Here is a 55151-nt window from a genome sequence, read left to right as displayed (position 1 = left end):
GAGGAGGCTGCTGAGATCGTGGAGCAGTTCAAGTCCATCATCCGCGCCCAGGCCACCTATTATTTCACCGGCAGCTTCCCCGCTTCGCTTTGAAACGCCAAAACAACATTCGCTTGAGCGGTGTTAGGCGTTGAAACGCTCCGGCCGATAGGCGGAGATGTCGATCAGCGTCTTCTCGCCCGTGATGGCTTCGGCGATCACCCGGCCGGTCACCGGTCCGAGCGTCAGGCCGTGATGGGCATGGCCGAAGGCGAACCAGAGGCCCTCATGCCGCGGCGCCTTGCCGATCACCGGCATCATGTCCGGCGTGCAGGGCCGGGCCCCCATCCACGGTTCCTTGTCGAGCCTTTCGCCGAGCGGGAATATGGTGCGGGCGACCGCCTCGGCCCGTTCGACCTGAACCGGCGTCTTCGGCGCGTCGCGGCGGGCGAATTCCGCCCCGGTCGTCAGGCGGATGCCCTGGTTCATCGGCGCGAGGAAATAGCCCCGCTCCGCATCCATGGTCCAGCCGCTGAGCTTGGCATTGCCCTTCGATGAATAGTGCATGTGGTAGCCGCGCTTGACGCCGACCAGGAAATTGTAGCCGAGCGGCTTGGTGACCGTGTCCGACCAGGGGCCGAGCGCCACGACGGCGTCTTTGGCCTCCACCGTGCCGTCGCCGGCGACGATCCGCCACCCGGTCCTGGTTTGCGACAGGCTCTTCGCGTCACCCTTCAGAACGCGGCCGCCGAGCTTTTCGAAGAGCGCCACATAGGCGCGCGTCAGCGCCAGCGGGTCCTTGACCGACCAAGGATCTTCCCATTTCAGGCCGCCGACGAAATCGCTGGAAAGATTGGGCTCCTGTGCCGCAATGTCGGAGGGCGACAGTTCCTTGAAGGCGACGCCGTATTCCTTGTTCAGCCGCTCGGCTTCGCTGATCTCGCCATCGTGCTTGGCGCGGGTGCGGAAAACCTCCATCCAGCCGTTCTTGACGATCAGGTCCTGCGCGCCCGCTTCCTCGATCAGCTCGTTATGGGTGGAGATGGAATGCTCGATCAGCGGCGCATAGGCGCGCGCGATGAGCTGATGGCGGGTGAGGTTGGAATGCCACCAGTATTTCGCCAGGAAGGAAGTGACCGAGGGGATCGCCCGCCAGTGATAATGCGCGTCGATGCGGTTGTTCAGCGCATAGCGCAGGATCAGGCCGAACTGCTGCGGAAAACCGTAGGGAACGACGCCCTCGCGCTGGATGAGCCCGGCATTGCCGTAGGACGTCTCCATCCCCGGTTCCTTCCGGTCGACGAGGACCACCGATTTGCCGCGCCGCGCCAGTTGCAATGCCGTTGAAACGCCGATGATGCCGGCTCCCAGCACGATCGCATCCGCTGCCATGATCTGAATTCCACTCTCATTCTTTTATGGTTCGAGGATTTAAACCCTCATCCGACCATGCCGTTCCGGATGCTGCGGTGCAAATGAAAAATCGATAATGCCTATATGGATTCCCTATTTCTTCGGCGCCTCCGCCCAATCGAAAGCCTATGGGGCCGTCGCTACCTTTTTGACAGGCATCGGCTTCGGTGCCGGCCCCGCGACATCCCCGCCGCGCGGGCCAATTCCAAAAAGGAGTGACTTCAATGCTTGGCCGTTTGGGGAGTTTCTATCTGGCGCAGTACCTCGCGCAACATGAGGCGCGCCGCCGTGAAGAACCCGTATCCGACCGCAGCCCCGTCGATCAGAACCTCGGCATCTTCCTGAGGCTTCTCGGCGTGATGGGCATCGGCTTCTGCGCCGCCGGCGCGATTGCCATGATGGCGGCTTGAGGAGGGATGCGCCATGAATAGAGCGATGTTGAAAAGCGAACCTCCCACGCGCGGCGTGCGTTTCATGGTCGGCCGCGATGCCGGCGGACGCTGGATCGTCTCCGATCGCGAAGGCCGTGTCGGCGGGCTCTTCACCGACCGGGCTGCCGCGGTGCATTTCGCCATGTTCGAGAGCGACCACCTGCCGGGCGCAGTCTGCTGCGTTCCCGACCACGTGACGCTGAGCCTCGACTCCGCTTTCGAGAGCCGGATCGCGCGGCCGAGGCTGAAGGTCGCCGGGAGGGCGTGAGGAGATGCGCTATGTCTCGCATTTTCGATCACATGCGCGGACATGTCTATCCGCGCTCGCGCATCGCCGGCAGCTCTGAAAGCCTGCATGCCTCGAACGTCATTCTCGGGATGCTGAGCGTCATGCTGGCGGTACTCGCCGTTGCCCATGCCATAACGCTGGCATCGACGGCATTCTGAAACCGCGGTCGCCGGAAAGCCGAAATTCCTATAGGATTTTTATTTCTTTCCGCCGCGGCCGCTCTCGAACCTATATGCGCTCCCGCCGCATATTGATGCGCGAGATGCCGCAAAAGGCCGTCTCCAAAGCCAGAAAGCATGAAAGGTGCCGTCTCTCGGGATGGCGCCCTTTGTCTTGTCTCGCTCCATGAACAATCCAGGAGTCCGGATCGATGATGGATATCATTTTACTCGGCACGGCAGTCGTCTTCTTCGCCCTCTGCTTTGCCTATGCCCGAGCCTGCGACAGGCTTTGAAAGGAGAGCGCCCATGATCGTCGACTATGCCTTGAGCGGTGCCGTGACCGTTTTTCTCACCGTCTATCTTACCTACGCTCTCATCCGCCCCGAGCGCTTCTGAAGAGAAGCTGCCGGGTATTGAAAGTTTTCCCCCATGACCCTCAACGGATGGCTACAGATCCTCGTCTTCTGCGGGATCCTCATCGTGCTCGTCAAACCGCTCGGCGGTTACATGACGCGTGTCTTTTCGGGCGAGCGCACATTTCTGTCACCGGTCCTCGTTCCGATCGAGCGGGGGCTTTACACCGTTGCCGGCACCAGCGAGCGGGAGGAGCAGCATTGGACCTCCTATGCCTTCTCGCTCCTGATGTTCAACCTGCTCGGCGTCCTCGTGCTCTATGCGCTGATGCGCCTGCAGGGCATTCTGCCTTATAACCCGGCAGGCATGGGCGCAGTCCCTTCCGAGCTCGCCTTCAACACCGCCACCAGCTTCGTCACCAACACCAACTGGCAGAACTACGGCGGCGAAAGCACCATGTCGTATCTGACGCAGATGGCCGGTCTCACCGTGCAGAACTTCGTTTCTGCCGCGACCGGCATGTCGATTGCGGTTGCCCTGATCCGCGCCTTTTCGCGCGCCTCCGGCAAGGCGATAGGCAATTTCTGGATCGATATGATCCGCTCCACCCTCTATATCCTGCTGCCGATCTGCATCGTGCTGACGCTGGCCTACGTCTGGCTCGGCGTGCCGCAGACGCTGGGCCCCTATGTCAACGCCACGACGCTGGAGGGCGCGCAGCAGACGATCGCCGTCGGCCCGGCCGCCTCGCAGCTCGCCATCAAGATGCTCGGCACGAACGGCGGCGGTTTCTTCAACGCCAACTCCGCCCATCCCTTCGAAAACCCGGATGCCATCTCGAACATGATCCAGATGCTGTCGATCTTCGCGATCGGCGCCGCCTTCACCAACGTCTTCGGGCGCATGGTCGGCAACCAGCGCCAGGGCTGGGCGATCCTCGCCTCGATGGGCATCCTGTTCGTCGTCGGCGTCGCCGTCGTCTACTGGGCGGAAGCCGCCGGCAACCCGCTGATGCATCAGCTTGGTCTTTCAGGCGGCAACATGGAAGGCAAGGAAGTCCGCTTCGGCGTCGTCCTGTCATCGCTCTTCGCCGTGATCACCACGGCCGCCTCCTGCGGCGCGGTCAATGCCATGCACGGTTCCTTCACGGCGCTCGGCGGCCTGATCCCGCTCATCAACATGCAGCTCGGCGAAGTCATCGTCGGCGGCGTCGGCGCTGGTTTCTACGGCATCGTTCTCTTCATCATCGTCGCCGTCTTCGTGGCAGGCCTGATGGTCGGCCGCACGCCGGAATATCTCGGCAAGAAGATCGAGGCGAAGGAGATGAAGATGGCCGTTCTCGCGATCCTCTGCTTGCCGCTCGCCATGCTGGTCTTCACCGCCGTCGCGACGGTACTGCCTTCCGCCGTTGCCTCGATCGGCACGGGCGGTCCGCACGGCTTTTCCGAAATCCTTTATGCCTACACGTCGGCTGCGGCCAACAACGGCTCGGCTTTCGGCGGCCTCACCGGCAACACGCCCTGGTACAACATCACGCTTGGTCTCGGCATGCTGATGGGCCGTTTCCTGGTCATCATCCCGGCCCTTGCGATCGCAGGTTCGCTGGTGGCCAAGAAGACGGTTCCCGCTTCGGCAGGCACGTTCCCGACCGATGGCGGCCTCTTCGTGGGCCTCCTCGTCGGCACGATCCTGATCGTCGGCGGCCTCACCTTCTTCCCGGCGCTGGCCCTCGGTCCGGTCGTCGAGCACCTGGTGATGATCGCAGGCCAGACGTTCTGAGGAAGAGGAGCAATGCCATGAGCATTCGCCAAGCCCTCCGCAGACAATCCATCCTCGCCTCGAAGACTCGGGGCCAGGAGCTCCCACGGTGGTGGTGCGGGTCCAACGCAATTCTCGTGATGATGGCGGGTGTGCTCGCCATCGTCTTCGCAGCCAAAATCCTTTTAGGCTGACCGGGCGCTCCGGTCGCCTCTTTTCAACGCTGGAGTCTCTTATGAGCCAGTCAAAATCCGCGAGTATCATGGATAGTCGCATCCTTATTCCGGCCGTGGGCGCTGCTTTCACGAAGCTCAACCCGCGGACCCTTGCCCGCAACCCGGTCATGTTCGTCGTGGCCACGGTCTCGGTGCTGACCACCATCCTCTTCCTTCGCGACCTGGTGATGGGTGGCGGCGATCTCGGCTTCTCCTTCCAGATCAACCTCTGGCTCTGGTTCACGGTGCTCTTCGCCAACTTCGCCGAAGCGGTCGCCGAAGGCCGCGGCAAGGCGCAGGCGGACTCGCTGCGCAAGACGCGCACCGAAACCCAGGCCAAGCTGCTGACCGGCGCCGAACGCACCATGTACAAGATGGTGCCCGGCACGAGCCTCAAGGTGAACGACGTGGTCATCGTCGAGGCCGGCGACATCATCCCGTCGGACGGCGAGGTGATCGAGGGCGTGGCCTCCGTCAACGAAGCGGCGATCACCGGCGAAAGCGCTCCTGTCATCCGCGAATCCGGCGGCGACCGCTCGGCTGTGACAGGCGGCACGCAGGTTCTGTCCGACTGGATCCGCGTCCGCATTACGGCGGCCGCCGGCTCCACCTTCCTCGACCGGATGATCTCGCTTGTCGAAGGTGCGGAACGCCAGAAGACGCCGAACGAGATCGCACTCAACATCCTGCTTGCCGGCATGACGCTGATCTTCGTGCTCGCCACCGCGACGATCCCGAGCTTTGCGGCCTACGCCGGCGGCTCGATCCCGATCATCGTGCTTGTAGCGCTTTTCGTCACCCTGATCCCGACCACGATCGGCGCCCTGCTTTCGGCGATCGGCATCGCCGGCATGGACCGCCTGGTGCGCTTCAACGTGCTCGCCATGTCCGGCCGCGCCGTCGAGGCTGCCGGCGACGTCGATACGCTGCTGCTCGACAAGACCGGCACGATCACGCTCGGCAACCGCCAGGCAACGGCCTTCCGCCCGGTCCGCGGCGTCGGCGAACAGGATCTCGCCGATGCGGCCCAGCTCGCCTCGCTTGCCGACGAAACGCCGGAAGGCCGGTCGATCGTCGTTCTCGCCAAGGAGAAATATGCGATCCGCGCGCGCGACATGCAGAGCCTGCACGCGACCTTCGTGCCTTTCACGGCCCAGACCCGCATGAGCGGCGTCGATCTCGAGGGCTCGTCGATCCGCAAGGGCGCTGTCGATGCCGTGCTCGCCTATGCAGGCGCCGGGCCGGTTCCGGTCTCCGGCAGCGCCGCGATCGCTGTCCGCTCCGATTCCGAAACCGTGCGTGAGTTGCAGGCGATCGCTGAGGAAATCGCCAAGTCCGGCGGCACGCCGCTCGCCGTCGCCCGCGATGGCAAGCTGCTCGGGGTCATCCAGCTCAAGGATATCGTCAAGGGCGGCATCCGCGAGCGTTTCGCGGAGCTGCGCCGCATGGGCATCCGCACCGTCATGATCACCGGCGACAACCCGATGACAGCGGCTGCGATCGCCGCCGAAGCCGGCGTGGACGATTTCCTCGCCCAGGCGACGCCGGAAAACAAGCTTTCGCTCATCCGCGAGGAGCAGGCCAAGGGCAAGCTCGTCGCCATGTGCGGCGACGGCACCAACGATGCCCCGGCGCTTGCCCAGGCCGATGTCGGCGTCGCCATGAACACCGGCACGGTCGCCGCTCGCGAGGCCGGCAACATGGTCGACCTCGATTCGGACCCGACGAAGCTCATCGAGATCGTCGAGATCGGCAAGCAGCTCCTGATGACCCGCGGCGCGCTGACGACGTTTTCGATCGCCAACGACATCGCCAAGTATTTTGCCATCATCCCGGCGATGTTCCTGGCCTTCTATCCGCAGCTTGGCGTGCTGAACGTCATGGGCCTTGCGACCCCGCAGAGCGCCATCCTTTCGGCGATCATCTTCAACGCGCTGATCATCATCGCGCTGATCCCGCTGTCGCTGAAGGGCGTCAAATACCGGGCCATCGGTGCCGGCGCGCTGCTCTCGCGCAACCTCGTCATCTACGGTGTCGGCGGCATCATCGTTCCCTTCATCGGCATCAAGGCGATCGACATGGTCATCACGGCCATCGGTCTCGCCTAAGGAGTGTTCGAAATGTTGAAACAACTTCGTCCGGCAATCGTCATGATCGTTGCCACCACTGCCATTACCGGCCTTGCCTATCCGCTCGCCATGACCGGCATCGCCCAGGCCGTCTTTCCGGCCCAGGCGAATGGCAGCCTCGTGGAAAAGGACGGCCGGGTGATCGGCTCGACGCTGATCGGCCAGGCCTTCACCGGCGACCGGTATTTCCGCGGCCGTCCTTCGGCTGCGGGTGACGGTTACAACGCGGCTTCGTCCTCTGGTTCCAACCTGGGTCCTACCAGCCAGAAGCTGATCGACCGGGTGAAGGCCGATTACGAGGCCGCCAAGGCTGCCAATCCGAACGCCGAGGTTCCGATCGACCTCGTCACCGCCTCGGGCAGCGGCCTCGATCCGCATATCTCGCCGGAAGCGGCCTATTTCCAGGTGCCGCGCGTGGCCACGGCCAGACAGATGGACGAGGCTGCCGTCCGCGCACTGGTGGACAGGGCGGTCGAAGGCCGGGAATTGGGTTTCCTGGGCGAGCCGGTGGTCAATGTGCTGGCGTTGAACATGGCTCTGGATGCGCCTATGACACGGTAATGTTGCGGGTGCAGCCCCCTCATCCGCCCTTCGGGCACCTTCTCCCCGAGGGGAGAAGGGGAGTTGCCGCAGCGTCTCCGAGCCTCCTCTCCCCTCGGGGAGAGGGTGGCCGAGCGGAGCGGAGGCCGGGTGAGGGGGCGGCACCCGCCGTCAGGAAAGACAAGGCATGCCCGACGACAGTCGCGACACCGAGAACAGACCATCGCCGGACGCTCTTCTGGAGCATGCCGAACGTGAATCGCGTGGCCGGCTGAAGATCTTTCTCGGCGCCGCGCCCGGTGTCGGCAAGACCTACGAGATGCTGATGTCCGGCCGCGCCCGCAAGATCGACGGAGCGGATGTGGTGATCGGCGTCGTGGAAACCCACGGCCGCCGGGAGACCGAGGCTCTGGTCGAGGGTTTTGAGGTCATCCCTCGCAAGAAGATCGATTATCGCGGCCAACAGCTCGAGGAGATGGATCTCGATGCGATCCTGGCGCGGCGTCCGTCTCTGGTCCTGGTCGATGAGCTGGCCCATACCAATGCCGCCGGCAGCCGCCATCCCAAGCGCTACATGGACGTGCAGGAGATTCTCTCCCAGGGCATCGACGTCTATTCGACGCTCAATATCCAGCATGTCGAGAGCCTGAACGACGTCGTGGCGCAGATCACCCGCATCCGGGTGCGCGAGACGGTGCCGGACCTGATCATCGACCGCGCCGACGATGTGGAGATCATCGACATCACCCCGGACGACCTCATCAAGCGGCTGAAGGACGGCAAGGTCTATGTGCCGGCGACGGCCCGGCGGGCGATCGAGAACTATTTCTCCCCGGGCAACCTGACGGCCCTGCGGGAGCTGGCGCTTCGCCGCACCGCCCAAAGGGTGGACGAGCAGCTTCTGAACCACATGCAGGCGCATGCGATTTCCGGCCCGTGGGCGGCGGGCGATCGCGTGCTGGTCTGCCTCGACCATAGCCGCGGCGGCGCGGGTCTCGTCCGTTACGCCCGGCGGCAGGCGGACCGCCTGCGGGCCCCCTGGACCGCGCTGCATCTCGAAACGCCGCAATCGGCCGGCCTTTCCGACGAGGACAAGGACCGTCTGGCGACCAATATGCGGCTCGCCCAGCAGCTCGGGGCGGAGACCGTGACGCTGCCGGCGCTCCATCCCTCGCGCGAGATCATCGCCTATGCGAATGCCAACAACTTCACCCACATTGTCGTCGGCCGGCCGGCCAAATCGCGCTGGCGCCAGCTCTGGCAGGGTTCGGTCACCCACGATCTGATCCGTTATGCGGGCGATATCAGCGTGCATGTGGTCTCCGGCGATGCGAAGGAAAGCGAGCCGCAGCGCGGGGTGAAGGCAGCCCAGCCGCCGAAACCCTTCCGCATCAAGCCCTATATCAACAGCACCGCCTTCGTAGCCCTCGCCATCGCAGTCGGCGTTTTGCTGGACCAGACGCTCGACGTCCAGAACCTGGCGCTCGTCTTCCTCATGGCCGTGCTGGCCGCGGCCGTGCGCGGCGGGCTGGGACCTGGGCTCTTTGCCTCGCTGCTCGGCGCCCTGTCCTTCAACTTCTTCTTCCTGGAACCGCGCTACACTTTCACTGTCCGGGATCCGGAAAGCCTCGTCGCCCTCTTCTTCTATCTCGGCGTCGCCTTCGTCGCGTCCAATCTCACGGCCGCCGTGCAGAGGCAGGCGGCGGCCGCCCGCCAGAGGGCGCGCACGACGGAAGACCTCTATCTCTTCTCCAAGAAGCTTGCCGGCACCGGCACGCTGGACGACGTGCTCTGGGCGACCGCCTTCCAGATCGCCTCGATGCTGAAGGTACGGGTCGTCATCCTCCTGCCGGAGAATGGTTCGATCGCCGTGAAAGCCGGCTATCCGCCCGACGATACATTGGTCGATGCCGATATCGCCGCCGCCAAATGGGCCTGGGAGCACAACCGCCCCGCCGGCCGTGCCGCCGATACCCTGCCGGGCGCCAAACGCCTCTACCTGCCGATGCGCACCGGCCGCGAGGCGGTCGGCGTCATCGGCCTCGACAACGACAGGCAGGGACCGCTCCTGACCCCCGAGCAGCAGCGGCTTTTCGATGCGCTGGCGGATCAGGCCGCGCTGGCGATCGAACGCATCCAGCTCGTTTCGGATGTGGACAAGGCGAAGCTCGCGGCCGAGACCGACCGATTGCGCACCGCGCTCCTGACCTCCATCTCGCACGACCTCAAGACCCCGCTTGCAGCGATCATGGGCTCGGCCGGCACGCTGAAGGATTTCGGCGCCGATATTCCCGAGGAGGCGCGCGCCGAGCTTTTGACCAGCGTGGTCGATGAATCCGAGCGGCTGAACCGCTTCATCTCCAACCTGCTCGACATGACCCGCATCGGCTCGGGCGCCATGGAGCCGAACTACGCCTTCCATTTTGCAGGCGACATCGTCGGCACCGCCCTGAGCCGGGCTGCCAAGATCGCGGCAAGGCACAGGATCGAAGTCGGCATTCCCGAAGACCTGCCGATGCTGAAGGTCGACCCGGTCCTGTTCGAGCAGGTCCTCTTCAACCTCATCGACAATGCCGCCAAATATGCGCCGGACGGAACCGTCATCGATATCCGCGGCTGGCGGGACGGCGGCTCGATCCTCATCTCCGTCATGGACGAGGGACCGGGCATCCCGCCGGGCGACGTCGAACGCATCTTCGACAGCTTCTACCGCGTGCGCAAGGGCGACCACGTGCGGGCCGGCACCGGTCTCGGGCTTGCCATCTGCCGCGGCTTCATCGAGGCCATGGGCGGCACGATCCGCGCCGCCAACCGGTCGGACCACGCCGGCGCGATCTTCACGATCCGCATGCCGGTTCCGGCCGAAACGCCCATATTGGGAGAGCAAGAATGACGAATGCCGCCGTGCGCGTCCTGATCGTCGACGACGAGCCTCCGATCCGCAAGCTGCTCCGCGTCGGCTTGTCCACGCAGGATTACGCCGTCAGCGAGGCGATGAATGCCAAGGTCGCGATCGACCTCGTGAAAACCGACAAGCCGGATCTGATCGTTCTCGATCTCGGCCTGCCGGACATGCCAGGCCACGACCTGCTCGCCCGGTGGCGAGGCGAGGGGCTCGACCTTCCGATCGTCATCCTGTCGAGCCGCACCGACGAAGCCGGCATCGTCAAGGCGCTGGAACTCGGCGCCGACGATTACGTCACGAAGCCCTTCGGCATGAACGAGCTTGTCGCCCGCATCCGCGTCGCGCTCCGCCACCGCCTGCAGAGCCAGGGCGAGAAGCCCGTCTTCCAGACCGGTGATCTTTCCGTCGATCTCGTCAAGCGTATCGTGAAAGTCGCCGGCAAGGAGGTGAAGCTCTCGCCGAAGGAATACGACATCCTGCGCATCCTCGTGCAGCATGCCGGCAAGGTGCTTACCCACCGCTTCCTGCTGGAGCATGTCTGGGACGGGCTGACGGACGTGCAATACCTGCGCGTCTACGTGCGCCAGCTCCGCCAGAAGATCGAAAAGACCCCCGATCAGCCGCAATACATTCTGACCGAGACCGGCGTCGGCTACCGGCTCCAGGAAGGCCGATAGGCGCTTCGTTCTCAATCGATGGACATCTCCTCATGAACCTTCGTGATCATCTCCCGCCGGAGAATATCGTGCTCGACCTTGCACCGCCTTCGAAGGCGATCCTGATCAAGCAGCTTTCCGCTCTCGCGGCCGAAAGGCTGGCGCTCGACGCGGGCGGCATCGCCCGGGCGCTGATCAACCGGGAAAACCTGGGATCTACCGGCATCGGCGGCGGCATCGCCATCCCGCATGCGGGCGTGAAGGGTATCGACCGGCATTTCTGCCTGTTCGCCCGGCTGGTGAAGCTGGTCGATTTCGAAGCCGTGGACGAGCAGCCGGTCGATCTCGTCTTCCTGCTTCTCAATCCGGAAAGCCGCCGGGACCACCTGAACATCCTCTCCTGCATCGCGCGCCGCATGCGCGAGGAGGAGACGGCCGCCGCGATCCGGCGCGCGGCGAGCCCGCAGGATGTCCATTCGCGGCTTTGCCTTGCAGATGCATGATGGGCCATGAACATCAAGCGGACGATTGCCGGCCACGGCCTTTTCCCCTTGCGATTTATCGTCATGGCCTGAGGGAGGCCGGATTTCGCGCTTGACGCCGGCCCGCATGGGGGTACTAAGCATTGTCCCGCAGCGACGGCCGTTTGACCGCCGAACATCCATCCCTATCGTGTTCGCCTCGTGGCGTTCCCAGGTGAAAACCCATGACACATCCACGCTCCAACCGGGCGCTGGTCATCGCGGCCGTGATGGCAAGCATGGCGATGATCGCAATCGAGGCGACGATCGTTTCGACGGCCATGCCGCAGATCGCCGCCCAGCTCGGTCAGCTGAACCTCTATAGCTGGGTCTTCTCGTCCTTCTTGCTGGCCCAGACAGCAGTGACCGTGGTGTTCGGCAAGCTTTCCGACATCTATGGCCGCAAGCCGATCATCCTGTTCGGCATCGTGGTGTTCCTCGCGGCTTCCGTTCTCGCAGGGTTTGCCTGGTCCATGCCCTCGATGATCGCCTTCCGGCTCCTGCAGGGCATCGGCGCCGGAGCGATCCAGCCGGTCACCATGACGGTCGTGGGCGATCTTTTCCCGGGTGCGCAGCGCGGCAAGGTGCAGGGTTATCTTGCCAGCGTCTGGGCGCTTTCGGCAGTCGTCGGACCACTTCTCGGCAGCGTCATCGTCCATAATCTGCCCTGGGCCTGGGTCTTCTGGATCAACGTTCCGATCGGCCTTTTGGCGCTCGCCGGCTTTATCGTTTTCCTGCACGAGGAGAAGCAGTCCCGGACCACGCCGATCGATATCCTCGGCGCGGGTCTCTTTACGGTCGCCATTGCCTCGCTGATGGTCGCGCTGACGGAAGCGGAAGGCGCCGCAGGATATACCGTGGCCGCGATCGTGATCTTTGCCGTCAGTTTTGCTCTTTTCCTCCGGCAGGAGCGCCGGGCCGAAGCGCCCATGGTCTCGCTGGACCTCTGGCGACAACGGCCGATCGCCGCAGCCAATGGCGCGACCTTCCTCGCCAGTATGGCGATCATGGGGCTGACGACTTTCCTGCCCATGTATGTTCAGACCGTGCTGAACCGCTCGGCTGTCGTGGCGGGCTTCGCGCTCACCATGCTGCTCATCGGCTGGCCGCTCGCCGCGACGCTTGCCTCGCGCCTGTTTCCGCGCTTCGGCTTGCGGCGCATGATGATCTTCGGCAGCGCCTGCATTCCGGCGGGCGCCTTCCTCCTCGTGCTCCTGTCGCCGCAAAGCTCGCCCATTCAGGCGGGCGCCGGTTCGCTCGTCATGGGCTTCGGCATGGGGCTCATCAGCATCTGCTCGCTGGTCATCATCCAGGAAAGCGTCGGTTGGTCGGAGCGCGGCAGCGCCACGGCGTCCAACATCTTCGCCCGCAATCTCGGCAGCACGCTCGGCGCCGCGGTCCTCGGTGCGGTGCTGAGCTACGGTCTTGCCCATACCGCCGGCGCCGATCCGGTCACCTCGGATCAGTTGCGCAGCCTGCTGGAAGACACCGGTGCGGCGCTCGCGGCCGAATCGCCGATCCGGCTCGTTCTGCAGGATGCGCTCCACCTGACCTTCGTGGTCATGTTCCTCATCGCGGCCCTCATCGTCCTCGCCTGCCTCTACGTGCCGGGCGTGGTGCGGCATGCGGAGCCGGCGCGGGAAAGCTGAGCCTCCGGAGAGCGCTTCCTTACGCCCGGCGTATCTGGCCGAGAAGATCAAGATTCGTCGTGATGAGAATGGGAGGCCAGATGGTTCCCATTGGCCACCGTCAGCCTTGGTTCGCTGATCCGCATTCGCTCCATCGTGCCGCTGCAGAGCGTCGGCAGACCGTCCTGCACGCGGTAGCAATGGCCGTACACCGTTACCCGGAACGGCTCGGAATCATTGCCGCGCAGCAGCCGGTGGGATTCGCACCACGACGAAGCGCTGAGGATGGATTTGTGCACCTTTTCCGCCAGGTTCGCTCTGTCTTCGGGATGGACGAGATTGAGATATTCGAGGATCGAGATGCCCTCGTTCATGACTGCGGCGGGCAATTTCAGGATACGCGCAAGATTTGCATCCCCCCAAAGCCGATCGAGCACGATATCCCATGTGAACGATCCCGGCTCCGTTGCAGCATCGTTTCCATGCCGCTCCGGCACGGCATCGTTTCCACCCTTCAGGAACATATCCATCACCGATCCCCCGCACGATCCAGTTTGGAACATGAGGTTAGAACAACAAAGCACGGGATGCACGCCCTTTGGAACAAAAGGGTTCGTTCAATGGCATTTGTCCGGCCACTCTGCCGTTGTCATTGCCTGTCGGGCGAACGGGGAGTGCTCGAAATCGAAAGGAAACGGAAGGCCCGGTGCTACCGACGAAGCGGCAACGCCCGACTTTTATCCGACTGAGTCGTTTTAAAATATATGGCTGGGGAACCTGGATTCGAACCAAGATCGACGGAGTCAGAGTCCGCTGTTCTACCATTGAACTATTCCCCAGCAGGAGCTAGCCGCAAAGCGGCTCGGCTGGTGTGCGGCGCTTATAAACAAAAGCGGGCGGATTGCAAATACCGATTTCGAAAAAATTGAAGGCTTTCCTTGCCTTCGTCCTGTGACACCGCGCGCTTTAAAAAGCCGGGCAAAGCCGGCAGAGGAGGCTCCCCGCGAGGTAGCCGGCAAAAAGCCGTTGGCGAAAACGCACCGGGCTGTTATCTTCGCGCCAACGAAACAATCAGACGCCAGCGGCATGCCTTTCAAGGCCTTGCGCGGCGAGATGGAATAGACAGTGATGGACCCCGATAGCGGCGCAAAGCCGCCGGAAGGCGGGGCGTCGGCGGCACCGCGCGGAGAGGGGCGATCCTCCCGGCGCAGGAAGGCGAAGCGGAACGGCAAGCGTCGTGACGCGGCGCCTGCCACTCATTCGGGTTCGGCCGGTTCGGCCACCCCTGCCGGACGCCCTGATGCCCAGGAACCGACCCCGGTGGCGCGCAAGCGCAAGCGGCGGCGTGCCAAATCCGGCGACGCGGCCCGGCCGGCTGCTGGTCTGGCCGCATCTGCGCTGGCAGACCAGGTTCATGCTCGCCCCCAGGCCGAGCCCCAATCGCACCCCGGCAAATCCCGCAACCGGCGCAAGAAGAATCGCGGCGGCCGCGGCCTGCAGGGCCGGCCGCTGACGCCGGCCAAGGCGGCGCCGGGCGTCGCCAAGCTCCCGTCGCCGGCCGCTGCAAGGCCCGCATCGCCAAAGGACGCGAAGGGTAGCGGGGGCGAGATCTCCGCGCCGGATGCGCGGGTGGAAAAGACCGCCTATGTCAACGATCTCTATGCGGCGCTCGATCTCGGCACCAACAATTGCCGCCTTCTGATCGCCCAACCGACCAGGCCCGGCCAGTTCCGGGTCGTCGATGCGTTTTCGCGCATCGTCCGCCTGGGCGAGGGCCTCAGCGCCAGCCGCCGGCTCTCGCCGGAAGCCATGGATCGCGCCGTCGAGGCGCTGCGCATCTGCGCCGCCAAGCTTGCCAACAAGCCGGTTCGCCGCATGCGCCTGATCGCGACCGAGGCCTGCCGCTCCGCCGAAAACGGCGAGGCGTTTCTGGCGCGGGTGACGGCCGAGACGGGACTGAAACTGGAGATCATCGACCGGGAAACGGAGGCGCGGCTCGCCGTCTCCGGCTGCTCCTCGCTGGTCGGCCGCGAGGCGCGCTCCGTCGTGCTTTTCGATATCGGCGGCGGCTCGTCGGAAATCGCCGTCATCAGCATCGGCGACAACCGGTCGAGCCGGCTCGCCAACCACATCACGCATTGGACGTCGCTCCCCGTCGGCGTCGTCACGCTGTCGGAACGGCATGGCGGGCGCGACGTGACGCCGGACGTCTTTGCCGCCATGGTGGCGGAGGTCGAAGGCATGCTTGCCGGTTTCGACTGCCCGCCGCTCACGTTCTCCCGCCGGCAGGGCGCCGAGGATTTCCACCTGATCGGCACCTCGGGAACGGTGACGACGCTTGCCGGCGTGCATCTCGACCTGCCGCGCTATGACCGCCGCAAGGTGGATGGCCTGTGGCTCTCAGATGCGGAGGTGAGCGCCATGCAGGCGAAACTGCTCTCCTGGGATTTCGCCGGCCGCGCCGCCAACCCCTGCATCGGACCGGACCGGGCCGACCTGGTGCTGGCCGGTTGCGCCATCCTGGAGGCGATCCGGAGGCGCTGGCCGAGCCCGCGCATGCGGGTTGCCGACCGCGGGCTGCGCGAGGGGCTTTTGACCGACATGATGGCCGATGACGGCGTATGGCGACGCATGCGGCCGCGCCGCCCGGGATCCAGTCAGGGCGGGGCCAGTCAGGGTGCCGGCGGCCACGAGGAGGCGGGAGCAAGGCGATGACGAAACCCCCCGTTGCCGGAAATCGCACCGGCCGCAAGCTCGGCCAGAAGGTGAAGAAGGGCAAGCTCAAGGCCTCCTCCCGCCGCTGGATCGAGCGACATATCAACGATCCCTACGTGCAGCGCGCGAAGCTCGAAGGATATCGCGCCCGCGCCGCCTTCAAGCTCCTGGAGATCGACGAGAAGCATCACATCCTGAAAGGGGCCCGCCGGATCATCGACCTCGGCGCGGCACCCGGAAGCTGGTCGCAGATCGCCGCCAAGGTGACCGATTCGACGGATGAGGAAATCCGCGTCGCGGCGATCGATTTCCTGGAGATGGCGCCTCTGCCGGGCGTCAGGATCCTGCAGCTCGACTTCCTGGATCCCGAGGCGCCGCGCCTGCTCATGGAGGCGATCGGCGGCACGCCGGACCTCGTCCTCTCGGATATGGCGGCTCCCACGACCGGCCACCAGAAGACGGACCACCTGCGCACCATGCATCTTTGCGAGGTGGCGGCGCATTTTGCCGTCGAGGTTCTCGGCGAAGGCGGCCACTTCCTGGCCAAGACCTTCCAGGGCGGCACGGAACGCGAGCTGCTCAACATGCTGAAGCAGAATTTCAGGCAGGTCATCCATGTCAAACCCGGTGCGTCCCGCGCCGAGTCGGTCGAGATGTTCCTGCTCGCCAAGCATTTCAAGGGACGCAAGGCGGAGGACGCCGGAGCCGAGACCGGCGATCGGGCCTGATCTATTCGCCCGCCTCCGGCTGCATGCGCCGGGAGCGGTGGCCGGAAACGGCCGCACCCGTCGTCGGGTCGAGCCGCAGCAGCGGAATGACCGCGAAGAGCGACAGCGCCGCGACCAGGAAGAAGGCGAGGTGGAAATCGGCGAGCCGCAGATGCGTGCCGGTTATCGCCGCCGAGGCTTCGAGGATGAAGGCTGCGAAGGCGACGCCGAGCGCCATGCTGATCTGCTGCAGAACCGAGGCGATCGAGGTCGCCTGGCTCGCCTGCTCGTCGCTGATCTCCGAATAGCTGAGCGCGTTCGAGCCGGTGAAGAAGAAGGAGCGGCAGAAGCCCGACATCAGCAGGAAGGCGACGATGAGGGCATGCGATGTCTCGGGCGTGAAGAAGCCGTTGGCGGCCGTCGTCGCGGCGCCGAGCACGCCTGAGGCGATCAGCGTCACCTTGAAGCCGGTCATGGCGAAGACGCGGCGGGCGGCGAATTTCACCATCAGCGCCCCGAGCGCTCCGGCGAAGGTGATGAGGCCGGACTGGAAGGGGTTGAGGCCGAAGCCGAGCTGCAGCATCAGCGGCATCAGGAAGGGAATGGCGCCCGTCGAGATGCGGAAGAGCGTGCCGCTGGAGCTTGCCACCCGGAAGGCGTCGTCCTTGAAGAGCCTCAAGTTGAGGATCGGTGAGGGATGGTTCCGGGCATGGGCGACATAGGCGATGCCGGCGGCAAGCCCGATGGCCGTCGCGGTAACGCCGATGGCCGGCGGCAGGGCCGGCAGGCCGATGACCGAAAGTCCGAAAACCGTGCCGGCCGCCGTGATCGAGGTGAGCAGGAAGCCCCGCCAGTCGATCGACGGCGGGTTGGTCGCCTCGATTTCCGGAAGAAAGATCGTGGAAAGCCAGATGCCGAGAAGGCCGACCGGGACGTTGATCAGGAAGATCCAGTGCCAGGTGAAATAGGTGGTGATGAAACCGCCGATCGGCGGGCCGGTGAGCGGACCGACCAGCGCCGGGATGGTGAGCAGCGCCATGGCCGAAACGAGTTCGCTGCGCCGGGTGGTCCGCAGCAGCACGAGGCGCGCAACCGGCGTCATCATGGCGCCGCCCATGCCCTGCAGGAAGCGCGACAGGACGAATTGGATGAGGCCCGAGGAGAACGCGCAGCAGATCGAGCCGATGATGAAGACGAAGATCGCCAGCCGGAAGATCTTCTTGGCGCCGAAACGGTCGGCCATCCAGCCGCTGATCGGGATGAACATGGCAAGCGCGACCATGTAGGAGGTCAGCGCCAGCTTGAGCGTGATCGGTCCCACATTCAGGTCCGCCGCGATTGCCGGAAGCGCGGTGGCGATCACGGTCGAATCCATCTGTTCCATGAAAAGGGCAACGGCGAGAATGAGCGGGACGATGCGATTCATGAGGGGCCTGCGGAAGCGCGGAATGGCTTCCCTGTAAACCTCCCGGTCCCGTCTGCCAATTGCAGAATCTCACCTTTTTCCGTTTTGGGTCACGTCTGCGTGAGATCGGATTTTCCTGTGATACATGGCGGTTATGTTCCGACGGGCATCGGTTCGCCCGGGCGGCTTGGCGACAGCATAAAGAGGAGCTACATCATGACGTCTTTTGAAATAGGCAGGCGGACCCTGCTCGGCACGGCCGGCCTGGGCATCGTCGCAGCCCCTGCAATCATGAGTGGACAGGTCGTTGCGCAGCAGGACAATCAGTTGGAAATCAATCGCGTGACGCCGCCGGACATCCATAAATTCAAGGTCGGCGGCTTTCAGGTTCTGGTGGTAAAGGATGGCGCCCGTCCTTTCGGCGCCCCGGGAGAGATCTTCGGCACCAATCAGTCGGCGGAAACGGTCGGCACGCTGCTGACCGAGAACTTCCTGCCGCCCGACCAGTTCGTCAACAGTTTCTCGCCGACGCTGATCGATACCGGAAGCGATGTGATCCTCTTCGATACAGGTCTCGGCAAGGCGGCGCGCGCCCAGGGCGGCGGGCGCCTGGTCGAAGGTCTCGCGGCCGCCGGCTACATGCCGGAAGACATCTCGATCGTCGTCATCACCCATATGCATGGCGATCATATCGGAGGCATCATGGAAGACGGCAAACCGGCCTTTCCGAAGGCGCGGTATATCGCCGGTCAGGCGGAATACGATTTCTGGAGCGACACGGCCCGCGCCGGCACGCCCGCCGAAGGTAATCACAAGGCGGTGCTCGCCAATGTGAAGCCGCATGCGGACAAGATGACCTTCCTGCAGGATGGCGGCGACGTCGTCTCCGGCATCACGGCAATGCTGGCGCCGGGGCACACGCCGGGTCACCTGATCTTCAATATCGAGTCGGAAGGCAGGCGCCTGGTGCTGACCGCCGACACCGCCAATCATTACGTGCTCTCGCTGCAGCGTCCTGATTGGGAAGTGCGCTTCGACATGGACAAGGCTGAAGCCGCTGCGACCCGCAAACGCGTTTTCGACATGATCGCGACTGACAGGATTGCCTTCCTCGGCTATCACATGCCGTTCCCGGCGGTCGGCTTTGCCGAAAAGCAGGAGACGGGCTACCGTTTCGTGCCGAAGACCTATCAATTCGATATCTGATCGCCGCTTGAACGGCTATGCAAGCCCGGAAGGTCTCACTTCCGGGTTTTTGCTATTCCCTTCCTGTCATGAACGTGTTACCAGCCCTCGCCAACTTCCAAGCAACTCTTGCGGGATCGCTCGGGCGGACGATTCGTTCCGGAGCGTGATCTGCATTTTCCGACCGAAGGAAATTGGCCATGGCACGCATCATTGAAACGGCAACCGGCGCGGACGCGCTTACCTTTGACGACGTGCTGCTGCAGCCCGGCCATTCCGAGGTCATGCCGGGCCAGACCAACATCTCCACGACAATTGCCCAGGACATCGACCTCAACCTGCCGATCCTGTCGGCCGCCATGGACACGGTGACCGAAAGCCGGCTGGCGATCGCCATGGCGCAGGCGGGCGGCATCGGCGTCATCCACCGCAATCTCACGCCGGTGGCGCAGGCCGAGGAGGTCCGTCAGGTCAAGAAGTTCGAAAGCGGCATGGTCGTCAATCCGGTGACGATCGGCCCGGACGCGACGCTGGCCGAGGCGCTGGCGCTCATGAAGGCGCATGGCATTTCCGGCATCCCGGTCGTCGAGAACGGCGGTTCGGGCGGCCATACGGCGGGCCGCCTGGTCGGCATCCTGACCAACCGCGACGTCCGCTTCGCCTCAGATCCCACCCAGCGCATCTACGAGCTGATGACGCGCGAAAACCTGATCACGGTCAAGGAAAGCGTCGACCAGACGGAAGCCAAGCGGCTGCTCCACAAGCACCGTATCGAAAAGCTCCTGGTCGTCGACACCGACGGCCGCTGCGTCGGCCTCATCACCGTCAAGGATATCGAGAAGTCGCAGTTGAACCCGAATGCCTCGAAGGACGCGCAGGGGCGTCTTCGGGCGGCGGCGGCGATCAGCGTTGGCGACGACGGCTACGAGCGCGCCGAGCGACTGATCGAAGCGGGCGTCGACCTGCTGGTCGTCGATACGGCCCACGGCCATTCCCAGCGCGTGCTCGATGCCGTCACCCGTGTGAAGAAGCTTTCCAACTCGGTCCGCATCATGGCCGGCAATGTCGCGACCTCCGACGGCACCAAGGCCTTGATCGATGCAGGTGCGGATGCGGTGAAGGTCGGCATCGGCCCGGGCTCGATCTGCACGACCCGCATCGTCGCGGGCGTCGGCGTGCCGCAGCTTGCCGCCATCATGTCGGCCGTCGAGGCTGCGCGCGCCCAGAATATCCCGATCATCGCCGACGGCGGCATCAAATATTCCGGCGATATGGCGAAGGCGATCGCTGCGGGCGCATCGGCCGTCATGATCGGTTCGCTGCTTGCCGGCACCGACGAAAGCCCGGGCGAGGTCTATCTCTATCAGGGCCGTTCCTTCAAATCCTATCGCGGCATGGGCTCGGTGGGCGCCATGGCGCGCGGCTCGGCCGACCGTTATTTCCAGGCGGAAGTGCGCGACACGCTGAAGCTCGTGCCGGAAGGCATTGAGGGCCAGGTACCCTACAAGGGGCCGGTATCCGGCGTGCTGCATCAGCTCGGCGGCGGTTTGAAGGCGGCCATGGGTTATGTCGGCGGCGCCAGCATCAAGGAGTTCCAGGAACGCGCCACGTTCGTGCGCATTTCCGGAGCGGGCCTGCGCGAAAGCCACGCCCATGACGTGACGATCACCCGCGAGAGCCCGAACTACCCGGGCGCCGGCGCCTGATCGGCTGACAACCTTTTAAAGAACATGGGCGCCGGGTAACCGGCGCCGTTTCTTTTTGCAGGGCGCGTCGTTGTGTGTCCGTAAACTGCGCTCTATTGGTTCTCGCAAAGGATCAGGAGGACCGATGCTTTCCACCGACGCGACGCTCTGGCCGATGATCGCGCATGCCGCGCTCGTCTTCTTTCTCTATTGGCTGCTGTCGAAGAAGCGCGCCGAAGCGGTGAGAGCGGGCAGCGCCGAGGCGGCTCACTTCCGTGAAAGCCGGCAGGAGCCGCCCGAAAGCCTGTTGGTTCACAACAACCTCAAGAACCAGTTCGAGCTGCCGGTCCTGTTTTATGCCGGCAGTCTCGCCCTCTACGCGTCGACCGCCGACAATTGGGGGACGGTGGCGCTCGCCTGGATCTTCGTGCTCTCCCGCTATGCCCATTCCTATGTGCATCTCACCAGCAACCGGCTGCGCTATCGCCGCCCGATCTGGCTCGTCGGGTTCTTCTCGTTGATGGTGATGTGGATATGGCTGGCGGTGTGGCTTGCGCTGAATTAGACGGGGAAGTCGCCTCACGATCAAGTTTCTCTCACGAACAAGTGTAGCCTATCGCTTCCGATCACTTACAGTTTCATCCTCAAACGGTGCTGCTCCGAGTAAAGATTTCCCGCTCGGCCATGTCGAGAAGGAGGATACGCCATGGACAACGAAGCCCCGAAAATCACCCAGGCGATGATCAACGCCTATGACGAATACACCCATCTCACCCTCGATCGCCGCCGCTTCATGGAAAAGCTGACGCAGCTTGCAGGCTCCGGCGCCGCAGCCGCGGCGATTGCGCCGATGCTTGCCGCCAACAGCGCCAAGGCGGACATCGTTCCGGCCGACGACGACCGGCTGACGGCTGAGGACGTCACCTATCCGGGCGCCAACGGCGTGACGATGAAGGGGTATCTCGTGCGCCCGAAGAACGCCTCCGGCCCCTTGGGTGGCGTCATCGTCATCCACGAGAACCGCGGCCTCAACAATCACATCAAGGACGTCGCCCGTCGAATGGCGCTCGAAGGTTTCAATGCGCTGGCCGTCGATTTCCTGTCGCCGCAAGGCGGCACGCCCGCCGACGAGGATCAGGCGCGCCAGATGTTTTCGTCTCTCAACGCGGAAGAGGTGGCGGCCAATGCCGAGGCAAGCCGCGTCTACCTGGCGGGCATCGACGGTGCGAACGGCAAGGTCGGTGCCGTCGGCTTCTGCTGGGGCGGCGGTACCGTCAACAATTTCGCGGTGAAGTCTCCAAACCTCAACGCCGGCGTCGCCTATTACGGCTCGCAGCCCAAGGCGGAGGATGTCCCGGCCATCAAAGCGCCGCTGATGCTGCATTACGGCGGGCTCGACGAGCGCGTCAACGCGGGCATCCCTGCATTCAGGGAGGCGCTCGAACAGAACGGCAAGACCTTCGAGATCTTCGTCTATGACGGTGCCAACCACGCCTTCAACAACGACACCTCCGCCGCCCGCTATGACAAGGCGGCCGCCGATCTCGCCTGGAGCCGTACGGTGGACTTCTTCAAGAAGAACCTGGCTTAACATCCGGCCGATGACGAAAACGAAGCCGGGGCCTGCCCCGGCTTCTTGGTAGGATGTGTTACCAGCCCGGCATCACCTGCGCCGGCCGGGCGCGCGGCATGCGCTGGAAGGGTTTGACGTCGCCTTCGAGGTCGTCGGGAATGACCGCCGGCGAGATGTTGTCGAGGCAGGCGGTGATGTGGTCGGTGATGGCGTTCATCAGCGAGGGCGAGAGGCCGGGCCGCTTCATGAGGCCGATCTGCACCGGCGGCAGCGGCGGAAAGCCGTCGGCGGCCGTCAGCACCTTCATGCCGGGGCGCAGTGCCGATTCCGGCAGCACCGAGACGGCCATCCCGGCGAGCACGGCGGCTGCGACGACGGTCGAGGACCAACTCGTGAACAGCACCTGGTATTCGCGGCCGTCCGCATCGAGTGCCGAGCAGGCGAGCTGCCGCCAGAGACAATCGCGCCGGCCGACCGCAAGCGGCACCGGCGCGTCATCCCTGAGCGGATGGTTGGCCGATCCCACCCAGCAGAGCGGCTCGGTCCGCACCACGTCGGAGATCCGCTGGCGCGGATTGTGGGTGACGAGCGCGATATCGAGTTCGCCGCGCGCCATCTTCTCGGCAAGGCTCACCGAGGGCTCGCAGACGATGTAGAGCTCGACGTTAGGATGGGTCTTGGCGAACCGGCCGATGATTTCCGGCATGTAGCGGTCGGCATAGTCGTCCGGCGTGCCGATACGGATCGTGCCCTCCAGCCGGTTGTCGTCGAAGGCGGCGATCGCCTCGTTGTTCAGCCGGATGATGCGCCGCGCATAGTTCAAGAGCTTCTCTCCCTCGGCCGTCAGCCGGTTGCCGCGGCCGTCCTTGGCAAAGAGCTGCTTACCGATCCGCTCTTCGAGACGGCGCATCTGCATCGAGACGGCCGACTGGGTCTTGAACACCCGGTCCGCGGCCTTGGTGAAACTGCCGGTGTCCACAATGGAAATGAACGTATGCAACTGGTCGATATCGAGCGGAGCGGACATGGCGGCCATCCATCAGAGGGTTTGATGCTAACCATTAGAAACATTCGTTGGACTGATCAATAGGTTTTCCGCGATAACGAGATCGCAAATCACGATTGATAGGCGCCTCTCCCTGGGCGCTTCCCAAGGCAGCCCTTCCGTCGGACCTCCGCGGAAGGGGCGGCCGAACTCGTGCCTGATGAAAGGATAGTCCGATGAGCACGACCGAATGCGGAACCGATCTCGATCTCGTTCACGAAAGGCGCGGCACGGAAGGCCGTCTGGCCTTCGTGATGCTGCGAACGAAATCCGTATGGCGTGCCTTTCGCAATCGTCTGGCGTCCAATCGCCTCCATGATCTCGACGACCGCCAGCTCAACGATATCGGCATCACACGGCATGATGTGGTGAAGGCGCTCAATCATTCGGGCGTTCTGGAAGATCCGTCGCTGCTTCTGTCGCGCGCCGCCCGCCAACGGGCGCGCACCCGCTTTGCGAGACCCGCCAACCGCTGAGCGTTTCGAATACCTTTTCCCCGCAGGGTGATAGCCAATAGCCCTGCCGCTTGCCCGGCCCGGTCGATCCGCGCCGGGCTTTTTTCTTTGTACGAGAGTTATTTGGCGGTCTCGGTCGGGGAGGGCTTGCCGCCCGTGCCGTTGCGCAACGTGTCGAAGACCGCTTCCATGTTCTTCTGATAGGTTTTCTGCACCTCCAGCCCGCTGTCGAACATGCTGTTCAGCACGTCGCGATAGGGATTTGGCTCGGGCGCCGGCTTTTCCTTCGGCTTTTCGGAGGGAGAGGCTGCGGTCTGCTGCCCGGAGAAGGCGCCCGCCATCATGTCCTGGAAGGCCTTGGCGAAAGGATTGTCGGCAAAGGGATTGCTGCTCGGGGGCTGCGGCTGTTCCGGCTTGTCCAGCCCCCACATGGAGCGCATGGCCTGGGCGAAGGGATTGTCGAACGGGTTGGCTGTCGCCTGCTGCGGTTTGGCCTTCGGCTGCAGGCCCATGCTCTCCAGCCATTGCTGCGTCATCTGGCCCATGGGGGAGGCGGCAAAGGCCTCGTTGGCGGCGGGCATCTGCCCGGTCATCTGCTTGAAGAGGCCGCCCATCAGCGTATCGGCCATGGCCGGCATCATCTTCTTGAAGATTTCCTGGCCGATGCCGGTGAACTGCTCGGCCTGCTGGGCGATGGCGCGGGAGACGTCCTTGGAGCCGAACAGCTTTTCGAGAACGGCGTTGCCGTCGGCAACGCCCTGCGGCGTGAAGGCCTTGGTCATGTCCTCGAAATATTTGGCATAGGCGCCGGAGAACATGCTGCTCATCAGGGCGGTCAGGTCGTAGGGATTGGTGGCGGTTCGCTTGAAGCCGGAGGAGAAGGCGGGCATCAGCGCCGCCATGGCCTGCGTCGCCTGGTCCTGCGCCAAGTCGAGCTGCTTGGCGATCGCCTCCATGCCTGCACCGTTCTGGGCCCTGAGCATCATGTCGAACAGCGGCAGCATGGAAGATCCTTTCCGGTCTTGGCGTGAAGACACTATATCCGGAAAGTCGTTGACGGAAACCGGTTTTTCAGAACCGGTCTCAACCCCTCAATACTGATATTCCTCGAAGACCGGCTCGACGGAACCGTTCCAGCGGCCGTGATAGAGCGCCAGCATGTCTTCCGCCATGGTCGCCTTCTTGGCGAGCACTTCCGCGAGCGGCTGCAGGAAGACGCTCTCGTCCTGCCCGTCGCCGTTTAGGCGGTTGCGGGCCTTGAGGCCCGCCTTCGAGATCGCCACCACGTCACGGGCGACGTCGAATACGGCCTTGCCCCTGATTTCTGCCTGGAGGCCCTTCGCCGGCACGGCATCCCGCATGGCGGTCACGTCCTCGAAGGTCCAGTCCCTGGTCAGGGCCTCGGCATCGGCAAGCGCCGCATCGTCGTAGAGCAGGCCGACCCAGAAGGCCGGCAGCGCACAGATGCGCCGCCACGGGCCTCCGTCGGCGCCGCGCATTTCCAGAAAGCGTTTTAGCCGCACGTCGGGAAAGAGGGTGGAGAGATGGTTGGTCCAGTCGCCCATCGTAGGCTCCCAGTCCTTGATCTCGCCCTTCAGCGCGCCGTTCATGAACTGGCGGAATGTGACATGCGTGCAGTCGTGGTATTTGCCGTCGCGCACGACGAAATACATCGGCACGTCCAGCGCCCATTCGGCGTAATCCTTGAAGCCGAAGTCCTGGTTGAAGACGAAGGGCAGGATGCCGGACCGCTGATTGTCGGTGTCGCGCCAGATGTCGCCGCGCCAGGAGAGCAGGCCATTCGGCTTGCCTTCGGTAAAGGGCGAGGAGGCGAAGAGCGCGGTCGCGACCGGCTGCAGCTTCATCGAGACCCGCATTTTGGCCGCCATGTCCTCTTCCGAGGAGAAGTCGAGGTTCACCTGGATCGTGCAGGTGCGGTACATCATGTCGAGGCCCTTGGAGCCGACCTTCGGCATGTAGCGCGTCATGATCCCGTAGCGGGATTTCGGCATGCGCGGCGTTTCCGCGAAGGACCATTTCGGACTGCCGCCGATGCCGAGAAAGCGGATGCCCATCGGCTCGGCGATCTCCTTGAGGACCGCCAGATGCTGGTTCGATTCCCGACAGGTGTCGTGGATGGTCTCGACCGGCGCGCCGGAAAGCTCGAACTGGCCGCCGGGCTCGATGGAGATCGCGCCCATGCCGGACCGTTCCCCGAGCCCGATGATGTTCTCGCCGTCCATGATAGGCTCCCAGCCGAGCTTTTCCTGCATGCCCTTCAGGAGAGCGGAAATGCTGGCATCGCCGAAATAGGGGACGGGACTGTGGTCTGCCCGGAAAAAGGCGAACTTCTCGTGTTCGGTGCCGATGCGGAACTGTTCTTTCGGCCGCGGCCCCTTTTCCAGGTAGGCGGAAAGCTCGGACACCGAGGAGAGCGGTGTCTGGTCGGTGGTGTCACGGGCCATGAATGTTACCTTGCTGGGAATGTCATGCTCGAACGGACCGTTCGGCTCGCTGCTTGAACCGGATTGCCGTGCAGTGCAAGTGAATTTCTTTCAAAATCCCTTCAGAAATTCGAAGCCTGTGCCGCAGGCGCAATCAATGCCAGTCTCCGATTGCTGACTGGATGACGGCGAGTGCCGCGACCGCCGCCGTGTCCGCCCTCAAAATCCGGGGGCCGAGGGGGATTGCGGTCACGAAAGGCAGTGACCGCAACGTGGTTCTTTCCTCTTCCGAAAACCCGCCTTCGGGACCGACGAGCAGGGCCAGTTTCCTCTCCTTGATGGCGGAAAGGATCGGCAGCGGGTTCTGCCCCTCGTCGCCTTCGTCGCAGAAGATGAGGCGCCGGTCCGCCGGCCAGCGGTCGAGCAGATCGGTGAGCTTCGTCGGCGGCAGGACGTCGGGGATCGACAGGATGCCGCACTGCTCCGCCGCCTCGACGGCGTTCGCCTGCAGCCGCTCCAGGCTGGTGATCCTGCCCTGCACGTGCTGGGTCATGACGGGCTGCAGAAGACCCGCACCCATTTCCACCGCCTTCTGGACGAGATAGTCGAGCCGGCCCGTTTTCAGCGGCGCGAAAAGATAGTGCAGATCGGAGGCCGGCGGCTGCGGCCGCGTCTGTTCGACCGTTTCGAGGGCGATCTTCTTGCGGCTCGGATAAGTAAGCCTCGCCGTCCATTCACCCTCGTGGCCGTTGAAGACGAGGATTTCGGCGCCTTCCTCCATCCGGAGCACGTTGGCGAGATAGTTGAACTGCTCGGACGATACGTCATGCCGTGCGCCGGGGCCGAGCGGCGCATCGATGAACAGCCTTTGCATGCGGAAATTGGCGCGCATGGAGCTCCCCGTATGATCCGGTTCAGACGAACAGCGCGAACATAGCCGTCGCAATCAGCGCCGCAAGAGCGGCGGCGGCCGGAAGCGTGATCATCCAGGCCGCGATGATGCTCAGGAAATGCGACCGCCGCACAAGGTAGCGGCGCTTGAGCTCCTCGTCGTTGCGCTCGAACGGTTCCGTCGTGTCGATCTCCTTGCCTGCCCGTATGCGCATATATTCGAAGCGGCGGCGGGAATGGCGGGTGTACCATTCGCGGAAGAATCCGACGCCGAACACGGCGCCGACGGCGATATGGGTCGAGGAAACCGGCAGTCCGATCCACGAGGCGACAATGACGGTGAGCGCGGTCGAAAGCGACACGCAATAGGCCCGCATCGGGTTGAGCTTGGTGATCTCCGCGCCCACGAGCCTGACGAGCTTCGGCCCGTAGAGCAGCAGGCCGAGCGAAATGCCGAGCCCTCCGATCACCAGTTCCCAGAGCGGAACGCGGACGCCGGCGGAAACGCCGTGCTGCGCCGCCGAGACGATAGCGGCAAGCGGCCCGATCGCGTTGGATACGTCGTTGGCGCCATGTGCGAAGGAAAGCAGCGCCGCGGAAAAGACGAGCGGGATCCGGAAGAGTGTCCGCAGCGACTGGTTGCGGTTTTCAAGCCCTTCCGCCTGCCGGGCGATGACCGGAACGAGCGCCCGCCAGGCGATCAGGCCCGTTGCAAAGGCGATCAGCGTCGCGACAGGCGCCGAGACGACGAAAAGCTGCCCGAGCCCGATCAGCGAAAGGAAGCCGGCAAAGGCGCCGGTCATGATGCCGATCAGCACCGGTACCCATTTCTTTGCCGCGGCGATCTTGTCCTCGCGGTAGATGATAGTTTCCTTGACGAAGAAGAGGAAGGCTGCGGCGATGACTGCCCCGAGGATCGGCGAGAAGACCCAGCTCGCGGTAATGCCGGCGATCGTCCCCCAATTGACGGCGGAAAGGCCGGCGGCCGCGATCCCGGCGCCCATGACGCCGCCGACGATGGAATGGGTGGTGGAAATCGGCGCGCCGGCCCAGGTCGCGACGTTGATGAGGACGGCAGCCGAGAGCAGGGCCGCCATCATCGCCCATATCAATATGTCGGGACTGGCGATCATGCCGCTCTGCATGATGCCGTTGGCGATCGTATTGGCGACGCCCCGGCCGGCGATCACCGCGCCTGCCACTTCGAAGACGGCTGCAAGCCCGAGGCCGAAGGCCATGGTCATCGCACGCGCCCCGACCGCCGCGCCGATATTGTTGGTCACGTCGTTGGCGCCGATGTTCATCGCCATGTAGGCGGCAAGCCCCGAGGCGGCGATGACGACCACGGCGCCGGGCTTGCCCGTCACATAGGATGCCGCGAAGATCGCGACCAGGATGATGAAAAGCAGCGCCGTGCCGGGTGCGGCAAGCCGGCGCGACATCTGCCGCGTGGCTTCCTCCACCGTGGAGAATTTTTCCAAATCCTTGTCGAGCGTCGGTTTTGCCAGGCGCGGCCGTCTTTGGCCCATATCTCCGTCCTTGGGTAGAGAAAGTCAGGCGCGAGATCGACAGCCGGCCGTCTCTGCCTTGCGGAAGAAATTATCGCCCACGGCCTAATAGCAACAGGTCGCGAAGGCAATATTGCAGAATTGTGAAGATGTTCAGCTCGCCGCCTTGATGGGTTGCGGCGGCGTGCGCGGCTGCATTTTTTCGCCGAACTGCAAAAAGAGGATCTTCAGTTCCGGTTCGTTGACGCGCATGGCCGCTTCCTCGCAGGAAACCCATTCGAGCGTCCTCGAACCCTTTTCGGGAAAGCTCTTGAGGCATTCGTCCACTTCGAGCGCATGCACCTGCACCCGCACGGGAATCTTCAGGCCGTTGTCCAGCGTCTTTCGGTAGTGGTAATAGCCGAGCGGCTCCTTCTCGACCTTGCCCTTGACGCCGACTTCCTCGAAGGCTTCGCGTTCGGCCACCTGATGGGCTTTCTTGCCCGCCATCGGCCAGCCCTTGGGGATAACCCAGCGGCCGGTGTCCCGGCTGGTGGCGAGAAGAACCTCGATCTGTCCCTGCTTCTTTTTGATCCGGTAGCACAGCGCAGCATATTGCTGCCGCGGCGGCCTCTGCAGCATCAACCGAAGATTGCTGGTAACCCGATCCATGAAGCCCAATTTCTGCGATACCTCCGAGTTGCTGTTATTTTACTAATATAGGAATTATCTGGAGCTTAACGAGCTAAGCACAACCGTTTTGAACAAGAATCATCGCGGGAGGGGTCGCCGGGGCCGACCTTATTCTCGCTCAGGCCCGCTTAAGGTCAACTGCTAAATTGCACACCTGTTCATCTTATAGCGACATCGCGAACTTGCATGGCCTGATTGCGACAGAAGCGACAAAGAAAGTTGAAGCATCGGCGGGATCGTGGAATAGGATGAGGATGAGAACGGGCTGCTCCAGGTCCTGATCTTGTGGGAACGAAGGGAGGTTGCCGTGTCCGAAGCCATTCGCTTTCTGCCGCCGCGCCAGGCGGTGCTTTCGCGACGGGCGGCGATCGTTGCCGATCTCGCCGATCTCCTGCCGGAAGACTGTCTCGTGCACGAGGCGCGCGAGCTTGTCCCCTTCGAGACGGATGCGTTTATCTCCTACCGCCGGCTGCCGCTTGCGGTTGCCCTGCCGCGGACGACGGCGCAGGTGGCGGCGGTGATGAAATACTGTCACCGCTACGGCATTCCGGTCGTGCCGCGCGGTGCGGGCACGTCTCTTTCCGGCGGCGCCATTCCCCAGGAGGATGCGATCGTGCTCGGCCTTTCCAAGATGTCGCGCATCCTGGAGGTGGACTACGCCAACCGCACCGCGACCGTCCAGGCCGGCGTCACGAATCTCAGCATTTCGGAGACGGTCGGCATCGACGGTTTCTTCTATGCGCCGGACCCGAGCTCGCAGCTTGCCTGCACGATCGGCGGCAATATCGGCATGAATTCCGGCGGCGCGCATTGTCTGAAATACGGCGTCACCACCAACAACCTGCTCGGCGTCAGGATGGTTCTCGTCGACGGCACGGTGATCGAGCTCGGCGGCAAGCATCTGGATGCGGCGGGCTACGACCTGCTCGGCCTCGTCTGCGGGTCGGAAGGCCAGCTCGGCATCGTCACCGAGGCGACCGTTCGGCTGATCGCCAAGCCGGAAGGCGCGCGCCCGGTCCTCTTCGGCTTCGAGACCTCGGAGGAGGCGGGCGCCTGTGTGGCGGATATCATCGGCTCCGGCATCATTCCCGTGGCTATCGAGTTCATGGACAAGCCGGCGATCGAGATCTGCGAGGCCTTCGCCCAGGCAGGTTATCCGCTCGATGTCGGCGCGTTGCTGATCGTCGAGGTGGAAGGCTCGGATGCCGAAATGGACGCGATGCTGGCGAGCATCGTCGAGATCGCCCGCCGTCACGGCGTGAAGACCGTGCGCGAGAGCCAGTCGGCGGCGGAAGCGGCGCTCATCTGGAAGGGCCGCAAGTCGGCCTTCGGCGCCACCGGCCGCATCGCCGACTACATCTGCATGGACGGCACGGTGCCGCTCGGCAAGCTCCCCTACGTGCTGAACAAGACCGCCGAGATCGTCGAGCGTTTCGGGCTGCGGGTCGCGAACGTCTTCCACGCGGGCGACGGCAACATGCACCCGCTGATCCTCTTCAACGCCAACGATCCGGCCGATGCGGCAAAGGCGGAGGAGGCCGGAAACGAGATATTGAAGCTCTGTGTCGATGCGGGCGGCTGTCTGACCGGCGAGCACGGCGTCGGCATCGAGAAGCGCGACCTGATGCGGCACCAGTATTCCGACGCGGACCTTGCCCAGCAGATGGCGGTGCGCTCCGCCTTCGACGAGGGCTGGATATTGAACCCCTCGAAGGTCTTCCCGCTGGAGGGGAGAGCGTGAGTTCGATGTACACCGCTTCTTCCGCCGTCGTTGAGGCAGAGGGGGGTATCGGATGCTGATACCGACTTCCGAAGTGGATGCCGCCTATATCATCCGCAATGCCGCGAGTGAGGGTAAAAGGCTTGCGCCCTGCGGCGGCGGCACGCGCGCCGGTTTCGGCAATGCCGTGGATGCCGCCGAGACGCTGAGCTCCCGGAGCCTCACCGGCATCGTCGACTACGGGCCGGCGGAAATGGTGATGACGGCAAGAGCCGGCACGCTGGTCGCCGAAATTGAGGCGATCCTTGCCGAAAACAGGCAGATGATGGCCTTCGAGCCGATGGATCATCGCGGCATCATGGGAACGCATGGGGCGTCCTTTGGCGAGCCGACAATCGGCGGCGTGTTCGCGGCGAACGTCTCCGGCCCGCGCCGCTTCGTGGCGGGTGCGGCGCGCGACAGCCTTCTCGGCATCCGGTTCATCAACGGACAGGGCCAGGCGATCCGCGCGGGCGGGCGGGTGATGAAGAACGTCACGGGCCTTGACCTGACGAAGCTGCTCGCCGGCTCGCACGGCACGCTCGGCTTTCTGACCGAAGTGACCTTCCGGGTGCTGCCGGTGCCGCAGACGGCGGAGACGATCGTCATCTCCGGGCTCGACGATGCCGCCGCCGCCAAGGCCATGGCAGCCGCAATGGCGCTGCCGGTCGAGGTTTCGGGTGCAGCGCACCTGCCGGCAAGCGTCAAAGGCCGCTTCCTCGCAGGTGCCCTGCCGGAGGGGGAGGCGACAGTTCTCCGCCTGGAAGGCCTTGCCGCTTCCGTCGCCGTGCGGGCGGAAAAGCTCACCGCCGTAATGGAAGCGTTCGGTCCGGTCTATCGGCTCGGCCTGGAAGAGAGCAAGGAGCTCTGGCGGGAGATCCGCGACGTCCATCCCTATGCCGACGGAACGCAAAAGCCGCTCTGGCGCGTTTCGGTCGCCCCTTCCGCGGGACACCAGCTCGTCGCGGCGCTGCGGCTCGAAGCGGGAATCGATGCCTTTTACGACTGGCAGGGCGGGCTCGTATGGATGCGCATGGAGGCCGACCCGGAAACGGAACTTCTGCGCCGCTATATCCGCGCGCTCGGCGGCGGTCACGCGACGCTCATGCGTGCGTCCGATGCGGTACGGGCCGAAACGCCTGCCTTCGAACCGCTGCCGGATGCTGTCGCCGCCCTTTCGGCGCGGGTGAAACAGAAACTCGACCCGGCCGGCATTTTTTCTCCGGGCAAGATGGGGTGATGATTATGGAACTTTTTGATTTGCCCCTCACCCTAGCCCTCTCCCCGCAAGCGGGGAGAGGGGACCTGCCAAACGCAATCCTTGAGGGAGCGGAAACCGGCGCGGCATATCCCTTCTCCCCGTCAAGACGGGGAGAAGGTGGCGGTAGCCGGATGAGGGGCAGGATCGATTCGCGTGGGGGAGATGGCCGGCAGACCAGAAGGAGGCATGCGGCCGCGACGGCAGAGGGAGCTTTCTGATGCAAACCTCCTTCACGCCCGCACAGCTTGCCGATCCGCAGGTGGCGGAATCCGAAAAGATCCTGCGCCGCTGCGTGCATTGCGGTTTCTGCACGGCCACCTGTCCCACCTATGTGACGCTCGGCAACGAGCTCGACAGCCCGCGCGGCCGCATCTATCTCATCAAGGACATGCTGGAGAACGGCCGCCCGGCGGATGAGGAGGTCGTCACCCATATCGACCGCTGCCTCTCCTGCCTTGCCTGCGTCACGACCTGTCCCTCCGGCGTCGATTACATGCACCTGGTCGACCACGCCCGCATCCATATCGAAAACACCTACAGGCGCTCGCTGCCCGACCGGCTGATCCGCAACCTGCTCGCCGCCGTGCTGCCCTATCCGGCGCGCTTCCGGACGGCGCTCGGTTTCGCCAGGCTCGGCCGTCCTTTCGCGGCGCTGTTGAAGCGGGTCCCCGCCCTCAAGCCGCTCGGTGCGATGCTCGATTTGGCGCCAAAGTCCGCAGCCCGGTTCTCCGATGCCGCAAAACCCGGCACCCGGCCGGCCGGGGCACAGAAGCGCGGCCGCGTCGCCATTCTCTCCGGCTGCGCCCAGCCGGTCCTCGATCCGGGCATCAACGAGGCGACGCTGCGGCTTCTCGCCCGGCTCGGCATCGAGGTGGTGGTGCCGGAGGGGGAGGGTTGCTGCGGCGCGCTGGTGCATCATATGGGACGTGAAGGTGAGGCGCTCGATTTCGCCCGCCGCAATGTGGATGTCTGGACGCGTGAGATCGAGAAGGGCGGGCTCGATGCCATCATCATCACCGCGTCGGGCTGCGGCACGACGATCAAGGATTATGGGCATATGCTCCGCCTCGATCCGGCCTATGCGGAAAAGGCGGCAAGGGTCTCCGGCCTCGCCAGAGACATCACCGAATATCTTGTCGGCCTCGACCTGCCGAAGCTGGAGCCGCGGCGGCTCAACGTCGCCTATCACTCGGCCTGTTCGATGCAGCACGGCCAGAAGATCACGATGGCCCCGAAGAACCTCTTGAAGGCTGCGGGCTTCACCGTCCGCGATCCGGCGGAAGGCCATCTCTGCTGCGGTTCGGCCGGAACCTACAACATCCTGCAGCCGGAGATTTCCGCGCAGCTCAAGGCCCGCAAGGTGAAAAACATCGAGGCCACCAAGCCCGATGTCATCGCCACCGGCAACATCGGCTGCATCACCCAGATCGCGTCGGGTACGGCGATCCCGATCCTGCACACGGTCGAGCTGCTCGATTGGGCCTATGGCGGCCCGAAGCCGGAAAAGCTGGCTGCCGGATAAAAAGCCGGCGGTTGCGCCGGCCCCATCGTTCGCCAGGTCTCAGACCTCAGAACTTGTAGGACACACCGAAATTGACGGCATTGGTGAGAATGTTGGTCTTCAGCGTGTCGCCGCTGTCGATGTCCACGTCGATCCAGGAATAGTTGCCCTTGTATTCGGCAAAGGCCGACCAGCTATCCGTGAACTCGTAGCGGACACCCGCCTGGACTTGGACGGTCGGGCCGCCGAACTGGTAGTCGAAGGTGCGGCCGCTGCCGCGGGTCACTTCCACATGCGGAATGTTGATGCCGACACCCGCGCCGACATAAGGGGCGATTCTGGTGCCCTCGATCGGGAACTTGTAGAGCGCGTTGACCGTCAGCAGGTTCAAACCGTCGGTGAATTCGAAATGCGACCAGCCGGTTTCCGTCAGGGTGTCGTCGTCCGCATAGACCTTGGCATGGGTATAGTCGAGCGAGATTCCCCAGTTCGAGAGCGCGCCGCCGCCGAACCAGTAGGTGCCTCGGACACCCCAATAGGGCGGCGAGGAGAAGGATTTGCCTTCCCAGCCCGCCGTGAAATCGGCCATGCCGGACACTTCGACGTCGCTGTGCGGCGCGGTCTGATAGCCGCCGTAAGCGGAGATTTCCCATCCGCCGGTCTGAACCGGAGCGGCATACAGCGCTTCGGCCGTCGTGGGATCGGCGGCTTGAGCCGGTGCGAGACCGGCGATCGCTGTCAGCGCTGTGGAAACCAGGGAGAGCGAAAGGAGTTTGCGCATGAATCGGCCCGAGCTGAGAAGAGAGTTTCCTCGGATAGACCGGGTTTGCGACACGCATGTGAAGGCGCCGTCCGCGGGCGGCGCTGGCCCGCGGACGAAACAGTTCTTCTTAGCCGCCGAAAATCGTACGGAAGATGTCGACGCCGCGATCTTCGTAGCTCACCTTGCCCTGGCGGTTGCCGGGGCCGATGACGATCACCTTGGCGCCGATGCCGGCGCGGGCGTAGAGATGCTCCACGTCCTTGTTCATCATGCGGATGCAGCCGGACGACATGTTGAGACCGATCGTCCAGGGCTGGTTGGTGCCGTGGATGCGGAAGATGGTGTCGCGGCCGCCCTTGTAGAGATAGAGCGCGCGGGCGCCGAGCGGGTTGTCGATGCCGCCTTCCTGCACCACGGGCAGGATGCGGCCGGCGCGGGCTTCGCGGGCGCGCATCTCGGCCGGCGGCCTCCAGGAGGGCCATTCCTCCTTGCGGCCGACATTCACCACGCCGGACCAGCCGAAGCCTTCGCGGCCGACGCCGATGCCGTAGCGGGTCGCCCGGTTTGGACCTTCGACGTAATAAAGGAATTTGTTGTTGGTATCGACGATGATCGTGCCCGGCTTTTCGGCCGTCGAGAAACGCACGACGCGGCGCTTGTATTTCTCCGGCACTTCCCTGGGTTGCGCCACCAGCGTGACGTCGCTTGCCGGGCGCTCGATACCAGGTGCGGCCGGGCCGATCGCGCTTGCATGTCCGGCGTTTAGAAAGATCGCTCCGGCCATCCCCATGGCCATTGCGAGGATCCTGCCTCTCCTCATTCCCGAAGTCCCTCTTCAATTTAAGGATGAGGGAGGCTAGCCGACTCCATCGCCAAAGCAAGATGCAGCAGGCGGAATAAATGGGATGTGATGGCAGGAAGGGGGGAGGACTGTGTCCTTGCCGCCTCACTTCCTGCCGTTGCGGAGGTTACATCACGATCACCTTGGTGCCGACGTTGACGCGTTCGTAGAGGTCGACGACGTCCTCGTTGCGCATGCGGATGCAGCCGGAGGAGACGGCGCTGCCGATCGTCCAGGGGGCGTTGGTGCCGTGGATGCGGTAGAGCGTCGAGCCGAGATACATGGCGCGCGCGCCGAGCGGGTTTTCCGGACCGCCGTCCATGCGGGCCGGCAGGTAGTGGCCCTTGGCGGCCTCTCGCGCGATCATCTCCTTCGGCGGCGTCCAGGAAGGCCACTCGGCCTTGCGGGTCACCCTGTGCTCGCCGGCCCATTCGAAGCCCGGCTTGCCGACGCCCACGCCGTAGCGGCGGGCCTGGCCGTCGCCGGTCACCAGATAGAGAAAGCGGTTGTTGGTGTCGATGACGATCGTGCCGGGCTTTTCCCTGGTCTCGTAGGCGACCGTCTGCGGCAGGAATTGCGGCTCGATCCGGCTGCGGATCGGCTGCGGCCGCATGGCGACCGGCTGGGCGCGATCCTGGTCGAGGATGCCGCGGCGCTGGACCGCCCGCGGTTCCCGCTGCTGATATGCGCGCTGCCGGTAGACGGGGCGCGGCTCTGCCGCCTGGCGCGGATAGACGACCGGGCGAGCGTTCTGTCCGGCAAGCTGCATCACCCAGGGGGCGGCAAGATCGGGGCTGACGATGACGGGCGGCCGCTCGCGATAGCGGTCGTTCGCAAGGGCGCCGCCGCAAAGGGCGGCCGCAAGGCTGAGCGCCAGGAACAGGGTTTTCTTCATGATCGGGTCCACGCGTTACAAATCACCGGCCGGACGCCTGGAAATAGGCTGGCATCCGTTTCGACCGTCATCGTTGAGCGCGAGGTGAAAGCGAATGGTAAACGGGTGGAACATCGCAATCCGTTCGGCCCATAAACCTTTTGGCAGGGTTACCGGTGGGTTTCGGAACATGGTTGACCAGTGCTAAAGCAGGTGGAAAAGCGGTTAACGCCAGAAATTTGAAGAGATTCGGGAATGGAAAAAGCGGGAATCATCATCGGCGAGGACGGCAGGGGCCGCTGCTTCTGGCATGGCGGGCTGGAGGATTACCGCCGTTATCACGACGAGGAATGGGGCTGCCCGGTGACGGACGACTTCCGCCTCTTCGAGAAGATCTGCCTGGAAGGTTTCCAGTCCGGCCTTTCCTGGCTGACGATTTTAAGGAAGCGCGAGAATTTCCGCGCCGCCTTCGCCGGCTTCGATTTCGAGAAGGTGGCCCGCTTCGGCGAGGAGGATGTCGCCCGGCTGCTCGCCGACGCCGGCATCATCCGCCATCGCGGCAAGATCGTCTCGACGATCAACAACGCCGCCCGCGCCATCGAATTGCGGGATGAGTTCGGCTCGCTCGCCAAGTTCTTCTGGGGCTTCGAGCCCGGGCCACATGAGCGGCCTGAGGCGATGGATCTCGAAACCCTCCGTGCCAATCCGACGACGCCGGTTTCCGTCCTGCTCTCGAAAGCGCTGAAGAAGCGCGGCTGGACCTTTGTCGGTCCGACCACCGTCTATGCCTTCATGCAGGCCATGGGTCTCGTCAACGACCATCTCGACGGCTGCTTCTGCCGCTCCGAAGTCGAAGAGCTCAGGCTGAAGTTCCGCCGTCCGTGATCTGACGGATCACGTCGGAAAGTTCCCCCAGATGCTCGATCTGGCGGAAGCGCGGCGTATCGGTCGGCGCGTCCACATGCTCGATCACCCAGGTCAGCGCGTGCGGCACGAAGACGCCGTAGCTTCCCGCGGCGATCGCCGGCACGATGTCGGATTTCAGCGAATTGCCGACCATCATCGCCCGTTCCGGCCCGTCTGCGACCTTCGAGAAGATGTGGCGATAGGTCGTGGCGTTCTTGTCGCTGACGATCTCCACCGCGTCGAAGAAATCGCCGAGGCCGGATTGCGCGAGCTTGCGCTCCTGGTCGAAGAGGTCGCCCTTGGTGATCAGCACGAGAAGGTATTCGCCGTTCAGCGCTTCCAGCGTCTCCTCCACATGCGGCAGGGTCTCGACCGGATGGCGCAGCAGCTCTCGGCCGATATCGAGGATGTCGCTGATCGTCTTCGCCGGCACCTTGCCGTTGGTGATCTCGATCGCCGTCTCGATCATCGACAGCGTGAACCCTTTGATGCCGAAACCGTAATGGGCGAGGTTGCGCTTTTCGGCCTCCAACAGGCGCTCGGAGATATGCGCGCCCTCTGCGAATTCGCCGAGAAGCTGTGCGAAATGCTCTTCCGTCAACCGGTAATATTGCTCGTTCTGCCAGAGCGTGTCGTCGGCATCGAAGCCGATGGCGGTAATCGGGCGCATGGATCAATTGCCTCCATCGGCTGATATGGCGGATAACAGGACGCCGGGCAAGCGGTCAGGCCTGCCCGGCGCGTTGTTGTTAGCCGTTGTTACTTGCCGTGTGCCTTCAGCCAGGCCTGCATTTCGGCGATCTCCGCCTCCTGCGCCTTGATGACGGCTTCCGCAAGCTTGCGCAATTCGGGATCCTTGCCGTGTTCGAGCTCGACGCGCGCCATGTCGATCGCGCCCTGGTGATGCGGGATCATGCTGCGGACGAAATCGACATCCGGATCGCCGGAATAGTCGATCGCCATGTCCTTGTGCATCTTGGCGTTCGCCTCTTCGAAACCCTTGGTGGACGGGCTGCCGCCCGTCTGCATGGCGGAATGGTCGTGTCCCTTCATCTCCTGCGCGGCGAGCGGGCCTGCGACGAGAAGCGAAAGGGCGGTGGTAATGAGAATGGTTTTCGCAGACATGGTGTTCCTTTCCCGTGTCCGATGGAAATATGATTGTTGACGTGAACGGGTTCCGTCAGGCGCGGGGAGGCGGCGTCAGCGGCGCCGTGGCGGGCGGAACAAGCGCCTGATCGATGGCGGGCGCCGGATAGCCGTGTGCGAACCGGTCCTCGCCGCTGATCGCGATGTCGGGGAGCAGCGTCAGGCAGGCGGCGCAGAACGGCGCGATGCAGCTCTTGGCGCCATGCGGACAGGGCTGCTGCGCATCGCCATGGACATGTGCGGCCTTGGCCGTTTCGGCCGGCTTGCCGTGGTCGTGCTTTCCGTGATGCGGCGCATGATCCTGGGCCACCGTCTCCGACCGCTCGACCGCTGCCGGTGCCAGGGGCATGGCGACAACCGGCATGGCCCCGTAAAGGAGCCAGGCGAAAACCATCAGAAGGGCGGCGAAACGCGACATGGTTTGAAATCTACGACGGTCTGCGCCGAAATCAACCGCCGGAAAATCACGGGATGATGATTGCAGGGCGATGACATGGTGCACCCCCTGACAATCCCGGCCGAGCTCGCCATAAGCACGGATCAGCGATAGACCTCTCGCCGATGGCCGATTTCGATCACCAGCACGACGAGCCGTTGATCCTGGATATCGCAGATGATGCGATAGTCGCCGACACGATAGCGCCAATATTCTCCGAGTTCGGAGCCTTTTAAAGGTGGCCCGAGTTGCCGAGGGTCTGGAAGTGATGCGAGCCTTTGATCCAAAAATTCCCGAATGCGTTTGCGGGTGGTGGGATCGAGTTTTTTGACTGGTTTCCGAGCGGCCTGGTTATAATCAATCGTCCATGCCACGCCAGAATTCCTCAGCGCTTATGATTTTGTCTTTTCCACTGCGAATCCGGTCCATAGCCGCTTCCGCCAGCGCGATATCGTGAAGGTCTTCCAGATGCTGTTCGAGGACATCCTTCATATAGGCGCTGGGTTCAGAGCCCACTTGCGCAGCATATTCGGCAATCAGTTCGTGCATTTCCTCCGGCATTTCGATCGTGACGCGCTTGTTCATGGCCTCAGCCCTTTCTTTGGATGGATATATAGCATCCCGCTATATTCTTCACCAGCCGCCGCCCTTGCCGCTCCGGTCTCGATCCTCTAAGAAACCGCTCACAAATCCGGCCTCTTCCGGCCGTCGGCAATGGAATTTCGATCATGAACGACAAGAACAAGAAGCCCCAGAAACTGAAGGCCCGCCTGCCGCGCGGCTTCGTCGATCGCACCAGCGCCGATATCCATGCCACCGACGAGATGATAGGCAAGATCCGCGAGGTCTACGAGCGCTACGGCTTCGACCCGGTGGAGACGCCGCTTTTCGAATATACCGATGCACTCGGCAAATTCCTGCCCGACAGCGACCGTCCGAACGAGGGCGTGTTCTCCCTCACGGATGACGACGACCAGTGGATGAGCCTGCGCTACGACCTGACGGCGCCGCTCGCCCGCCATGTTGCGGAGAATTTCAACGAGATCCAGCTTCCCTACCGCACCTACCGCGCCGGTTACGTCTTCCGCAACGAGAAGCCGGGTCCGGGCCGTTTCCGCCAGTTCATGCAGTTCGATGCCGACACCGTCGGCGCGCCGGGCGTCCAGGCCGATGCTGAAATGTGCATGATGATGGCCGACACGCTTGAGGCATTGGGTATCAGGCGCGGCGACTACGTGATCCGCGTCAACAACCGCAAGGTTCTGGATGGTGTCATGGAAGCCATCGGCCTCGGCGGCGACGACAAGGCGAGCCAGCGCCTGAACGTGCTCCGCGCCATCGACAAGCTCGACAAGTTCGGCCCGGAAGGTGTCCGCCTCCTGCTCGGTGAAGGCCGCAAGGACGAGTCCGGCGACTTTACGAAGGGTGCGGGGCTTGGCCCGGGACAGATCGAAAAAGTGCTCTTCTTCGTCGGCATCAAGGACTATGACCAAAGCGCTGCGGAGCTCGGCCAACTGGTCGCTGGCACCGCACAGGGCAGCGAAGGCGTCGACGAGCTGAACACGATCGGCGCGCTTGCTACGGGCGCCGGCTACGGCCCAGACCGTATCAAGATCGATCCCTCCGTCGTCCGTGGTCTCGAATATTACACCGGTCCGGTCTTCGAAGCTGAACTTCTCTTCGACGTCACCAACGAGAAGGGCGAGAAGGTCGTCTTCGGTTCGGTCGGCGGCGGCGGGCGTTACGACGGCCTCGTGTCGCGCTTCATGGGCCAGCCGGTGCCGGCGACTGGTTTCTCGATCGGCGTCTCCCGCTTGATGACGGCGCTGAAGAACCTCGGCAAGCTCGGCCAGGACGAGGCGCTCGCCCCGGTTCTCGTGACGGTCATGGATGGCGATGTCGAGAGCATGGGCCGCTACCAGCGCTTCACCCAACAGCTCAGGGCCGAAGGCATCCGTGCCGAAATGTATCAGGGCAACTGGAAGAAGTTCGGCAACCAGCTGAAATATGCCGACCGCCGCGGATGCCCGATCGCCATCATCCAGGGCGGCGACGAGCGGGCGCAGGGCGTCGTGCAGATCAAGGACCTGATCGAGGGCAAGCGCTTGTCCGGCGAGATCGAGGACAACGCGGCCTGGCGCGAAGCGCGTGTGGCGCAGGAGACGGTTCCCGAGGCGGATTTGGTCGCCAAGGTGAAGGAGATCCTTGCCGCCCAGGCCGAGGATCGCAGAAGGGCGAAGGATGTGTAGTCGTAGACCCCTCCCCAACCTCTCCCCACAGGGGGGAGGGGCTTTGCGCCGCGCCGTCCTGCCCGCATCGAGGTTCGCACCTTTGGGAGTGCCTCCGGTGGTGCTCGCCGGGGACCGCGGGTTGGCCCCTCCCCCCTGTGGGGAGGGGTTGGGGAGGGGACTTTCCTCGGGAGGCACCCCATGCCTCTGATCGACATGCCCGACTTCTCCGCGGATCTTCTCGACGAATTCGCCGCGCGGCGGACGGAGCGGGTGAACACGCCCGTCATCCAGCCGGCAGAACCCTTCCTCGACATGGCGGGGGAAGACCTGCGCCGGCGCATCTTCCTGACGGAAAGCGAGACGGGCGCCAATCTCTGCCTGCGGCCGGAATTCACCATCCCCGTCTGTCTGCGCCATATAGAGACGGCGACGGGAACGCCGAAGCGCTATTCCTATCTCGGCGAGGTGTTCCGCCAGCGCCGCGAGGGGGCCCACGAATTCTACCAGGCCGGCATCGAGGACCTGGGCGACAAGGACATCGCCAGCGCCGATGCACGCGCCGTCGGTGACGCGACCGGTATCCTGAAGGCGCTGCTGCCGGGCCGGAAGATCGAGGTGACGCTTGGCGACCAGGCGGTGTTCGAAGCCGTCGTCAGGGCGCTCGGCCTGCCCTTCGGCTGGCAGCGGCGGCTGATCCATGCCTTCGGCGACATGGCGCATCTGGAAGCGCTGCTCGAACGGCTTGCCAGGCCGCAGCCCGTCGCGGGCCTCGATGCCGAGATTGCCGCGCTCATCGCCTCGGGCAACGAGGCGGAGCTGGTGGCGCGCATCGACCGCACCATGCAGGAGACGGGTTATTCGACGAACGCCAGCCGCTCCCCGGCCGAGATCGCGAGGCGGCTCAAGGAGAAGCTGGAGCTTGCCGAGACGCGGCTCGATGGCAGCGCGCTTCTCCTGCTGCGCGAATTCCTGACGCTCAGGCTGCCGCTCGCGGAAGCTCCCGCGGCGCTGGCAGGCTTTGCCGATGCGGCCGACCTGAAGCTCGGGCCGGCGATCGCGCTTTTCGATGCGCGGCTGGCGGCACTTGCCAATGCCGGCGCCGATCTTTCCGCCATGACCTATCGCGCCGCCTTCGGCCGTCCGCTCGATTATTATACCGGTCTCGTCTTCGAGGTGACGGAAGCGGGCTCGCCCGCGGTTCTGGCCGGCGGCGGGCGTTTCGACCGGCTGCTGACGCTGCTTGGGGCGAAGGACCATATTCCCGCAGTCGGCTTCTCGCTCTGGCTCGACAGGATTGAAACGGCGAGGGCGCAGTCATGAGCACCATCACGATTGCCCTGCCGTCCAAGGGCCGCATCAAGGAAGACACCGCCGCGGTCTTCGACCGGGCGGGACTGGCGATCTCCGCGGTCGGCAACGACCGTTCCTATCGTGGCCGCATCGAGGAGATCGAGGGCGTCGAAATCGCCTATCTCTCGGCCTCGGAAATCGCCCGGGAACTCGCGAGCGGCGCCGCCGATTTCGGCGTCACCGGGGAAGACCTCGTGCGCGAGGGCATGGCGGGCGCCGACCAGAAGGTCGAATTCTGCGCCCGGCTGGGCTTCGGCCAGGCGGATGTCGTGGTCGCGGTGCCGGAAATCTGGCTCGACGTGGAGACGATGGCCGATCTCGGCGACGTGGCGGCCGACTTCCGCGCCCGGCACGGCCGCCGTCTGCAGATCGCCACGAAATACTGGCGGCTGACCCAGCAGTTCTTTTCGGAGAACCATGGCATCCAGCTCTACCGCATCGTCGAGAGCCTCGGCGCCACCGAAGGTGCGCCGGCCGCCGGCCAGGCGGATATCATCGTCGACATCACCTCGACCGGTTCGACGCTTCGGGCGAACCACTTGAAGATCCTGTCGGATGGGGTGATCCTGAAATCCGAGGCCTGCCTGGTCAGGGCCCGCAAGCCGGGTCATCGGCAGGATCCGCGCGTCGCGCAGATCGTGGAGGCCGTCCGCGCCGCTTTGTAAGTTTATTGAGGAGGAAGAGCATGCACATCACCGGCGGCTGCCATTGCGGTCACGTGACCTACGAGGCCGAACTCGATCCGCAGCGGGTGGTGATCTGCCATTGCAGCGATTGCCAGAAGCTGACCGGCTCGCCCTTCCGCGTGACGGCCGTCGTGCCGGACAGCGACCTGAAAATGACCGGCGAACCCAGGATGTACAAACGCGTGGCCGATAGCGGACGGGTGCGCCAGCAATATTTCTGCCCCGAATGCGGCTCGCAGCTCTTCGTCAACGGCGAGGGCGAAGCCTCGAAGATCTGGGGCATCCGCTGGGGCAGCATCGACCAGCGGATGGACGTGAAGCCGCAGCGGCAGGTCTGGTGCCGGTCGGCTCCGGCCTGGCTTTCGGAAATCGGCGTATTGCCGGCCCGCGAGAAGGACTGATCGGACAGAAAAAACCCGCCGGACTTGTCATCCGGCGGGCAGTCTTGGGCAGGGAATTTCTATAGTTTAGGCAGTAATTGCGACCGAACCGCGGCGGGCGTCGATCGAATAAGCGCCGGCGCCGGCCGCGGCGAGAACCAGGAAGCCGCCCGCAAGTGAGATGTTCTTCCAGAAGATCAGGCCGTTGAAGACAGTCAGCAAACCATTGGCTTCAGGAGAGAAGCCCGGGATGTTGATCGCGCCGTTGTGGAAGACGAAAGCGGTGAACAGGCAGAAGAGTGCGAGCAGGATGGCTGCGATCTTGGTCTGAAAGCCGGTCAGGACGGCAAGGCCGGCGACGAGTTCGAAAAGGCCGGCGACATAGGCGAGCAGCGTTGCAGCCGGGAGGCCGGCGCCGGTGATCATGCCGGCGGTGCCCGACGGATCAACGAGCTTCTGCAAGCCGGACATGACGAACATAATGGCGAGCAGGACGCGGGCGGCGAGGAGCAGGGAATTGGTGGCGGTAGAGGACATTCTAATCTCCGGTCGGTGCCTGGGCTCGGGCTCGCAGGCGGATGAATTTTCCGCGTTCATATTTGCTCTTTTTGTGTGAGGCCGGAAGATGAACAATCGTGGAATGTTTGTCTTCATATGGTGAACGATGGCGGCACTCTTCGGCATGCTGCGGTTTGTCAGGAAGATCTCGCCGCTTGTGATCTCTCCCTTGAAAGGCAGGGCAATTGCATCTGAGCAAAATGTGCTGATGCTTGGGTGGAGTAATGAGCTGCGGGGCGCTTCCCCTTCTCCCCAGCGGGGAAAAGGTGGTCCTCAGGACCGGATGAGGGGGGCGAAGCCAACATCCGGCGCTGCGTTTGCCGCGTGTACATCCCCTCATCGCCTCGCTTTGTTCGGCACTTCTCCCCGCTGGAGAGAAGAGGCCGCAAGCCGATCCTGAATGAATTGGGCGGAACGCCGTCAGATTTCTTCGATGCGGCGGGCATCCTCCGGCAGGACGGAAAGCTCGCGCCAGTCGATTTCCTCCAGCAGGAGGTTGTATTCGTCGACATTGACCTGGTACGTGGCGCGGAGCCTTTCGAGCGCTTCCCGCTGTGCGGCGATCGCGGCCAGCGCCAGCCGGCGGTAGGTTTCGAGCGAGGTCGCGGCGCCGTCCCCGGCCGTCATGACCTGCCGTTCGAGCTGGAACTTGCCGCGCAGCAGGTCGGCTTCGGCTTCGACCGCGCCGTCGAGTTTCGAAAGCCCCGCAAGCGCGATCTGGCCGCGGAACACGGCAAGCTCGCGGGGGCCTTCGGCGCGGCGGTCGAGGCCCAGCCACCGGATGATCGGGGTCAGCGTCAGCCCCTGGAGGACGAGCGTTGCAAGAACGACGGCGAAGGCCGTCAGCACGACGACATCGCGTTGCGGGAAATCCATCGGCAGGGCGAAGGCGGTGGCGAGCGTCACCAGGCCGCGCATGCCGCACCAGCCGGTGAGAAGCGCCTGATTGATGCTTGCAGGTTCGGGCCTGCCGCGGCGGCGCTCGTACAAGGCGTGCAGGCGGTTGAAGCCGATGCAGATCGCAAAGCGCACCACGACGACGATGATCACCACCATGAGGGCAAAGAGCGCCGCCTCCCCGAGATGGCCGGCGGGCATTCCGCCGACGATGCCGCGCACCTGCATGCCCATCAGCAGGAAGGCCATGACGTTCAGCACGAAGACGACCGCGCTCCAGACGGCATAGGATTGGACGCGCATCCGCGCCGAGGATATCGCCTCGCTGCTTCTTGCGAGCGTCATCGCGTAGGCGACGATGGCGAGCACGGCCGAAAGGCCGAGGCGTTCGGCGATGATCCACACGAGAAACGTCTGGACGAACTGCAGGAGGTTGCCGCCGAGCGTGCCGCTCACGAACCGCGTCAAAGGCCGCGTCAGCCTGGCTGCCAGGATCCCGAAGAGAACGCCGCCCGGAACGGCGAGGGCAAGATGCAGCGCGACGGGCGCATCGACATTGCCGGCGGACTGCACGACGAGCGCCGCATCGAAAATCAGGAGGGCGGCCGCATCGTTGAACAGGCTCTCGCCGCGCAGCACGGTATCGGTCGTGCGCGGTATCGCCATGGAAGACAGCACCGCGGTCGCGGCCGCCGCATCGGGCGGGGCGACGACGGCGCCGAGGACCAGGGCGGCGGCGATCGGCAATCCGGCAACGGCCCATCCGGCGAATGCGACCGCCGCCGCGGTGACGACCACGCCGCCGATCGCGAAGACGAGCAGCGGCAGCCAGAAACGGCGCGCGGTGCCGATCGGGAAGTCGAAGGCCGCATCGAGCAGGGCGGGTGCGATGAAAAGCGCGAGCGCCGTTTCCGGCTCCAAGGAAATGTAAGGCATGCCCGGAACGAGCGCGACGGCCGCGCCGGCCATCGCCAGCATGGAGGGATAGGGCACGGAAAGCCGGCGCGAGACCTGCAGCAGCACGACCGCGACAAGCAGCAGCAAGAGGAGGCTTTCGAAGAAACTCATGGCCGCGACTGTAATTGCGGCGAGAGCCGTTGTCAGCGCATTTGATTCATGTCCGGGGATAGGCAGTGGCGGAAAGGCGGTGGCCGACGGAAGGTCCCATCGCAGGAATTTACGCCGCCTTAACCATGATTGCGTAGAAGTCGATCAGCGCGAATGAACGACGCGCTTAACCTCTATGGGATCAACATGTACGTTGTATCGGTGCTTGATAATGGCGACCAACGGACCTTTGTGTCCGAAAAACTGAAAATACTGGATCGAATCGTCTACGCGACCATTTGCGGTACTTCGAAGCAGTTTTCACTTTCCGAGGTGCTCGATATCGTCCCGGTGGACGCCGCACCTCCAAGAACTCCGGTCATCCGAAATATCACCTCGCAAGTCCAATAGTCCCTTTGGCCCCTGGACGCGCGGACGACATGACCGTTCGCTTTCTCCCAAGGCCTCGACATGCCTCTGCAGCCCTGGCTCTCGCTAACGCGAGCCACGATGGCTTCACGTCGGATATCTGACTTTGGCTGCAACTGATCACGAACGGAGTGCAGCCAATGAGGGCTCGCCGGCGAACGTCGGCGAGCTTTCCGGCATTCCAGATTTGAATTGAGCTCGTGTGTCGATCAGCCGGATGCGAAGGGCCGGCAGCGGAGCCGGCCCCTCGTCAACAAAAAGGGCGGTCCGAAGACCGCCCTCTATTCCGGAGACCGGAATGGATGGATGAGTGACGGCTTTCGCCTATCACATCATGTCCATGCCGCCCATTCCGCCCATGCCGCCCGGCATGCCGGCCGGAGCGTCCTTCTTCGGCAGCTCGGCGATCATGGCTTCCGTGGTGATCAGCAGCGAAGCAACCGAAGCGGCATTCTGCAGGGCGGTGCGGACGACCTTGACCGGATCGACGATGCCGAGCTGGATCAGATCGCCGTATTCGCCGGTCTGGGCGTTGTAGCCGTAGTTGTCTTCGTTCTTGTCGAGGATCTTGCCGACGACGATCGAAGCTTCGTCACCTGCGTTTTCGGCGATCTGGCGGACCAGCGACTGCAGCGCCTTGCGGACGATGTTGATGCCGGCTTCCTGGTCGTCGTTGGCGCCCTTGACGGCGATCTTCGTGGAGGAGCGAAGCAGGGCGACGCCGCCGCCAGGCACGATGCCTTCCTGAACGGCCGCGCGGGTGGCGTTCAGAGCGTCGTCGATACGATCCTTCTTTTCCTTCACTTCGACTTCCGTCGAGCCGCCGACGCGGATGACGGCAACGCCGCCGGCGAGCTTGGCGAGGCGCTCCTGGAGCTTCTCACGGTCGTAGTCGGAGGTGGTTTCCTCGATCTGGGCCTTGATCTGGTTGACGCGGCCCTCGATGTCGGACTTGGCACCGGCGCCGTCCACGATCGTGGTGTTTTCCTTGGAGATCGAGACCTTCTTGGAACGGCCGAGCATGTCGAGCGTGACGTTCTCGAGCTTGATGCCGAGGTCTTCGGAAATGACCGTGCCGCCCGTCAGGATGGCGATGTCTTCCAGCATGGCCTTGCGGCGGTCGCCGAAGCCCGGAGCCTTGACGGCAGCGATCTTGAGGCCGCCGCGCAGCTTGTTGACGACGAGCGTCGCGAGGGCTTCGCCTTCGACGTCTTCAGCGATGATGAGGAGCGGCTTGCCGGTCTGGACGACGGCTTCGAGAACCGGGAGCATCGCCTGGAGGTTTGAGAGCTTCTTCTCGTGCAGGAGGATGAAGGCATCTTCCAGGTCTGCAACCATCTTTTCCGGATTGGTGACGAAGTAGGGCGAGAGATAGCCGCGGTCGAACTGCATGCCTTCGACGACTTCGAGTTCGGTCTCGGCGGTCTTGGCTTCCTCGACGGTGATCACGCCTTCATTGCCGACCTTCTGCATGGCTTCGGCAATGTCGAGGCCGATCTGGCGCTCGCCGTTGGCCGAAATCGTGCCGACCTGGGCGACTTCTTCCGAGGTGTTGATCTTCTTGGCCTTGGCGGCGAGGTCCTTGACGACTTCGGCGACGGCGAGGTCGATGCCGCGCTTCAGGTCCATCGGGTTCATGCCGGCTGCAACGGCCTTGCCGCCTTCGCGAACGATGGCCTGGGCGAGAACGGTTGCGGTCGTGGTGCCGTCGCCGGCGATGTCGTTGGTCTTCGAAGCGACTTCGCGGACCATCTGGGCGCCCATGTTCTCGAACTTGTCGTCCAGTTCGATTTCCTTGGCGACCGATACGCCGTCCTTGGTGATGCGCGGAGCGCCGAAGGACTTGTCGATGATGACGTTGCGGCCCTTCGGACCGAGCGTCACCTTGACCGCGTCAGCGAGAATGTCGACGCCGCGCAGCATCTTTTCGCGCGCAGTGCGGCCGAACTTGATTTCTTTAGCTGCCATTTTGAGAACTCCTGAAAAGAGGTGTCAGCGATGTTTCGGTGAAAGCAACCGGCCGGAAATCAGCCGATGATGCCCATGATGTCGGCTTCCTTCATGATCAGAAGGTCTTCGCCGTTAAGCTTGACTTCGGTGCCGGACCACTTGCCGAAGAGAACGCGATCGCCGACCTTGACGTCGAGCGCGACGACCTTGCCGGTTTCATCGCGGGCGCCGGAGCCGACGGCGACGATTTCGCCTTCCTGCGGCTTTTCCTTGGCGGTGTCCGGAATGATGATGCCGCCCTTGGTCTTCTCCTCGGACTCAACGCGGCGAACGACGACGCGATCGTGCAGGGGGCGGAAATTGGTGCTTGCCATTGTCTAATCCCTCGATCAAATGACATTGACGGATCCAGCGGACCCGTATCGCTTGTTTGTTAGCACTCATACCCGGAGAGTGCTAGCGGGGTCGAGATAAGGGCGGTCGGCGGTTGAGTCAAGAATGGCTGTGAAATTTTCAGGACCGCCGTGAGGTCATGGAAAATATGCTTAACGCCTCGGGTATCCGGCTGCGCCGCGCGCGGCGAGCGGACTGCGGAGTTCAAGTGGATCTGCCTCCTGGGCCGCCAAACCGGCATGATGCACCGGACTTTGGTGGAAGAAAGGCGCCGGCTCCCGAAAGAGCGCTTTTCCCGCAGGGCCGTTCCGCCGGCCGCTTTTCCTTCCATTCTCTCTTGTAATCTTTCCGGGGGTTTGCCATGTGACCCAGGACTTTGGAGATGGGGCGGTTACATGGCAAGGCGCATCGGCAGTTTGGGCGAGATCATCGGCGATTACGACGTCGTTCTTTCGGACGTCTGGGGCGTCGTGCACAATGGCGTCGAGCCCTTCCAGCAATCCTGCAAGGCACTTGCGGCCGCCCGCGAAGCCGGCGCGACGGTCGTGCTGATCACCAATTCGCCGCGCCCGGCGCCCGGCGTCATCGAGCAGATGCGCGCGCTCGGCGTGCCGGACGGCACCTACGACCGTATCGTCACGTCCGGCGACGTCACCAGGCATCTGATCGTCGAAGGTCCCCAGAAGGTCTTTCTGATCGGGCCGGACCGAGACCTCAACCTGTTCGACGGTCTCGGCGTCGACGTGGTCCCGGCGGACGAGGCGGACTGCATCGTCTGCACCGGTTTCTTTGACGACGAGAAGGAAGTGCCGGAAGACTATACCGGGATGCTGACCGCTTTCGCCAGGCGCGACGTGCCGCTGATCTGCGCCAATCCGGATCTCGTGGTCGAGCGCGGCCACAAGATCATCCCCTGTGCCGGAGCGGTCGCCGCCTATTACGAAGAGCTTGGCGGCAAGACCCGCGTCGCAGGCAAGCCGCACAAGCCGATCTACGAGGAGACGCTGGCGGCCGCCCGCGAGGTGCGCGGCGATTTCCCGATGGACCGGGTGCTGGCGATCGGCGACGGCATGCCGACCGACGTGCGCGGCGCGCTCGCATACGGCCTCGACCTGCTCTATATCAGCAGCGGCATCCATGTGGCGGAATACACCGTTAACGGCCAGACCGACGAGGCGATCCTCAACGCCTGGCTGAAGCGGGAGAACGCCGCGCCGAAATACTGGATGCCGCGTCTTGCATAGCCCCAGGCGCTTTTGGGCGCCCCTTGGGCATTCTTGGGCCTGAACCGGAATCCTGCCGCATGACCGTATTCCATCGCAATGAGAAGAAGGAGCCGCTGCCCGACGCGCTGAAGGGCGGCGTGATCGCCATCGGCAATTTCGACGGCGTGCATCGCGGCCACCGCAGCGTGCTGGAGCGGGCATTGGCATTGGCGGAAGAACGCGGCGTGCCGGCGCTGGTGCTGACCTTCGAGCCGCATCCTCGGAGCGTTTTCCGTCCCGACGAGCCGGTCTTCCGGCTGACGCCAGCGCCGCTGAAGGCGAGGCTGCTGGAGGCCATGGGCTTCCGTTCGGTGATCGAATATCCCTTCACCCGGGAATTCGCGACCCGCTCGGCCGAAGAATTTATCCAGACGATCCTGGTCGACTGGCTCCATGCGAGCGCAGTCGTGACCGGCTTCGATTTCCACTTCGGCAAGGGCAGGGAAGGCGGTCCGGCCTTCCTGATGGCATCGGGCGAAAGGCATGGTTTCACCGTCTCGTTGGTCGATGCCTTCCGCGACGAGAATGCCGAGGTGATTTCGTCGAGCCGCATCCGCGCCCTGCTGGCCGAAGGTGACGTCGCCGGCGCGGCGGGCCTGCTCGGCTACCGCTACACGGTCGAGGCGGAGGTGATCGGCGGCGAGAAGCTTGGGCGCCAGCTCGGCTTCCCGACCGCCAACATGCAGCTTCCGCCCGAAGCCGAACTCAAGGCCGGCATCTATGCGGTGCGTTTCCGCCGTGCCGACGGCACGCTTTACGACGGCGTGGCGAGCTACGGCCGCCGCCCCACGGTGACGGAAAACGGCTTGGCCCTGCTCGAAACCTATGTCTTCGATTTTTCCGGAAGCCTTTACGGCGAAACCTGTTCCGTCTCCTTCTTCGGCCATCTGCGCGACGAGCTGAAATTCGACGGGCTCGATCCGCTTGTCGCCCAGATCAGGCGTGACGAGGAAGAGGCGCGGGCTCTGCTTTCCGGTGTCAGGCCAATCGGGGAGCTGGACGCGAAGATCGCGTTTTAGGGGTAGCGAAGCAACCGGCTGTCGAAGGGGTAGCGGGCGATCCTTTCGATCGTCAGCCTGCCGGCGTCTGCATGATTCGGATTGAAAAGGATATTCTTCGCTTTGGGCAGGATGACGGAAGGCACATTCAGGAGACAGGACCTGTTCTCGGTTAGCCAGGCAGACCCCGCTTCCTGCGTCGCTTCCTCGTCACCCAAGTCAATTTCGTCCATGCCGATTGTGCGGACGGCGATATCGTCGGGGCAGTGAATTTTCAGCAATTGGAAATCGACGGGCAGATCTTCAGGATCGACGTGGACGAGGATTTCGAGAAGCGCGGTCGAAGGATGATCGCAGCAATAGACGAGCGGCATCCCCTGTCTATGCCATCGGCCGGGCGCAAGCAGCCCACCCTTGCCGGAAAGATCGGCATAATTGGAGATGCGCCAGAGGATCATGTGTCAGATGTAGATGCCGTGGTCGATCTGATGCAGGGCCTGCTCCACCAGCACGGCGCCGCTTTCCGATTCCAGAAGGTCGAGGGGCACAACGCCAGCCATGCCCCTGTTCGGCTTGCGGAGCCAACGTCGAGCTCTTTCGGGGTCTCCGAAAACCTGCACGGCGAGCTCCATCACGCGAACGACGCGCAAGGCTCCATCATTCTCGTTGACAGTGAGCGGTTCGCCATTGGCTATCCTGCGTGCAAGCGTGCGGCGCGGAGCCACAAATCGATAGAGCTCGTCCATCGAAAAGCCGAGCTTGGTCAATTCGGACACCGTCGTGCCGTCGTAAGTTTTCATGCGGCCGTGAGAGGCGATCTCCAGCCGCTTGCGGATAGGCGTTTCACCAGATACACGCATTCCGGCCTCCTTGATGCCATTTGCCCAGGAATGTAGGTGCAAATGGCACAAAAATCAAACGACATTCGCTTGGAAATGATGCGGGAAATCCCCTTCCTTTCCGCAGCAAAAACCCGTAATAACCGCCACCATGAAAGAATTCCGGCTGGCTTTGATCATTCGAATTATAGGCCCGGCCTTCCGCGCGCTGTAAGAGCGGCCGGAGGGTCCGGGTTTTCGGCGTTTTAGAAAGCGCCTTCCGCCACCGAATTTTCATCGATACGCGCCGGTCCGCGGCGCCAGAGACGATTGCCCACAATGACCGATACCGCCGAAAAGCTCGACTATTCGAAGACCCTCTATCTGCCCGAAACCGATTTCCCGATGCGCGCCGGCCTGCCGCAGAAGGAGCCGGAACTGGTCGCCCGCTGGCAACAGATGGACCTCTATAAGAAGCTGCGCGCCTCCGCCGCCGGCCGCGAAAAATTCGTTCTCCACGACGGCCCGCCCTATGCCAACGGCAACATCCATATCGGCCACGCGCTGAACAAGATCCTGAAGGACGTCATCACCCGCTCGTTCCAGATGCGCGGCTACGACTCGAACTACGTTCCGGGCTGGGACTGCCACGGCCTGCCGATCGAATGGAAGATCGAGGAGGAGAACTACCGCTCCAAGGGCAAGGCCAAGCCCGACCTTTCCGAGCCGGCGGCGATGACCGAGTTCCGCCGCGAATGCCGCGCCTATGCGGAAAAGTGGATCAAGGTGCAGGCGGAAGAATTCAAGCGCCTCGGCATCGTCGGCGATTTCGACAATCCCTATCTCACGATGAATTTTCACGCGGAAGCGCGCATCGCCGGCGAACTGTTGAAGATCGCCAAGAGCGGCCAGCTTTATCGCGGCTCCAAGCCGGTCATGTGGTCGGTGGTCGAGCGCACCGCGCTGGCGGAAGCCGAGGTGGAGTATCAGGATTATGAGTCCGATACGATCTGGGTGAAGTTTCCGGTCGCGAATGGCCCTGCTGCGTTCGCGGATGCCCACGTCGTCATCTGGACTACCACGCCCTGGACCATCCCCGGCAACCGCGCGATCTCCTATTCGCCGAAAATCTCTTACGGCTTTTACGAAGTCACGGCCGCAGAGAACGATTTCGGCCCGCGTCCCGGCGAGAAGCTGATCTTTGCCGATGCGCTGGCGGAGGAATCCTTCAAGAAGGCCAAGCTGGAATTCAGGCGCCTGCGCGGCGTCTCCGCTGACGAGATGGCAGCGATCACCTGCGCCCACCCCCTCAAGGGTCTCGGCGGCGGCTACCAATTCCCCGTTCCGTTGCTCGCCGGCGATCACGTCACCGACGATGCCGGCACCGGCTTCGTGCACACCGCCCCGAGCCACGGCCGCGAGGATTTCGAGGCGTGGATGCATCACATCCGCGAGCTGGAGGCGCGGAGCATCGAGACGAAGATCCCGTTCCCGGTCGACGATTCCGGCACCTATACCACCGACGCCCCCGGTTTCGAGGGCGCGCGGGTCATGGACGACAACGGCAAGAAGGGCGACGCCAACGATCGCGTCATCAAGGCGCTGATCGAGAAGCACGCGCTCTTCGCCCGTGGCCGTCTGAAGCATCAGTATCCGCATAGCTGGCGGTCGAAGAAGCCGATCATCTTCCGCAACACGCCGCAGTGGTTCGTCTACATGGACAAGGAACTCGGCGACGGCACGACGTTGCGCACCCGCGCGCTCAAGGCGATCGACGACACGCGCTTCGTGCCCGCCGCCGGCCAGAACCGCCTGCGCGCGATGATCGAGCAGCGGCCGGACTGGGTGCTTTCCCGTCAAAGAGCATGGGGCGTGCCGATCTGCGTCTTCGTGGACGAGCATGGCGAGGTTCTGCAGGACGAAGCCGTCAACCAGCGCATTCTCGCGGCCTTCGATGCCGAAGGAGCGGATGCCTGGTTCGCCGAAGGCGCCAAGGAGCGGTTCCTCGGCAACGAGCACGACCCGGCCAAGTGGACGCAGGTCACGGACATCCTCGACGTCTGGTTCGATTCCGGCTCGACGCACACCTTCACGCTGGAGGACCGTCCGGACCTGAAATGGCCGGCCGACGTCTATCTGGAAGGCTCGGACCAGCATCGCGGCTGGTTCCATTCCTCGCTGCTGGAATCCGCCGCCACCCGCGGCCGCGCGCCCTATGACACGGTCATCACCCATGGCTTTACCATGGACGAGAAGGGCCAGAAGATGTCGAAGTCGCTCGGCAACGTCGTGGCGCCGCAGGACGTCATGAAGGACGCCGGCGCCGATATCCTGCGCCTCTGGGTTATGACGACGGACTACTGGGAGGACCAGCGCCTCGGCAAGACGATCATCCAGACGAACGTCGATGCCTATCGCAAGCTGAGGAACACGATCCGCTGGATGCTCGGCACGCTCGCCCATGACGAGGGCGAGGAGATCGCCTATACGGAGCTTCCGGAACTCGAAAAGCTGATGCTGCATCGTCTCGCCGAGCTCGATAAGCTGGTGCGCGACGCCTACGACGCCTTCGAGTTCAAGAAGATCGCCCGCGCACTCATCGATTTTGCCAATGTCGAGCTCTCGGCCTTCTATTTCGATGTCCGCAAGGATGCGCTCTATTGCGATGCGCCGTCCTCTCTGCGCCGACGCGCGGCCCTTGCCGTGATCCGCAGGATCTTCGACTGCACCGTGACCTGGCTTGCGCCCATGCTGCCTTTCACCACGGAAGAGGCCTGGCTGTCGCGCAATCCGGATGCGGTTTCGGTGCATCTCGAGCAGTTTCCGACGATTCCGGTCGAATGGCGGAACGAGGCGCTCGCCGAGAAATGGGCTGCGATCCGCCGCGTCCGTTCGGTTGTGACGGGCGCCCTGGAGATCGAGCGCAAGGACAAGCGCATCGGCTCTTCGCTGGAGGCGGCTCCGGTCGTCTACGTGACCGATCCGGAGCTTCTGAAGGCGCTGGAAGGCCAGGACTTCGAGGAGATCTGCATCACCTCGGGCATCGCGATCGTTGCGGGCGAGGGGCCGGACAGTGCGTTCCGGCTGCCGGAAGTGCCCGGCGTCGCGGTCGATCCGAAGCTTGCGGAAGGCGTAAAATGCGCCCGCTCCTGGCGGGTGACGAAGGATGTCGGCTGCGATCCGGCCTGGCCGGACGTTTCCGCGCGCGATGCCGCCGCTCTGCGGGAGCTTGCCGCTCTCGGACGCCTTTGACGGGGTCTAAAATCGCCGTATGATTGCGCTTTGGCGCGTCATCCGGTATTTCTGCCTGAAATTGGCCGGATTTTTCCGCCACCTGGGGCACACGTAGTCTGAGGCGTCGAGGACGGGCGCCGCTGGAAGGGTTTTGATGAAAACGA

The 55151-nt window shown here is 63.7% G+C and carries 55 protein-coding genes and 1 tRNA gene (2 of these 56 running past the window's edge); 32 read left to right on the top strand and 24 right to left on the bottom strand.

Annotated elements, in window-relative coordinates:
* Positions 1 to 93: the end of a TetR/AcrR family transcriptional regulator gene (locus tag ACMGE0_RS13690; RefSeq protein WP_436816404.1), read on the top strand. The gene continues 564 nt to the left of window position 1, outside the view; only the last 93 of its 657 coding nucleotides appear in the window; its start codon lies off the left edge, out of view; the stop codon is at positions 91 to 93.
* A gap of 30 nt (positions 94 to 123) precedes the next feature.
* Here the strand turns inward: ACMGE0_RS13690 and ACMGE0_RS13685 are convergent, their stop codons facing one another.
* Positions 124 to 1371, bottom strand: coding sequence for an NAD(P)/FAD-dependent oxidoreductase (locus tag ACMGE0_RS13685; RefSeq protein WP_436816403.1), 1248 nt, complete (start codon positions 1369 to 1371; stop codon positions 124 to 126).
* A 245-nt stretch (positions 1372 to 1616) separates the two neighbouring features.
* On the opposite strand from ACMGE0_RS13685, the gene ACMGE0_RS13680 reads away from it, so the two are divergent.
* The 11 genes from ACMGE0_RS13680 to ACMGE0_RS13630 all read left to right on the top strand — a co-directional run bounded on the left by ACMGE0_RS13680 (position 1617) and on the right by ACMGE0_RS13630 (position 13000).
* A complete protein-coding gene (locus tag ACMGE0_RS13680) occupies positions 1617 to 1802 on the top strand; it encodes a hypothetical protein (protein WP_436816402.1) in 186 nt (61 codons plus the stop codon).
* Positions 1803 to 1815: 13 nt separating this feature from the next.
* Positions 1816 to 2091 (top strand): hypothetical protein, encoded by a 276-nt coding sequence (locus tag ACMGE0_RS13675; protein WP_436816401.1) that lies wholly within the window; start codon positions 1816 to 1818, stop codon positions 2089 to 2091.
* An 11-nt stretch (positions 2092 to 2102) separates the two neighbouring features.
* Entirely contained in the window at positions 2103 to 2270 is a 168-nt protein-coding gene (locus ACMGE0_RS13670; protein WP_436816400.1) for a hypothetical protein, read from the top strand.
* A gap of 309 nt (positions 2271 to 2579) precedes the next feature.
* Complete coding sequence (locus ACMGE0_RS13665; protein ID WP_436816399.1) at positions 2580 to 2669, top strand: K(+)-transporting ATPase subunit F; 90 nt, start codon at positions 2580 to 2582, stop codon at positions 2667 to 2669.
* A gap of 33 nt (positions 2670 to 2702) precedes the next feature.
* Entirely contained in the window at positions 2703 to 4406 is a 1704-nt protein-coding gene (gene kdpA / locus ACMGE0_RS13660) for a potassium-transporting ATPase subunit KdpA (RefSeq protein WP_436816398.1), read from the top strand.
* Between the two features lie 214 nt (positions 4407 to 4620).
* Positions 4621 to 6708 carry a potassium-transporting ATPase subunit KdpB gene (gene kdpB, locus ACMGE0_RS13655; protein WP_436816397.1) on the top strand — a complete coding sequence of 696 codons (2088 nt, stop codon included), beginning with the start codon at positions 4621 to 4623 and terminating at the stop codon, positions 6706 to 6708.
* 12 nt (positions 6709 to 6720) lie between these two features.
* On the top strand, positions 6721 to 7290 hold the full coding sequence (gene kdpC, locus ACMGE0_RS13650; RefSeq protein WP_436816396.1) for a potassium-transporting ATPase subunit KdpC: 570 nt from the start codon (positions 6721 to 6723) through the stop codon (positions 7288 to 7290).
* Between the two features lie 166 nt (positions 7291 to 7456).
* Positions 7457 to 10162 (top strand): DUF4118 domain-containing protein, encoded by a 2706-nt coding sequence (locus ACMGE0_RS13645; RefSeq protein WP_436816395.1) that lies wholly within the window; start codon positions 7457 to 7459, stop codon positions 10160 to 10162.
* Entirely contained in the window at positions 10159 to 10851 is a 693-nt protein-coding gene (locus ACMGE0_RS13640) for a response regulator transcription factor (protein WP_436816394.1), read from the top strand. Before ACMGE0_RS13645 ends, ACMGE0_RS13640 begins: the two co-directional genes overlap by 4 nt.
* A 32-nt stretch (positions 10852 to 10883) precedes the next feature.
* The gene (locus tag ACMGE0_RS13635; RefSeq protein ID WP_436816393.1) at positions 10884 to 11333 is read left to right on the top strand and encodes a PTS sugar transporter subunit IIA; all 450 of its coding nucleotides are present in this window, start codon (positions 10884 to 10886) and stop codon (positions 11331 to 11333) included.
* 203 nt (positions 11334 to 11536) lie between these two features.
* Positions 11537 to 13000, top strand: a complete 1464-nt coding sequence (locus ACMGE0_RS13630) for an MDR family MFS transporter (protein ID WP_436816392.1) — start codon at positions 11537 to 11539, stop codon at positions 12998 to 13000.
* 47 nt (positions 13001 to 13047) lie between these two features.
* Here the strand turns inward: ACMGE0_RS13630 and ACMGE0_RS13625 are convergent, their stop codons facing one another.
* Positions 13048 to 13509 (bottom strand): hypothetical protein, encoded by a 462-nt coding sequence (locus ACMGE0_RS13625; protein ID WP_436816391.1) that lies wholly within the window; start codon positions 13507 to 13509, stop codon positions 13048 to 13050.
* A gap of 235 nt (positions 13510 to 13744) precedes the next feature.
* Positions 13745 to 13818, bottom strand: a tRNA-Gln gene (locus ACMGE0_RS13620).
* Between the two features lie 286 nt (positions 13819 to 14104).
* Here ACMGE0_RS13620 and ACMGE0_RS13615 point away from each other — a divergent pair.
* Together ACMGE0_RS13615 and ACMGE0_RS13610 are read left to right on the top strand one after the other, a co-directional pair.
* Positions 14105 to 15694 (top strand): Ppx/GppA phosphatase family protein, encoded by a 1590-nt coding sequence (locus ACMGE0_RS13615; protein ID WP_436816390.1) that lies wholly within the window; start codon positions 14105 to 14107, stop codon positions 15692 to 15694.
* The gene (locus ACMGE0_RS13610) at positions 15691 to 16422 is read left to right on the top strand and encodes an RlmE family RNA methyltransferase (RefSeq protein WP_436816389.1); all 732 of its coding nucleotides are present in this window, start codon (positions 15691 to 15693) and stop codon (positions 16420 to 16422) included. The genes ACMGE0_RS13615 and ACMGE0_RS13610 overlap by 4 nt, the downstream gene beginning before the upstream one ends.
* Position 16423: 1 nt before the next feature.
* Here the strand turns inward: ACMGE0_RS13610 and ACMGE0_RS13605 are convergent, their stop codons facing one another.
* Positions 16424 to 17827, bottom strand: a complete 1404-nt coding sequence (locus ACMGE0_RS13605; protein ID WP_436816388.1) for an MFS transporter — start codon at positions 17825 to 17827, stop codon at positions 16424 to 16426.
* Between the two features lie 192 nt (positions 17828 to 18019).
* On the opposite strand from ACMGE0_RS13605, the gene ACMGE0_RS13600 reads away from it, so the two are divergent.
* The 4 genes from ACMGE0_RS13600 to ACMGE0_RS13585 all read left to right on the top strand — a co-directional run bounded on the left by ACMGE0_RS13600 (position 18020) and on the right by ACMGE0_RS13585 (position 22267).
* Positions 18020 to 19012: an MBL fold metallo-hydrolase gene (locus ACMGE0_RS13600; RefSeq protein WP_436816473.1), complete on the top strand. Its 993-nt coding sequence runs from the start codon at positions 18020 to 18022 to the stop codon at positions 19010 to 19012.
* 179 nt (positions 19013 to 19191) lie between these two features.
* A complete protein-coding gene (gene guaB / locus ACMGE0_RS13595) occupies positions 19192 to 20697 on the top strand; it encodes an IMP dehydrogenase (protein WP_436816387.1) in 1506 nt (501 codons plus the stop codon).
* 124 nt (positions 20698 to 20821) lie between these two features.
* The gene (locus ACMGE0_RS13590; protein WP_436816386.1) at positions 20822 to 21241 is read left to right on the top strand and encodes an MAPEG family protein; all 420 of its coding nucleotides are present in this window, start codon (positions 20822 to 20824) and stop codon (positions 21239 to 21241) included.
* 141 nt (positions 21242 to 21382) lie between these two features.
* Positions 21383 to 22267, top strand: a complete 885-nt coding sequence (locus tag ACMGE0_RS13585) for a dienelactone hydrolase family protein (RefSeq protein ID WP_436816385.1) — start codon at positions 21383 to 21385, stop codon at positions 22265 to 22267.
* Positions 22268 to 22325: 58 nt separating this feature from the next.
* Here ACMGE0_RS13585 and ACMGE0_RS13580 read toward each other — a convergent pair whose 3' ends face one another.
* Positions 22326 to 23276 carry a LysR substrate-binding domain-containing protein gene (locus ACMGE0_RS13580; RefSeq protein ID WP_436816384.1) on the bottom strand — a complete coding sequence of 317 codons (951 nt, stop codon included), beginning with the start codon at positions 23274 to 23276 and terminating at the stop codon, positions 22326 to 22328.
* A gap of 194 nt (positions 23277 to 23470) precedes the next feature.
* Between ACMGE0_RS13580 and ACMGE0_RS13575 the strand changes: the two genes are divergently transcribed.
* The gene (locus tag ACMGE0_RS13575) at positions 23471 to 23770 is read left to right on the top strand and encodes a YjiS-like domain-containing protein (protein ID WP_436816383.1); all 300 of its coding nucleotides are present in this window, start codon (positions 23471 to 23473) and stop codon (positions 23768 to 23770) included.
* 98 nt (positions 23771 to 23868) lie between these two features.
* Here the strand turns inward: ACMGE0_RS13575 and ACMGE0_RS13570 are convergent, their stop codons facing one another.
* The 5 genes from ACMGE0_RS13570 to ACMGE0_RS13550 all read right to left on the bottom strand — a co-directional run bounded on the left by ACMGE0_RS13570 (position 23869) and on the right by ACMGE0_RS13550 (position 29252).
* Positions 23869 to 24753, bottom strand: coding sequence for a DUF937 domain-containing protein (locus tag ACMGE0_RS13570; RefSeq protein ID WP_436816382.1), 885 nt, complete (start codon positions 24751 to 24753; stop codon positions 23869 to 23871).
* An 87-nt stretch (positions 24754 to 24840) separates the two neighbouring features.
* On the bottom strand, positions 24841 to 26214 hold the full coding sequence (locus tag ACMGE0_RS13565; RefSeq protein ID WP_436816381.1) for a glutamate--cysteine ligase: 1374 nt from the start codon (positions 26212 to 26214) through the stop codon (positions 24841 to 24843).
* Positions 26215 to 26347: 133 nt separating this feature from the next.
* Positions 26348 to 27085: a 16S rRNA (uracil(1498)-N(3))-methyltransferase gene (locus tag ACMGE0_RS13560; protein ID WP_436816380.1), complete on the bottom strand. Its 738-nt coding sequence runs from the start codon at positions 27083 to 27085 to the stop codon at positions 26348 to 26350.
* Positions 27086 to 27107: 22 nt separating this feature from the next.
* Positions 27108 to 28613, bottom strand: coding sequence for an inorganic phosphate transporter (locus ACMGE0_RS13555; RefSeq protein WP_436816379.1), 1506 nt, complete (start codon positions 28611 to 28613; stop codon positions 27108 to 27110).
* Positions 28614 to 28745: 132 nt separating this feature from the next.
* On the bottom strand, positions 28746 to 29252 hold the full coding sequence (locus ACMGE0_RS13550; RefSeq protein ID WP_436816378.1) for an NUDIX hydrolase: 507 nt from the start codon (positions 29250 to 29252) through the stop codon (positions 28746 to 28748).
* A 319-nt stretch (positions 29253 to 29571) separates the two neighbouring features.
* On the opposite strand from ACMGE0_RS13550, the gene ACMGE0_RS13545 reads away from it, so the two are divergent.
* The 3 genes from ACMGE0_RS13545 to glcF all read left to right on the top strand — a co-directional run bounded on the left by ACMGE0_RS13545 (position 29572) and on the right by glcF (position 33806).
* Entirely contained in the window at positions 29572 to 31005 is a 1434-nt protein-coding gene (locus tag ACMGE0_RS13545; RefSeq protein ID WP_436816377.1) for an FAD-linked oxidase C-terminal domain-containing protein, read from the top strand.
* A gap of 52 nt (positions 31006 to 31057) precedes the next feature.
* A complete protein-coding gene (locus ACMGE0_RS13540) occupies positions 31058 to 32263 on the top strand; it encodes an FAD-binding protein (RefSeq protein WP_436816376.1) in 1206 nt (401 codons plus the stop codon).
* A gap of 238 nt (positions 32264 to 32501) precedes the next feature.
* Positions 32502 to 33806, top strand: a complete 1305-nt coding sequence (gene glcF / locus ACMGE0_RS13535; RefSeq protein WP_436816375.1) for a glycolate oxidase subunit GlcF — start codon at positions 32502 to 32504, stop codon at positions 33804 to 33806.
* 46 nt (positions 33807 to 33852) lie between these two features.
* On the opposite strand, the gene ACMGE0_RS13530 is transcribed toward glcF, so the two are convergent.
* The 3 genes from ACMGE0_RS13530 to ACMGE0_RS13520 form a co-directional block, all read right to left on the bottom strand.
* Entirely contained in the window at positions 33853 to 34566 is a 714-nt protein-coding gene (locus tag ACMGE0_RS13530) for an outer membrane protein (protein WP_436816374.1), read from the bottom strand.
* 109 nt (positions 34567 to 34675) lie between these two features.
* Positions 34676 to 35368, bottom strand: a complete 693-nt coding sequence (locus ACMGE0_RS13525; protein WP_436816373.1) for a L,D-transpeptidase — start codon at positions 35366 to 35368, stop codon at positions 34676 to 34678.
* Between the two features lie 148 nt (positions 35369 to 35516).
* Positions 35517 to 36287 (bottom strand): L,D-transpeptidase, encoded by a 771-nt coding sequence (locus tag ACMGE0_RS13520; protein ID WP_436816472.1) that lies wholly within the window; start codon positions 36285 to 36287, stop codon positions 35517 to 35519.
* A gap of 231 nt (positions 36288 to 36518) precedes the next feature.
* Here ACMGE0_RS13520 and ACMGE0_RS13515 point away from each other — a divergent pair, with 231 nt between their 5' ends.
* Positions 36519 to 37148: a DNA-3-methyladenine glycosylase I gene (locus ACMGE0_RS13515; protein ID WP_436816372.1), complete on the top strand. Its 630-nt coding sequence runs from the start codon at positions 36519 to 36521 to the stop codon at positions 37146 to 37148.
* Here the strand turns inward: ACMGE0_RS13515 and ACMGE0_RS13510 are convergent.
* From ACMGE0_RS13510 to relB, 5 genes are all read right to left on the bottom strand, one after another.
* Positions 37123 to 37839, bottom strand: coding sequence for an HAD family hydrolase (locus ACMGE0_RS13510; protein ID WP_436816371.1), 717 nt, complete (start codon positions 37837 to 37839; stop codon positions 37123 to 37125). The two genes, ACMGE0_RS13515 and ACMGE0_RS13510, sit on opposite strands and share 26 nt — an antisense overlap.
* Before the next feature lie 89 nt (positions 37840 to 37928).
* Positions 37929 to 38294 carry a CopM family metallochaperone gene (copM, locus tag ACMGE0_RS13505; RefSeq protein ID WP_436816370.1) on the bottom strand — a complete coding sequence of 122 codons (366 nt, stop codon included), beginning with the start codon at positions 38292 to 38294 and terminating at the stop codon, positions 37929 to 37931.
* Positions 38295 to 38349: 55 nt separating this feature from the next.
* Positions 38350 to 38733 (bottom strand): hypothetical protein, encoded by a 384-nt coding sequence (locus ACMGE0_RS13500; RefSeq protein WP_436816369.1) that lies wholly within the window; start codon positions 38731 to 38733, stop codon positions 38350 to 38352.
* Positions 38734 to 38855: 122 nt separating this feature from the next.
* On the bottom strand, positions 38856 to 39125 hold the full coding sequence (locus ACMGE0_RS13495; RefSeq protein ID WP_436816368.1) for a type II toxin-antitoxin system RelE family toxin: 270 nt from the start codon (positions 39123 to 39125) through the stop codon (positions 38856 to 38858).
* Positions 39109 to 39336 carry a type II toxin-antitoxin system RelB family antitoxin gene (relB, locus tag ACMGE0_RS13490; RefSeq protein ID WP_436816367.1) on the bottom strand — a complete coding sequence of 76 codons (228 nt, stop codon included), beginning with the start codon at positions 39334 to 39336 and terminating at the stop codon, positions 39109 to 39111. The genes ACMGE0_RS13495 and relB overlap by 17 nt, the downstream gene beginning before the upstream one ends.
* 143 nt (positions 39337 to 39479) lie before the next feature.
* On the opposite strand from relB, the gene hisS reads away from it, so the two are divergent.
* The 4 genes from hisS (at position 39480) to ACMGE0_RS13470 (ending at position 43419) form a co-directional block, all read left to right on the top strand.
* On the top strand, positions 39480 to 41000 hold the full coding sequence (gene hisS, locus ACMGE0_RS13485) for a histidine--tRNA ligase (protein WP_436816366.1): 1521 nt from the start codon (positions 39480 to 39482) through the stop codon (positions 40998 to 41000).
* Positions 41001 to 41180: 180 nt separating this feature from the next.
* Positions 41181 to 42302, top strand: a complete 1122-nt coding sequence (locus tag ACMGE0_RS13480; protein WP_436816365.1) for an ATP phosphoribosyltransferase regulatory subunit — start codon at positions 41181 to 41183, stop codon at positions 42300 to 42302.
* A complete protein-coding gene (gene hisG, locus ACMGE0_RS13475) occupies positions 42299 to 42997 on the top strand; it encodes an ATP phosphoribosyltransferase (RefSeq protein ID WP_436816364.1) in 699 nt (232 codons plus the stop codon). The genes ACMGE0_RS13480 and hisG overlap by 4 nt, the downstream gene beginning before the upstream one ends.
* A 20-nt stretch (positions 42998 to 43017) precedes the next feature.
* Positions 43018 to 43419: a GFA family protein gene (locus ACMGE0_RS13470; RefSeq protein ID WP_436816363.1), complete on the top strand. Its 402-nt coding sequence runs from the start codon at positions 43018 to 43020 to the stop codon at positions 43417 to 43419.
* Between the two features lie 66 nt (positions 43420 to 43485).
* Here ACMGE0_RS13470 and ACMGE0_RS13465 read toward each other — a convergent pair whose 3' ends face one another.
* Positions 43486 to 43935 carry a DoxX family protein gene (locus ACMGE0_RS13465; protein WP_436816362.1) on the bottom strand — a complete coding sequence of 150 codons (450 nt, stop codon included), beginning with the start codon at positions 43933 to 43935 and terminating at the stop codon, positions 43486 to 43488.
* Between the two features lie 441 nt (positions 43936 to 44376).
* Positions 44377 to 45921 (bottom strand): cation:proton antiporter, encoded by a 1545-nt coding sequence (locus ACMGE0_RS13460; protein ID WP_436816361.1) that lies wholly within the window; start codon positions 45919 to 45921, stop codon positions 44377 to 44379.
* A 153-nt stretch (positions 45922 to 46074) separates the two neighbouring features.
* On the opposite strand from ACMGE0_RS13460, the gene ACMGE0_RS13455 reads away from it, so the two are divergent.
* Positions 46075 to 46311, top strand: coding sequence for a hypothetical protein (locus tag ACMGE0_RS13455; RefSeq protein ID WP_436816360.1), 237 nt, complete (start codon positions 46075 to 46077; stop codon positions 46309 to 46311).
* Between the two features lie 345 nt (positions 46312 to 46656).
* Here ACMGE0_RS13455 and groL read toward each other — a convergent pair whose 3' ends face one another.
* On the bottom strand, positions 46657 to 48297 hold the full coding sequence (gene groL, locus ACMGE0_RS13450; protein ID WP_436816359.1) for a chaperonin GroEL: 1641 nt from the start codon (positions 48295 to 48297) through the stop codon (positions 46657 to 46659).
* 59 nt (positions 48298 to 48356) lie between these two features.
* Complete coding sequence (gene groES / locus ACMGE0_RS13445; protein ID WP_436816358.1) at positions 48357 to 48653, bottom strand: co-chaperone GroES; 297 nt, start codon at positions 48651 to 48653, stop codon at positions 48357 to 48359.
* Positions 48654 to 49067: 414 nt separating this feature from the next.
* Here groES and ACMGE0_RS13440 point away from each other — a divergent pair, with 414 nt between their 5' ends.
* Positions 49068 to 49916, top strand: coding sequence for a TIGR01459 family HAD-type hydrolase (locus ACMGE0_RS13440; protein ID WP_436816357.1), 849 nt, complete (start codon positions 49068 to 49070; stop codon positions 49914 to 49916).
* Between the two features lie 59 nt (positions 49917 to 49975).
* Positions 49976 to 50956: a bifunctional riboflavin kinase/FAD synthetase gene (locus ACMGE0_RS13435; RefSeq protein ID WP_436816356.1), complete on the top strand. Its 981-nt coding sequence runs from the start codon at positions 49976 to 49978 to the stop codon at positions 50954 to 50956.
* Here the strand turns inward: ACMGE0_RS13435 and ACMGE0_RS13430 are convergent.
* Both ACMGE0_RS13430 and ACMGE0_RS13425 read right to left on the bottom strand, forming a co-directional pair.
* On the bottom strand, positions 50953 to 51393 hold the full coding sequence (locus tag ACMGE0_RS13430) for an RES family NAD+ phosphorylase (protein ID WP_436816355.1): 441 nt from the start codon (positions 51391 to 51393) through the stop codon (positions 50953 to 50955). The genes ACMGE0_RS13435 and ACMGE0_RS13430 overlap by 4 nt on opposite strands.
* Before the next feature lie 3 nt (positions 51394 to 51396).
* Complete coding sequence (locus ACMGE0_RS13425; protein WP_436816354.1) at positions 51397 to 51795, bottom strand: Xre family toxin-antitoxin system antitoxin; 399 nt, start codon at positions 51793 to 51795, stop codon at positions 51397 to 51399.
* Positions 51796 to 52092: 297 nt separating this feature from the next.
* On the opposite strand from ACMGE0_RS13425, the gene ileS reads away from it, so the two are divergent.
* Both ileS and ACMGE0_RS13415 read left to right on the top strand, forming a co-directional pair.
* Positions 52093 to 55005: an isoleucine--tRNA ligase gene (gene ileS / locus ACMGE0_RS13420; RefSeq protein WP_436816353.1), complete on the top strand. Its 2913-nt coding sequence runs from the start codon at positions 52093 to 52095 to the stop codon at positions 55003 to 55005.
* Positions 55006 to 55141: 136 nt separating this feature from the next.
* Positions 55142 to 55151: the 5' end (the start) of a hypothetical protein gene (locus ACMGE0_RS13415; protein ID WP_436816352.1), read on the top strand. It continues 623 nt past the right edge of the window; 10 of the gene's 633 nt are visible here — the first part of the coding sequence; its start codon is at positions 55142 to 55144; the stop codon falls past the right edge of the window.

Source organism: Neorhizobium descurainiae, from assembly GCF_051400715.1.
GTDB lineage: Bacteria > Pseudomonadota > Alphaproteobacteria > Rhizobiales > Rhizobiaceae > Neorhizobium.
This window is presented reverse-complemented; position numbering and strand designations above follow the sequence as displayed.

What these genes read in the sequence shown, in the direction of transcription:
- ACMGE0_RS13630 (WP_436816392.1), top strand. Translation starts at nt 11,537, where the DNA reads ATGACACATCCACGCTCCAACCGGGCGCTGGTCATCGCGGCCGTGATG.
- ACMGE0_RS13555 (WP_436816379.1), bottom strand. Translation starts at nt 28,613, where the DNA reads ATGGGCCAAAGACGGCCGCGCCTGGCAAAACCGACGCTCGACAAGGAT.
- ACMGE0_RS13525 (WP_436816373.1), bottom strand. Translation starts at nt 35,368, where the DNA reads ATGAGGAGAGGCAGGATCCTCGCAATGGCCATGGGGATGGCCGGAGCG.
- ACMGE0_RS13465 (WP_436816362.1), bottom strand. Translation starts at nt 43,935, where the DNA reads ATGTCCTCTACCGCCACCAATTCCCTGCTCCTCGCCGCCCGCGTCCTG.
- hisS (WP_436816366.1), top strand. Translation starts at nt 39,480, where the DNA reads ATGAACGACAAGAACAAGAAGCCCCAGAAACTGAAGGCCCGCCTGCCG.
- ACMGE0_RS13670 (WP_436816400.1), top strand. Translation starts at nt 2,103, where the DNA reads ATGTCTCGCATTTTCGATCACATGCGCGGACATGTCTATCCGCGCTCG.
- ACMGE0_RS13645 (WP_436816395.1), top strand. Translation starts at nt 7,457, where the DNA reads ATGCCCGACGACAGTCGCGACACCGAGAACAGACCATCGCCGGACGCT.
- ACMGE0_RS13460 (WP_436816361.1), bottom strand. Translation starts at nt 45,921, where the DNA reads ATGAGTTTCTTCGAAAGCCTCCTCTTGCTGCTGCTTGTCGCGGTCGTG.
- copM (WP_436816370.1), bottom strand. Translation starts at nt 38,294, where the DNA reads ATGTCTGCGAAAACCATTCTCATTACCACCGCCCTTTCGCTTCTCGTC.
- ACMGE0_RS13580 (WP_436816384.1), bottom strand. Translation starts at nt 23,276, where the DNA reads ATGTCCGCTCCGCTCGATATCGACCAGTTGCATACGTTCATTTCCATT.
- kdpC (WP_436816396.1), top strand. Translation starts at nt 6,721, where the DNA reads ATGTTGAAACAACTTCGTCCGGCAATCGTCATGATCGTTGCCACCACT.
- ACMGE0_RS13500 (WP_436816369.1), bottom strand. Translation starts at nt 38,733, where the DNA reads ATGTCGCGTTTCGCCGCCCTTCTGATGGTTTTCGCCTGGCTCCTTTAC.
- kdpB (WP_436816397.1), top strand. Translation starts at nt 4,621, where the DNA reads ATGAGCCAGTCAAAATCCGCGAGTATCATGGATAGTCGCATCCTTATT.
- ACMGE0_RS13470 (WP_436816363.1), top strand. Translation starts at nt 43,018, where the DNA reads ATGCACATCACCGGCGGCTGCCATTGCGGTCACGTGACCTACGAGGCC.
- ACMGE0_RS13560 (WP_436816380.1), bottom strand. Translation starts at nt 27,085, where the DNA reads ATGCGCGCCAATTTCCGCATGCAAAGGCTGTTCATCGATGCGCCGCTC.
- ACMGE0_RS13510 (WP_436816371.1), bottom strand. Translation starts at nt 37,839, where the DNA reads ATGCGCCCGATTACCGCCATCGGCTTCGATGCCGACGACACGCTCTGG.
- ACMGE0_RS13540 (WP_436816376.1), top strand. Translation starts at nt 31,058, where the DNA reads ATGCTGATACCGACTTCCGAAGTGGATGCCGCCTATATCATCCGCAAT.
- ACMGE0_RS13480 (WP_436816365.1), top strand. Translation starts at nt 41,181, where the DNA reads ATGCCTCTGATCGACATGCCCGACTTCTCCGCGGATCTTCTCGACGAA.
- guaB (WP_436816387.1), top strand. Translation starts at nt 19,192, where the DNA reads ATGGCACGCATCATTGAAACGGCAACCGGCGCGGACGCGCTTACCTTT.
- ACMGE0_RS13430 (WP_436816355.1), bottom strand. Translation starts at nt 51,393, where the DNA reads ATGATCCTCTGGCGCATCTCCAATTATGCCGATCTTTCCGGCAAGGGT.
- ACMGE0_RS13530 (WP_436816374.1), bottom strand. Translation starts at nt 34,566, where the DNA reads ATGCGCAAACTCCTTTCGCTCTCCCTGGTTTCCACAGCGCTGACAGCG.
- ACMGE0_RS13575 (WP_436816383.1), top strand. Translation starts at nt 23,471, where the DNA reads ATGAGCACGACCGAATGCGGAACCGATCTCGATCTCGTTCACGAAAGG.
- ACMGE0_RS13665 (WP_436816399.1), top strand. Translation starts at nt 2,580, where the DNA reads ATGATCGTCGACTATGCCTTGAGCGGTGCCGTGACCGTTTTTCTCACC.
- groES (WP_436816358.1), bottom strand. Translation starts at nt 48,653, where the DNA reads ATGGCAAGCACCAATTTCCGCCCCCTGCACGATCGCGTCGTCGTTCGC.
- ACMGE0_RS13610 (WP_436816389.1), top strand. Translation starts at nt 15,691, where the DNA reads ATGACGAAACCCCCCGTTGCCGGAAATCGCACCGGCCGCAAGCTCGGC.
- ACMGE0_RS13675 (WP_436816401.1), top strand. Translation starts at nt 1,816, where the DNA reads ATGAATAGAGCGATGTTGAAAAGCGAACCTCCCACGCGCGGCGTGCGT.
- ACMGE0_RS13435 (WP_436816356.1), top strand. Translation starts at nt 49,976, where the DNA reads ATGACCGTATTCCATCGCAATGAGAAGAAGGAGCCGCTGCCCGACGCG.
- ACMGE0_RS13515 (WP_436816372.1), top strand. Translation starts at nt 36,519, where the DNA reads ATGGAAAAAGCGGGAATCATCATCGGCGAGGACGGCAGGGGCCGCTGC.
- ACMGE0_RS13585 (WP_436816385.1), top strand. Translation starts at nt 21,383, where the DNA reads ATGGACAACGAAGCCCCGAAAATCACCCAGGCGATGATCAACGCCTAT.
- ACMGE0_RS13425 (WP_436816354.1), bottom strand. Translation starts at nt 51,795, where the DNA reads ATGCGTGTATCTGGTGAAACGCCTATCCGCAAGCGGCTGGAGATCGCC.
- ACMGE0_RS13590 (WP_436816386.1), top strand. Translation starts at nt 20,822, where the DNA reads ATGCTTTCCACCGACGCGACGCTCTGGCCGATGATCGCGCATGCCGCG.
- ACMGE0_RS13625 (WP_436816391.1), bottom strand. Translation starts at nt 13,509, where the DNA reads ATGGATATGTTCCTGAAGGGTGGAAACGATGCCGTGCCGGAGCGGCAT.
- ACMGE0_RS13570 (WP_436816382.1), bottom strand. Translation starts at nt 24,753, where the DNA reads ATGCTGCCGCTGTTCGACATGATGCTCAGGGCCCAGAACGGTGCAGGC.
- ACMGE0_RS13440 (WP_436816357.1), top strand. Translation starts at nt 49,068, where the DNA reads ATGGCAAGGCGCATCGGCAGTTTGGGCGAGATCATCGGCGATTACGAC.
- ACMGE0_RS13640 (WP_436816394.1), top strand. Translation starts at nt 10,159, where the DNA reads ATGACGAATGCCGCCGTGCGCGTCCTGATCGTCGACGACGAGCCTCCG.
- ACMGE0_RS13605 (WP_436816388.1), bottom strand. Translation starts at nt 17,827, where the DNA reads ATGAATCGCATCGTCCCGCTCATTCTCGCCGTTGCCCTTTTCATGGAA.
- glcF (WP_436816375.1), top strand. Translation starts at nt 32,502, where the DNA reads ATGCAAACCTCCTTCACGCCCGCACAGCTTGCCGATCCGCAGGTGGCG.
- ACMGE0_RS13680 (WP_436816402.1), top strand. Translation starts at nt 1,617, where the DNA reads ATGCTTGGCCGTTTGGGGAGTTTCTATCTGGCGCAGTACCTCGCGCAA.
- groL (WP_436816359.1), bottom strand. Translation starts at nt 48,297, where the DNA reads ATGGCAGCTAAAGAAATCAAGTTCGGCCGCACTGCGCGCGAAAAGATG.
- kdpA (WP_436816398.1), top strand. Translation starts at nt 2,703, where the DNA reads ATGACCCTCAACGGATGGCTACAGATCCTCGTCTTCTGCGGGATCCTC.
- relB (WP_436816367.1), bottom strand. Translation starts at nt 39,336, where the DNA reads ATGAACAAGCGCGTCACGATCGAAATGCCGGAGGAAATGCACGAACTG.
- ACMGE0_RS13565 (WP_436816381.1), bottom strand. Translation starts at nt 26,214, where the DNA reads ATGGCCCGTGACACCACCGACCAGACACCGCTCTCCTCGGTGTCCGAG.
- ACMGE0_RS13685 (WP_436816403.1), bottom strand. Translation starts at nt 1,371, where the DNA reads ATGGCAGCGGATGCGATCGTGCTGGGAGCCGGCATCATCGGCGTTTCA.
- hisG (WP_436816364.1), top strand. Translation starts at nt 42,299, where the DNA reads ATGAGCACCATCACGATTGCCCTGCCGTCCAAGGGCCGCATCAAGGAA.
- ileS (WP_436816353.1), top strand. Translation starts at nt 52,093, where the DNA reads ATGACCGATACCGCCGAAAAGCTCGACTATTCGAAGACCCTCTATCTG.
- ACMGE0_RS13635 (WP_436816393.1), top strand. Translation starts at nt 10,884, where the DNA reads ATGAACCTTCGTGATCATCTCCCGCCGGAGAATATCGTGCTCGACCTT.
- ACMGE0_RS13455 (WP_436816360.1), top strand. Translation starts at nt 46,075, where the DNA reads ATGAACGACGCGCTTAACCTCTATGGGATCAACATGTACGTTGTATCG.